Source organism: Flavobacterium sp. LC2016-01, assembly GCF_009711135.1.
Classification (GTDB): domain Bacteria; phylum Bacteroidota; class Bacteroidia; order Flavobacteriales; family Flavobacteriaceae; genus Flavobacterium.
Genome location: NZ_WMIC01000009.1, coordinates 1 through 57,671 on the forward strand (window position 1 = coordinate 1; position 57,671 = coordinate 57,671).

Annotated in this window: 56 protein-coding genes and 3 tRNA genes (1 of these 59 running past the window's edge); 33 read left to right on the forward strand and 26 right to left on the reverse strand. The window is 32.8% G+C overall.

From position 1 onward, the window contains the following. Nucleotides 1-137 precede the first annotated feature (137 nt). The 4 genes from GKZ88_RS17480 (at nt 138) to lpxA (ending at nt 1,853) form a co-directional block, all read left to right on the forward strand. A tRNA-Phe gene (locus GKZ88_RS17480) sits at nt 138-210 on the forward strand. A gap of 6 nt (nt 211-216) precedes the next feature. Further along, nucleotides 217-302, forward strand: a tRNA-Leu gene (locus GKZ88_RS17485). A 152-nt stretch (nt 303-454) separates the two neighbouring features. Next, nucleotides 455-1,018, forward strand: coding sequence for a cyclic nucleotide-binding domain-containing protein (locus tag GKZ88_RS17490; RefSeq protein WP_155103631.1), 564 nt, complete (start codon nt 455-457; stop codon nt 1,016-1,018). A 64-nt stretch (nt 1,019-1,082) separates the two neighbouring features. Next, complete coding sequence (gene lpxA / locus GKZ88_RS17495) at nt 1,083-1,853, forward strand: acyl-ACP--UDP-N-acetylglucosamine O-acyltransferase (RefSeq protein WP_155103632.1); 771 nt, start codon at nt 1,083-1,085, stop codon at nt 1,851-1,853. Nucleotides 1,854-1,939: 86 nt separating this feature from the next. On the opposite strand, the gene GKZ88_RS17500 is transcribed toward lpxA, so the two are convergent. Genes GKZ88_RS17500 through GKZ88_RS17520 form a run of 5 tightly spaced genes read right to left on the reverse strand, consistent with a single transcriptional unit; the run spans nt 1,940 to nt 12,335 of the window. Then, a complete protein-coding gene (locus GKZ88_RS17500; protein WP_155103633.1) occupies nt 1,940-4,363 on the reverse strand; it encodes an ABC transporter permease in 2,424 nt (807 codons plus the stop codon). 1 nt (nt 4,364) lies between these two features. Next, complete coding sequence (locus tag GKZ88_RS17505; RefSeq protein ID WP_155103634.1) at nt 4,365-6,782, reverse strand: ABC transporter permease; 2,418 nt, start codon at nt 6,780-6,782, stop codon at nt 4,365-4,367. Between the two features lies 1 nt (nt 6,783). After that, entirely contained in the window at nt 6,784-9,195 is a 2,412-nt protein-coding gene (locus tag GKZ88_RS17510) for an ABC transporter permease (RefSeq protein WP_155103635.1), read from the reverse strand. Nucleotide 9,196: 1 nt separating this feature from the next. Next, on the reverse strand, nt 9,197-11,620 hold the full coding sequence (locus GKZ88_RS17515) for an ABC transporter permease (RefSeq protein ID WP_155103636.1): 2,424 nt from the start codon (nt 11,618-11,620) through the stop codon (nt 9,197-9,199). 4 nt (nt 11,621-11,624) lie between these two features. Further along, complete coding sequence (locus tag GKZ88_RS17520; RefSeq protein ID WP_155103637.1) at nt 11,625-12,335, reverse strand: ABC transporter ATP-binding protein; 711 nt, start codon at nt 12,333-12,335, stop codon at nt 11,625-11,627. Between the two features lie 271 nt (nt 12,336-12,606). On the opposite strand from GKZ88_RS17520, the gene GKZ88_RS17525 reads away from it, so the two are divergent. The 7 genes from GKZ88_RS17525 (at nt 12,607) to GKZ88_RS17555 (ending at nt 19,571) form a co-directional block, all read left to right on the forward strand. Continuing rightward, entirely contained in the window at nt 12,607-13,953 is a 1,347-nt protein-coding gene (locus tag GKZ88_RS17525) for a sigma-54 dependent transcriptional regulator (RefSeq protein WP_155103638.1), read from the forward strand. A 1-nt stretch (nt 13,954) separates the two neighbouring features. Next, on the forward strand, nt 13,955-15,283 hold the full coding sequence (locus GKZ88_RS17530; RefSeq protein WP_155103639.1) for an ATP-binding protein: 1,329 nt from the start codon (nt 13,955-13,957) through the stop codon (nt 15,281-15,283). Nucleotides 15,284-15,335: 52 nt separating this feature from the next. Next, nucleotides 15,336-15,839 (forward strand): endonuclease V, encoded by a 504-nt coding sequence (locus tag GKZ88_RS17535; protein WP_155103640.1) that lies wholly within the window; start codon nt 15,336-15,338, stop codon nt 15,837-15,839. A 7-nt stretch (nt 15,840-15,846) separates the two neighbouring features. After that, nucleotides 15,847-17,217: a hypothetical protein gene (locus GKZ88_RS17540; RefSeq protein WP_155103641.1), complete on the forward strand. Its 1,371-nt coding sequence runs from the start codon at nt 15,847-15,849 to the stop codon at nt 17,215-17,217. A gap of 37 nt (nt 17,218-17,254) precedes the next feature. Next, a complete protein-coding gene (locus tag GKZ88_RS17545; RefSeq protein ID WP_155103642.1) occupies nt 17,255-18,022 on the forward strand; it encodes an AraC family transcriptional regulator in 768 nt (255 codons plus the stop codon). Between the two features lie 50 nt (nt 18,023-18,072). After that, entirely contained in the window at nt 18,073-19,215 is a 1,143-nt protein-coding gene (locus tag GKZ88_RS17550; protein WP_230392545.1) for an NAD(P)/FAD-dependent oxidoreductase, read from the forward strand. Between the two features lie 107 nt (nt 19,216-19,322). Further along, complete coding sequence (locus GKZ88_RS17555) at nt 19,323-19,571, forward strand: hypothetical protein (RefSeq protein WP_155103644.1); 249 nt, start codon at nt 19,323-19,325, stop codon at nt 19,569-19,571. 95 nt (nt 19,572-19,666) lie between these two features. Here the strand turns inward: GKZ88_RS17555 and GKZ88_RS17560 are convergent, their stop codons facing one another. Next, complete coding sequence (locus tag GKZ88_RS17560; protein WP_155103645.1) at nt 19,667-20,062, reverse strand: VOC family protein; 396 nt, start codon at nt 20,060-20,062, stop codon at nt 19,667-19,669. A gap of 125 nt (nt 20,063-20,187) precedes the next feature. Between GKZ88_RS17560 and GKZ88_RS17565 the strand changes: the two genes are divergently transcribed. After that, nucleotides 20,188-21,666: an NAD(P)/FAD-dependent oxidoreductase gene (locus tag GKZ88_RS17565; protein ID WP_155103646.1), complete on the forward strand. Its 1,479-nt coding sequence runs from the start codon at nt 20,188-20,190 to the stop codon at nt 21,664-21,666. 215 nt (nt 21,667-21,881) lie between these two features. Continuing rightward, nucleotides 21,882-22,940: a serine hydrolase domain-containing protein gene (locus tag GKZ88_RS17570; RefSeq protein WP_155103647.1), complete on the forward strand. Its 1,059-nt coding sequence runs from the start codon at nt 21,882-21,884 to the stop codon at nt 22,938-22,940. A gap of 72 nt (nt 22,941-23,012) precedes the next feature. On the opposite strand, the gene GKZ88_RS17575 is transcribed toward GKZ88_RS17570, so the two are convergent. Next, complete coding sequence (locus GKZ88_RS17575) at nt 23,013-23,588, reverse strand: HD domain-containing protein (RefSeq protein WP_155103648.1); 576 nt, start codon at nt 23,586-23,588, stop codon at nt 23,013-23,015. Nucleotides 23,589-23,753: 165 nt separating this feature from the next. Here GKZ88_RS17575 and GKZ88_RS17580 point away from each other — a divergent pair, with 165 nt between their 5' ends. The 3 genes from GKZ88_RS17580 to GKZ88_RS17590 all read left to right on the forward strand — a co-directional run bounded on the left by GKZ88_RS17580 (nt 23,754) and on the right by GKZ88_RS17590 (nt 26,367). Further along, entirely contained in the window at nt 23,754-24,740 is a 987-nt protein-coding gene (locus GKZ88_RS17580; protein ID WP_155103649.1) for a hypothetical protein, read from the forward strand. A 278-nt stretch (nt 24,741-25,018) separates the two neighbouring features. Beyond that, entirely contained in the window at nt 25,019-25,549 is a 531-nt protein-coding gene (locus GKZ88_RS17585; RefSeq protein ID WP_155103650.1) for a hypothetical protein, read from the forward strand. Then, the gene (locus GKZ88_RS17590) at nt 25,549-26,367 is read left to right on the forward strand and encodes a hypothetical protein (RefSeq protein ID WP_155103651.1); all 819 of its coding nucleotides are present in this window, start codon (nt 25,549-25,551) and stop codon (nt 26,365-26,367) included. Before GKZ88_RS17585 ends, GKZ88_RS17590 begins: the two co-directional genes overlap by 1 nt. Before the next feature lie 132 nt (nt 26,368-26,499). Here the strand turns inward: GKZ88_RS17590 and GKZ88_RS17595 are convergent. The 3 genes from GKZ88_RS17595 to GKZ88_RS17605 form a co-directional block, all read right to left on the reverse strand. Then, nucleotides 26,500-26,574 (reverse strand) — tRNA-Val (locus tag GKZ88_RS17595). A gap of 159 nt (nt 26,575-26,733) precedes the next feature. After that, nucleotides 26,734-27,552: a hypothetical protein gene (locus tag GKZ88_RS17600; protein WP_155103652.1), complete on the reverse strand. Its 819-nt coding sequence runs from the start codon at nt 27,550-27,552 to the stop codon at nt 26,734-26,736. 107 nt (nt 27,553-27,659) lie between these two features. Then, nucleotides 27,660-28,895 carry a folylpolyglutamate synthase/dihydrofolate synthase family protein gene (locus GKZ88_RS17605; protein ID WP_155103653.1) on the reverse strand — a complete coding sequence of 412 codons (1,236 nt, stop codon included), beginning with the start codon at nt 28,893-28,895 and terminating at the stop codon, nt 27,660-27,662. A gap of 131 nt (nt 28,896-29,026) precedes the next feature. On the opposite strand from GKZ88_RS17605, the gene GKZ88_RS17610 reads away from it, so the two are divergent. After that, nucleotides 29,027-29,722: a MotA/TolQ/ExbB proton channel family protein gene (locus GKZ88_RS17610; RefSeq protein ID WP_155103654.1), complete on the forward strand. Its 696-nt coding sequence runs from the start codon at nt 29,027-29,029 to the stop codon at nt 29,720-29,722. Nucleotides 29,723-29,725: 3 nt separating this feature from the next. Continuing rightward, nucleotides 29,726-30,121: a biopolymer transporter ExbD gene (locus tag GKZ88_RS17615; protein WP_115889911.1), complete on the forward strand. Its 396-nt coding sequence runs from the start codon at nt 29,726-29,728 to the stop codon at nt 30,119-30,121. A 401-nt stretch (nt 30,122-30,522) separates the two neighbouring features. On the opposite strand, the gene GKZ88_RS17620 is transcribed toward GKZ88_RS17615, so the two are convergent. From GKZ88_RS17620 to GKZ88_RS17630, 3 genes are all read right to left on the reverse strand, one after another. Further along, nucleotides 30,523-31,428, reverse strand: coding sequence for an energy transducer TonB (locus GKZ88_RS17620; RefSeq protein WP_155103655.1), 906 nt, complete (start codon nt 31,426-31,428; stop codon nt 30,523-30,525). Nucleotides 31,429-31,691: 263 nt separating this feature from the next. Then, nucleotides 31,692-32,918: a Glu/Leu/Phe/Val dehydrogenase dimerization domain-containing protein gene (locus GKZ88_RS17625; RefSeq protein WP_035650584.1), complete on the reverse strand. Its 1,227-nt coding sequence runs from the start codon at nt 32,916-32,918 to the stop codon at nt 31,692-31,694. Nucleotides 32,919-33,070: 152 nt separating this feature from the next. After that, nucleotides 33,071-33,646 (reverse strand): chalcone isomerase family protein, encoded by a 576-nt coding sequence (locus tag GKZ88_RS17630; protein ID WP_155103656.1) that lies wholly within the window; start codon nt 33,644-33,646, stop codon nt 33,071-33,073. A gap of 485 nt (nt 33,647-34,131) precedes the next feature. Here GKZ88_RS17630 and GKZ88_RS17635 point away from each other — a divergent pair, with 485 nt between their 5' ends. The 13 genes from GKZ88_RS17635 to GKZ88_RS17695 all read left to right on the forward strand — a co-directional run bounded on the left by GKZ88_RS17635 (nt 34,132) and on the right by GKZ88_RS17695 (nt 43,769). Continuing rightward, nucleotides 34,132-35,274 carry an acyl-CoA dehydrogenase gene (locus tag GKZ88_RS17635; protein ID WP_155103657.1) on the forward strand — a complete coding sequence of 381 codons (1,143 nt, stop codon included), beginning with the start codon at nt 34,132-34,134 and terminating at the stop codon, nt 35,272-35,274. 111 nt (nt 35,275-35,385) lie between these two features. Then, entirely contained in the window at nt 35,386-36,063 is a 678-nt protein-coding gene (locus tag GKZ88_RS17640) for a Crp/Fnr family transcriptional regulator (protein WP_155103658.1), read from the forward strand. Nucleotides 36,064-36,154: 91 nt separating this feature from the next. After that, on the forward strand, nt 36,155-36,751 hold the full coding sequence (locus tag GKZ88_RS17645) for a peroxiredoxin-like family protein (RefSeq protein WP_155103659.1): 597 nt from the start codon (nt 36,155-36,157) through the stop codon (nt 36,749-36,751). An 8-nt stretch (nt 36,752-36,759) separates the two neighbouring features. Beyond that, nucleotides 36,760-37,218: a YHS domain-containing (seleno)protein gene (locus GKZ88_RS17650; protein ID WP_155103660.1), complete on the forward strand. Its 459-nt coding sequence runs from the start codon at nt 36,760-36,762 to the stop codon at nt 37,216-37,218. A gap of 9 nt (nt 37,219-37,227) precedes the next feature. Further along, entirely contained in the window at nt 37,228-37,608 is a 381-nt protein-coding gene (locus tag GKZ88_RS17655; RefSeq protein WP_155103661.1) for a DoxX family membrane protein, read from the forward strand. 5 nt (nt 37,609-37,613) lie between these two features. Next, on the forward strand, nt 37,614-38,102 hold the full coding sequence (locus GKZ88_RS17660) for a DinB family protein (protein ID WP_155103662.1): 489 nt from the start codon (nt 37,614-37,616) through the stop codon (nt 38,100-38,102). Continuing rightward, nucleotides 38,090-38,800, forward strand: a complete 711-nt coding sequence (locus tag GKZ88_RS17665; protein ID WP_155103663.1) for an NRDE family protein — start codon at nt 38,090-38,092, stop codon at nt 38,798-38,800. The genes GKZ88_RS17660 and GKZ88_RS17665 overlap by 13 nt, the downstream gene beginning before the upstream one ends. A gap of 11 nt (nt 38,801-38,811) precedes the next feature. Continuing rightward, complete coding sequence (locus tag GKZ88_RS17670; RefSeq protein ID WP_155103664.1) at nt 38,812-39,846, forward strand: D-alanine--D-alanine ligase; 1,035 nt, start codon at nt 38,812-38,814, stop codon at nt 39,844-39,846. A 14-nt stretch (nt 39,847-39,860) separates the two neighbouring features. Then, nucleotides 39,861-40,505, forward strand: coding sequence for a hypothetical protein (locus GKZ88_RS17675; protein ID WP_230392546.1), 645 nt, complete (start codon nt 39,861-39,863; stop codon nt 40,503-40,505). 27 nt (nt 40,506-40,532) lie between these two features. Continuing rightward, nucleotides 40,533-41,474: a M20/M25/M40 family metallo-hydrolase gene (locus GKZ88_RS17680; protein ID WP_155103666.1), complete on the forward strand. Its 942-nt coding sequence runs from the start codon at nt 40,533-40,535 to the stop codon at nt 41,472-41,474. Nucleotides 41,475-41,512: 38 nt separating this feature from the next. Further along, nucleotides 41,513-42,190: an SDR family NAD(P)-dependent oxidoreductase gene (locus GKZ88_RS17685; RefSeq protein WP_155103667.1), complete on the forward strand. Its 678-nt coding sequence runs from the start codon at nt 41,513-41,515 to the stop codon at nt 42,188-42,190. A gap of 97 nt (nt 42,191-42,287) precedes the next feature. Continuing rightward, nucleotides 42,288-42,884, forward strand: a complete 597-nt coding sequence (locus tag GKZ88_RS17690; RefSeq protein ID WP_155103668.1) for a SprT-like domain-containing protein — start codon at nt 42,288-42,290, stop codon at nt 42,882-42,884. A gap of 162 nt (nt 42,885-43,046) precedes the next feature. Next, nucleotides 43,047-43,769 carry a hypothetical protein gene (locus GKZ88_RS17695; RefSeq protein ID WP_155103669.1) on the forward strand — a complete coding sequence of 241 codons (723 nt, stop codon included), beginning with the start codon at nt 43,047-43,049 and terminating at the stop codon, nt 43,767-43,769. Between the two features lie 83 nt (nt 43,770-43,852). Here GKZ88_RS17695 and GKZ88_RS17700 read toward each other — a convergent pair whose 3' ends face one another. The 6 genes from GKZ88_RS17700 to gcvP form a co-directional block, all read right to left on the reverse strand. Continuing rightward, nucleotides 43,853-44,614 (reverse strand): ATP-binding cassette domain-containing protein, encoded by a 762-nt coding sequence (locus tag GKZ88_RS17700; RefSeq protein WP_155103670.1) that lies wholly within the window; start codon nt 44,612-44,614, stop codon nt 43,853-43,855. Continuing rightward, entirely contained in the window at nt 44,611-45,360 is a 750-nt protein-coding gene (locus GKZ88_RS17705; protein ID WP_133525568.1) for an ABC transporter permease, read from the reverse strand. Before GKZ88_RS17705 ends, GKZ88_RS17700 begins: the two co-directional genes overlap by 4 nt. An 80-nt stretch (nt 45,361-45,440) precedes the next feature. Continuing rightward, nucleotides 45,441-46,289: a glycosyltransferase family A protein gene (locus GKZ88_RS17710; RefSeq protein WP_155103671.1), complete on the reverse strand. Its 849-nt coding sequence runs from the start codon at nt 46,287-46,289 to the stop codon at nt 45,441-45,443. A gap of 100 nt (nt 46,290-46,389) precedes the next feature. Next, nucleotides 46,390-46,917 carry a methyltransferase gene (locus GKZ88_RS17715; protein WP_155103672.1) on the reverse strand — a complete coding sequence of 176 codons (528 nt, stop codon included), beginning with the start codon at nt 46,915-46,917 and terminating at the stop codon, nt 46,390-46,392. Between the two features lie 160 nt (nt 46,918-47,077). Then, entirely contained in the window at nt 47,078-48,136 is a 1,059-nt protein-coding gene (locus GKZ88_RS17720; protein WP_155103673.1) for a ketoacyl-ACP synthase III, read from the reverse strand. Nucleotides 48,137-48,461: 325 nt separating this feature from the next. Continuing rightward, complete coding sequence (gene gcvP, locus GKZ88_RS17725) at nt 48,462-51,311, reverse strand: aminomethyl-transferring glycine dehydrogenase (RefSeq protein WP_155103674.1); 2,850 nt, start codon at nt 51,309-51,311, stop codon at nt 48,462-48,464. A gap of 211 nt (nt 51,312-51,522) precedes the next feature. On the opposite strand from gcvP, the gene GKZ88_RS17730 reads away from it, so the two are divergent. After that, the gene (locus tag GKZ88_RS17730; RefSeq protein WP_155103675.1) at nt 51,523-52,329 is read left to right on the forward strand and encodes a hypothetical protein; all 807 of its coding nucleotides are present in this window, start codon (nt 51,523-51,525) and stop codon (nt 52,327-52,329) included. A gap of 358 nt (nt 52,330-52,687) precedes the next feature. On the opposite strand, the gene GKZ88_RS17735 is transcribed toward GKZ88_RS17730, so the two are convergent. The 7 genes from GKZ88_RS17735 to GKZ88_RS17765 form a co-directional block, all read right to left on the reverse strand. Beyond that, entirely contained in the window at nt 52,688-53,143 is a 456-nt protein-coding gene (locus GKZ88_RS17735; RefSeq protein ID WP_155103676.1) for an SRPBCC family protein, read from the reverse strand. Continuing rightward, entirely contained in the window at nt 53,140-54,093 is a 954-nt protein-coding gene (locus GKZ88_RS17740; RefSeq protein ID WP_155103677.1) for a hypothetical protein, read from the reverse strand. Before GKZ88_RS17740 ends, GKZ88_RS17735 begins: the two co-directional genes overlap by 4 nt. 70 nt (nt 54,094-54,163) lie before the next feature. Next, nucleotides 54,164-54,946 (reverse strand): fatty acid desaturase, encoded by a 783-nt coding sequence (locus GKZ88_RS17745; RefSeq protein ID WP_155103678.1) that lies wholly within the window; start codon nt 54,944-54,946, stop codon nt 54,164-54,166. A gap of 78 nt (nt 54,947-55,024) precedes the next feature. Next, nucleotides 55,025-55,411 (reverse strand): hypothetical protein, encoded by a 387-nt coding sequence (locus tag GKZ88_RS17750; RefSeq protein WP_066033505.1) that lies wholly within the window; start codon nt 55,409-55,411, stop codon nt 55,025-55,027. A 19-nt stretch (nt 55,412-55,430) separates the two neighbouring features. After that, nucleotides 55,431-55,778, reverse strand: a complete 348-nt coding sequence (locus GKZ88_RS17755; RefSeq protein WP_155103679.1) for a hypothetical protein — start codon at nt 55,776-55,778, stop codon at nt 55,431-55,433. 2 nt (nt 55,779-55,780) lie between these two features. Beyond that, complete coding sequence (locus GKZ88_RS17760; RefSeq protein WP_155103680.1) at nt 55,781-56,224, reverse strand: hypothetical protein; 444 nt, start codon at nt 56,222-56,224, stop codon at nt 55,781-55,783. Nucleotides 56,225-56,693: 469 nt separating this feature from the next. Continuing rightward, a complete protein-coding gene (locus tag GKZ88_RS17765; RefSeq protein WP_155103681.1) occupies nt 56,694-57,197 on the reverse strand; it encodes a MarR family transcriptional regulator in 504 nt (167 codons plus the stop codon). Nucleotides 57,198-57,334: 137 nt separating this feature from the next. On the opposite strand from GKZ88_RS17765, the gene GKZ88_RS17770 reads away from it, so the two are divergent. Then, nucleotides 57,335-57,671, forward strand: partial view of a sodium:proton antiporter gene (locus GKZ88_RS17770; RefSeq protein WP_155103682.1) — the 5' end (the start) only. It continues 926 nt past the right edge of the window; only the first 337 of its 1,263 coding nucleotides appear in the window; its start codon is at nt 57,335-57,337; its stop codon lies off the right edge, out of view.

The window sequence follows — 57,671 nt, forward strand, 5'->3', positions numbered from 1 at the left end:
AGTAGTTAAGCCCGCCTGCGCAGATGGTACTGCAGTTATGTGGGAGAGTATGTCGTCGCCTTTCTTTTGAAAACCCTATTCTTTATTGAATAGGGTTTTTTATTCTCACTTTGTTCATTTGTATAAAATGAATAAATGGTACCTTAGCTCAGATGGTAGAGCAATGGACTGAAAATCCATGTGTCCCTGGTTCGATCCCTGGAGGTACCACATAATGCTCGGATGGTGAAATTGGTAGACACGCTGGACTTAAAATCCAGTGAACAGCAATGTTCGTGCGGGTTCAAGTCCCGCTCTGAGTACTAAAACTTCAATTGGCTTCGCTAATTGAAGTTTTTTTTTGCATTAAGGTTTCCTTTAGATTTTTCATATACTTTAATTTAAATGGGTTTATCTAGCGTTTATGTTATCATCTTGAAAATAATGATAAATTTGTTTCCTTAGAAATCAAATTATGAACGAGCTGATTAGGGTTATTAAAAGTTTTCAAAAGTTAGATTCTGAGACTGAAGATGCCATTCGGAGATTTTTTGTTGAAGAAAAATTTGCGAAGAACGAATTTATTATTGAAGAACATAAAATTTGCGATAAAATTTATTTTATCAATTCTGGTGCTGTTCGAAGATTTTGCTTTGAGAATGATGAAGAAGTTACTAAGTGGATTTATACCGATAATCAATTTATAACTTCAATGAGCAGCTTTTTTGAACAAAAACCTTCCTTTGAAATTTTTCAGACTTGTGAGGATACAGTTGTTTATTCGTTATCATATTCTGATGAACTGCTTTTACTGGAATATCCATTATTTTTAAAATTTCATCTAAAACAACTTCGACATTATCTTTCTAAAATAAATGAATTTCATCATTTATTTCGTGTAATGACGGCTGAGAAAAAATATCTATTTCTATTAGAATCGTTTCCTCAAATTATTCAAAAAGCTAAGCTGAAACATATTGCTTCACTAATTGGCGTAAGCCAGGAAACTTTAAGCCGAATTCGCGCTTCAATTATTTGATATTAGGTCAAAAATTAAATTTATCTTTTTTTCAATATTTGCCGTGTTATTAAATGAAGTAATATTGAAAAATACTGTAATAGAAAAAGGTGCAATTATAGGAAAGAATGTCCATTTTGGAAATTTTTCTACAATTGAAAATGATGTAATCATAGGAGATAATTCATGGTTGGGTAATAACGTTACAATTTTAAGCGGTTCGAGAATTGGTAATAACTGTCAAATTCATTCTGGAGCTGTAATTGGCGGTATTCCTCAGGATTTAAAGTTTGACAATGAATATACTTTGCTTGAAATTGGCGATAACAATATTATTCGTGAAAATGTTACTATAAATCGGGGTACTATATCAAAGGGAAGAACCAGTATAGGAAATTCAAATTTGATTATGGCAAACGCTCATATTGGCCATGATTGTATTATTGGCAGCAATTGCATAATTGGATTTAGTGTTGGTATGGCCGGAGAAGTCATCACGGGTGACTGGGTTAATATCAGCGGATTGACTGCTGTCCATCAATTTTCTTCTATTGGCAGTCATTCTATGGTGAGTGGCTTGAGCAGAATTGTTAAAGATATTCCACCTTATATCACTGTCGCGCACGAACCTTTGAGGTATGTTGGGTTAAATAGTATTGGACTCCGTAGAAGGGGTTTTTCTTCCGCAAAAATTGAGGAGATTAAAGCAATTTACAGAATCATTTTTCAGGAAAAAAGAAATACTCATTCAGCTTTGGAATTTATTGAGCAAAATTTTGAGCCTACTTTTGAGCGTAATGAAATTTTGCATTTTATTAGAATGTCAAAACGTGGAATTGTCAAAGGGGTTGAATAAATAATTTAAACAAGACTTCAATAGATTATATTAAAGTCTTGTTTTTTGAATTATAATTTATAATTAAAGTAAAAGGAAAACTATTTCTATTCGTACTTCAAATATTTTAAAATATCCGTTTTTGTTGCTGTATATGCTCTTGACAGTACAATTATTAAGGTCAGTAGTAATAAGGTGACAAAACCTATAATAAAGGGAAATAACGTTATGTCTATTCTAAAAGCAAAATTTTCAAGCCATTTGGTTAGTAAATAATAAACAGGAAATAATGCAATTAAAAATCCGATGATGCAATATAGAATGTATTGTTTTGATAATTCTTTTATTAAAACGCTAGTTTCTGCACCAAGGGTTTTCCTGATTGCGATCTCTTTCATTCGTCTTTGTATTGAATAAGAAGCCAAAGAAAATAATCCGAAAAGGGCAATTAGAATCACAATGACATTTAGCAATGAAAAAAGATTTTTTTGTTTTATGTATGCCTCGTATGTTCTCGCATATTGCTTATCAACAAAATCGTATTTAAAAGGATATTCTTTGTCAACATTTGCTGTCCAGAATTTCTTGATGTTTGCAATTGTATTTTCAATGTTTTGCGATTTTAGTTTTACATAAACGACATTCATATTTTCAGCCATACGCAAGGTTTCTATATGATAAAAAGTCATTGGAGGAACTTTGACTTCAGGGCTTAATAAATTGAAATCTTTTACAACTCCAATAATTTTTAAGTTTTGATTTCTAATTAAAATTTCTTCTCCAATCGGGTTTTTCATGTTCATCAACTTTGCAGCGGTTTCATTTATCATGATTGAATTTATAGTATCAGAAGCAAGTTTTCTATCAAGTCCTCTGCCTTGTGCCATCTTGATTTTTAACATTTCAAGCATGCCAAAATCTATCCCAATATGTTTTGCTTTAAAAAGCACATCGTGATATAAAAGTGGCGCTAACGAATTGTCTGCACCATCAAAAGATACAAGTCCGGTCGAAACGTTTTCAACTCCGTTAATTTTGCCCAACTCTTGTTTTATTGTACCGTATTTATTGAAAATATTTTTATCAATGTTTTCTCCTTCGTAATCTGAAGGCAGAAGATTTAAGTCTATTGCAATCAACTGATTTCCTTTAAAGCCTAGATCTTTATCGTTTAAGTATTTTACTTGCTGATAGACAATACTTGAACCAATAATAAAAAATGTTGCAATAGCAAATTGAAAAATCAGCATTCCGTTTCGCAGCCAAACGCCATTTTTACTTCTTCCGAAATTGCCTTTTAAAACTTTTAAAGTTTCAAAATTCGAAACATAAACTGCGGGAAATATCCCTGCTGCAAAAATAGTAATGACAAAAATTAGAATGAGCTGTAAATAAAATTGGCTTCCAATAATCATTAAATTCTTATTTAAAAAATTATTGTAATAAGGCAAAGTCGATTCTACAATTACTAAAGCCAACAAAATTGAAAACAAACTAATCAAAGTTGTTTCAAAAATAAATTGGAATACAATATTGCTTTTTGATGCGCCAATAATCTTCCGAATTCCGACTTCTTTAGCACGTTTTATTGCATTGGCTGTAGCCAAATTTATATAATTGACGATCGACAAAATGAGAATTAAAATTGACAGTCCTGCCATAATCAGCAAAAACTGATAATTGCCTCGGCCTTCAGGGTAGCCATCTGTGATGGACTGTAATCTTGCTTTTGAAAGAGGTTCCAAGAAAACTGTAAAATGTCCCACTTTTTTTGTCATTTCTTCGGGAGTAAAACCAGCTTGTTTTGCTTCTCTCACAATTACATCATCATAATATGCTTTTTCGAGCATTTTACGAGTTTGTTCTACTTTTGATGGGTCTTTTACTTTTAAAAGTATTTTTAAAGCAAACAAGCTTCGGCTTTGAGCTGGATCAGCAAGGTCTTTCATTCGATTTACTACAACATTTGGAGCAATCGAAGAATTACCAGGAATTTGATACACTGCGCGAACTACAAATAAATTATCAAGACAATTAATTTGCTTGCCAATTGGGTTTTCATTCCCAAAAACGCGCTTTGCAAGATCTTCAGAAATGGCAATACTTGTTCCGTCTTTTATTGCACCGCCAACATTTCCCTGAATAATTTTAAATGGAAATAGCGAAAAGAAATCACTTTCAACATTGATTATTTTATCAACGAATTCTTTCTTTCCCTTATAAATTATTTTACTCTTTTGATACCAGCTATCCGCAAAAACAATGTTTTCGATATTGGCATCTTTTTCTAAATGCGCTTTTAATAAAACGGTATTATTAGTGCCAACAGGCGTATCAGTCAGCTGAACTAAAACCTGATAAACATGGTCTTTTTCAGGATTCCATGCATTGTAGCTTTGTTCGTCGTTCCAATAAAGTAATGCAAAGATTAATCCTGCGATTCCTATTGATAATCCGAGAATATTTAGCGCAGTAAAAAGTTTACTGTTCTTTATTTGATAAAGGAAAATATTAATCCAGTTTTTAAGCATCTTATTCGTATTTTAAATATCGTAAAACATCAACTTTTGTTACTTGGTATGCTTTTGTTAAAACTATAATAAGTGTCAGGATTAATAAAGACACAAAGGCAATTGCGAATGGCAAAATTGTTATATCAATTCGGAAAACGAAATTGGTAAGCCATTTTTGCAATAATAAATAAGCAGGAATAATTCCGATTAGGAAACCAATTACGCAGTAAACGACATATTGCTTAGTGAGTTCTTTTAATAATGCATTTGTTTCTGCACCGAGCGTTTTTCTGATTGCAATTTCTTTTAATCTTCTTTGAATGGAATAAGATGCCAATGCAAACAAGCCAAACAAAGCAATAAGAATTACTACAATATTCAGCAACGAAAACAAATTCTTTTGCTTTACATAAGATTCATATGTTCGGGCGTATTCCTTATCTACAAAATCATATTTAAAGGGATATTCCGTATCCACTTTCGACCATAATTTTTCAATATCATCAATTGTCTTTCCAGAATCATCAAGTTTTAATTTTATAAAAACTTTATTTATGTTATGAGCCATTCCAAAGGTTTTTAAATGATAGAATGAAATGGGTGGCACTTTCAATTCTGGACTTAATAAATTAAAATCCTTAACAATACCAATGATTTTTAATTTTTGATTTCGTATTACTAATTCTGCTCCAATCGGATTTTTTATATTCATCAACTTTAAAGCACTTTCGTTTATAATCACTGAATTGATAGTATCTGAAGCTAGTTTTCTGTCAAAATTTCTTCCTTTTGCAATTTTGATATTCAACATTTCAAACATGCCATAATCTAATGCGATTGTTCTTTCTTTAAAAAGCTCATTTTTATAAAGCACAGGACTAATAAAATTGTCAGAACCATCAAAAGAAATAAGACCTGTCGAAATTTCTTCAACGCCTTTAATTTTACTTAATTGATCTTTTATAACACTGTATTTGCTGTAGATATTTTTTTCTGTATTTTCTCCTTCATATTCTGAAGAGGGAAAGTTTAATGCTACAGAAATTACCTGATTTCCTTTAAAACCAAGATCTTTGTTTTGTAAATATTGAATTTGTTCATAAACAATATAAGATCCGATTATAAAAAAAGCTGCAATTGCAAATTGAAAAATGAGCATCACGTTGCGTAGCCAGATTCCGTTTTTACTTCTTCCAAAATTTCCTTTCAAAACTTTCAAAGTTTCAAAATTGGCTACATAAATCGCAGGAAATAGTCCAGCAGTAAATACGGTAATTATAAAAATTAAAAGCAATTGCCAATAAAATTGATTTCCAAGAAGTATAAGATCTTTATTTAAGAAATTATTGTAATAAGGCAAAGTCATTTCTACGATTACTAATGCCAGTAAAATTGAAAAAGAAGTTGTTAAAATAGTTTCAAAAATAAATTGACAGATAATATTTCTCTTAGAAGCTCCAGTAATTTTGCGTACCCCAACTTCCTTCGCTCGTTTTACTGCATTTGCGGTAGCGAGATTGATGTAATTAATAATTGATAAAATGAGAATCAAAATTGATAAACCCATCATAATTATTAAAAATTGATAATTGCCTCTGCCTTCAGGATAACCATCTGTTATAGAATGTAATCTGGCTTGCGAAAGGGGTTCTATTACGACATTAAAATACCCTACTTTCTTTCCCATGTCCTCAAACGTAAAGCCTTCTTCTTTTGCTAAACGTTTAATAAAATCATAGTTATAGATCCGTTCCAGTTTTTTCCTTGTATTTTCAACTTTTGATGGATCTTTAACTTTGAGCAATAATTTAAAAACAAACGGATTTATTATCGTGGAATTTACAAGTTTATCCATTTTATTAATTATAACATTTGGAGTGATGGATGAGTTTCCCGGAACTCGATAAACTGCGCGAACAGAAAATAGCTGGTCGAAACATTTAATTTGTTTTCCAATTGGGTTTTCGTTGCCGAACACTCTTTTTGCAATATTATCTGAAATTGCAATGCTAGAATCGTCTTTAATCGACGAAATCGCGTCTCCCTTTATGATTTCAAAAGGAAAAAAGGAAAAAAAGTTATGTTGTACATTAATGATTTTATCTACAAATTCCTTCTTCCCTTTGTAAATAATTTTATTTTTTTGATACCAATCATCCCCATACATTATGGTTTCAATATTTGGATCTGCATCTAGGGCTGGTTTTAAAAATAAGGCACAATTTGACCAAGACGTCATATCTTTCAATTGCACTAAAACCTGATAGACATTATCTTTTTGAGGGTTCCAGGAATCATAACTTTTTTCGTCATTCCAGTATAGAAGCGCAAAAATTAAACCTGAAATCCCAATTGATAATCCTAAAACGTTAAGTGCAGTAAATAATTTGTTATTCTTGAGTTGGTAGATAAATATATTGATCCAGTTTTTTAGCATCTTATTCGTATTTTAAATATCGTAAAACTTCGACTTTTGTTACTTGGTATGCTTTTGCCAAAACAATTGTCAGTGTTAGAAATAACAAAGACGCAAAGGCAATTATAAATGGTAAAACCGGAATGTCAATTCGGAACGCAAAATTTTCAAGCCACTTCTGCAGTAAAAGATAGGCCGGAATAATTCCGATTAAAAAACCAATCACACAAAAAATAACATATTGTTTAGATAATTCTTTAAGTAATATATTGGTTTCTGCACCAAGTGTTTTTCGTATCGCGATTTCTCTTAATCTTCTTTCCATTGAAAAAGAAGCAAGAGCAAACAATCCGAAGACAGCAATAAGGATTACGATGATATTCAGTAAGGCGAATAAGTTTCTTTGGTTTTCATATTTTTTAAAGTTTCGGGCGTAATTTTTATCCACAAAATTATATTCGAAAGGATATTCAGAATCTACTTTTTGCGTCCAAAATTTATTAATACCAGCAATAGTTTCGGAGATGTTGTCCGGTTTGACTTTTATGAAGATATGTCTGATGTCATCCTGAACGCCATTAATTTTTGTTACATAAAAGAAAACCATAGGTGAAATTTCGCTTTCAAGTCCGAAATAGTTGAAATTTTTAACCACGCCAACAACCTTCACTTTTTCCTCTCTCCATAAAATAATTTTATTTAAAACGTCTTTTTCTCCAATTAATTTGGCAGCTCGTTCATTTAAAAGCACGGATGAAATGGTGTCTGAAGAAATTGCAGGATTTAATTTTCGTCCTTTCAATACTTTAATGTCCAAAATATCCAGCATATCTAAATCCATTGCCATTTCCTGAATTATAAACGGTTTGTTGTTTTGGTAACTCGCACTTGACCATGAATTTTCCTGAGATCCCATTGCAAATAGTGCAGTCGAAACTGCTTCGACACCTTTTATTTTTGAAGCTTCTTGTTTGATGACTTTATATCTCTCAAATTGGCTTTTTCCTTTTTTAGGTTTATAGGTGATGTCTAAAACTTGTGTTCCTTTAAAACCTAAATCTTTTTCGGCCATAAAATTTACCTGTTTGTAAACGATGAAGGACCCAATGATAAAAAAAGCAGCGATAGCAAATTGTAAAACCAGCATTCCGTTACGAAGCCAAATTCCTTTTTTACTTCGGGAAAAATTTCCTTTCAACACTTTTAATACTTCAAAATTCGAAACATAAATTGCCGGCAAAACTCCTGAAACCAGTATGACGATCAAAGTAATTAGTAATAATTGAATGTAAAACTGTGCGCCCACAAGAACCAAGTCTTTATTTAGAAAAGAATTATAATATGGTAATAAAATTTCAACTAAAACCAAAGCCAGCAAGGCTGAAAAAATCGTGATTAATGCTGTTTCAAAAACAAATTGCATTATAATTTCTCCTTTTGTAGCGCCAGTAATTTTTCTTACTCCAATTTCTTTAGCTCTTTTTATAGCGTTTGCAGTTGCCAGATTGATATAATTTACAATCGAAAGCAGTAAAATCAATAGAGACAAGCCCATTAAAATCTGCAGATATTGCAAATTTCCGTTTGGCTCAGAAAAAGGCTGACTTCCGTTATATAATTTGGCTTTCGGCAATGGCAGTAAACTTGTTTTTACAGGATCGCCATACTTTTTCAAAAATTCATCAATTGTTAGACCTTCCTGTTTTGCTTGCGCTTTAGTGCAATTTTCAAAGAAAAGTTGATCCATGTTTTTTATGATGGCACCCGTCGCATTTGGATTTTTAATTTTCAAAACCAAGCCGTAATGATAACTCCATTCGTCTTTTGTTTTTTTTAGGTCGTCATCGATAACTGTTGTAACAGCTTCGGGCATTACAGATGATTTTTCAGAAAGCTGATATACACCGCGAACAGTAAAAACCTGACCATCGTATCGGACTAATTTACCCATCGGGTTTTCTGTGCCGAAAAGTCGTTCGGCAGTTTCTTCAGATAATGCAATACTGCTTCGATCTTGAATTGCCGTTTTGCCGTTTCCATGAATAAATTTGTACGGAAAGAAAGAAAAGAAATTACTTTGTGCCGTAAAAATCTTATTCAGCACTTCTTTCTTGCCATTATATGAAATCACATCTTTGGCATATTCGGTATAAAAATAACAGTAGCTTTCTAAGTCGGAAGAAACTGCTTTTAGCATCGGTCCGGTTGTAGCCGCATTTGTTGTCCAGATATTATTTCCGCCAATGTCATTTAGAACCGAATAAATCTTATCTTTTTCCGGATTCCATTGGTCATACGAATGTTCGTCATTCCAAAAAAGAATCGCAAAAATCAACGTCGCCATTCCGATTGACAATCCTAAAATATTTAGAATCGAAAACAGTTTGTTGTTTTTGATGTGATAAAAAAATGTGTTGATCCAATTTCGTAGCATCTTATTCGTATTTTAAATAGCGTAAAACATCAACTTTTGTAGCTTGATAAGCGCGCGAAAGAACCACTGCAAGCGTTAGCAATAATAAAGCTGTGAAGCCAATCAGAAAAGGAGAAATAGAAATAGAAACTCTATAAGCAAAATTCTCTAACCATTTATTTAATAAATAATAAGCTGGAAACGAAGCAATCAAAAATCCGATTATACTGAAAAGAACATATTGCTTGCAAAGATCCTTCAATAAAATAGTGGTTTCGGCTCCAAGTGTTTTTCGAATAGCGATTTCTTTCATACGTCTTTCTATCGAGAATGAAGCCAGAGCAAATAAACCAATAAGAGCAATTATGATAACAATCACATTTAGTAGTGAAAAAAGATTTTTTTGTCGCACATAACCGCTATACGATCTTTTGTATTCTTTATCTACAAAATCATATAAAAAAGGATATTCTGAGTCTACTTTCTTTGACCATAAATTTTCTATATCAGCAATAGTTTGCTGCATTGTTTTAGGATCTGCAGTTACATAAATATTGTTCAATAGACTATTAAACCATGCTACACTCTTAAAATGAAAAAAAGTCATTGGAGGAATAGCTTCACCTGGATTTCCTAAATTGAAATCTTTTACCACTCCTACAATAATAGCTTCTTTACCATCCCAGTTTATTTTTTTTCCTATAGGATCTTTTTCGTTTAATAGTTTTAAAGCGGTTTCATTAATCAGCATTGAACTGATTGTATCTTGAGAATATTGCGGATTAAAATAGCGCCCTTTGACTATTTTTATTTTCATCATTTCAAGGAGTCCAAAATCTACCGGAATATTGTTTCCGTCAATATTAATATCTTTATAATGATAAGAAATTACAGATTTTGCGCCACTTCCCATAACAAAGCCACCGCCAGCAACTTGCTTAACTCCTTTTATGTGTAGCAATTGATTTTTGATGTTGTTGTATTTGGCAAATTGAATTTTACCATCAATTTTTTCACCATAGATATTTCGATAAGAGATATTCAGAACCTGATTTCCGTTAAAACCTAAATCCTTAGAATTCATAAAATCAATTTGCTGATAAACAATATAAGACCCAATAATAAAGAACGCAGCAACAGCAAATTGAAATATCAGCATCCCATTGCGAAGCCAAACGCCATTTTTACTTCGAATAAAATTTCCTCTTAATACCTTTAAAACTTCAAAATTTGAAACGTAAATTGCCGGAAATATTCCTGCTGTAATTACAGTCCCAATAAAAATAACAACTAACTGCAAATAAAATTGTCCACTTTGCAGTACGAGATTTTTTTCTAAAAAAGCATTATAATAAGGAATTGAAAGCTCAACAATAACAAGAGAGATTAAAATAGAAAACAATAAAATAAGAGCCGTTTCAAAAATAAATTGCTGTATTATATTCGCTTTCGAAGCGCCAATAACTTTTCGAACACCAATTTCCTTCGCTCTTTTTACCGCGTTTGCTGTAGCAGAATTAACATAATTGACAATAGATAATATCAAGATTAAGATCGATAAACCAACAAAAATTAATAATAGCTGATAATTTCCGTTATTTTCTATAAGACCGCCAGTTTTGGTATGCAAACGAATAGAAGACAAAGCTTCTAAATGAGGTTTTACTTCTCCAAATTTTTTAATAAACTCTTCTGGATTCATACCCTGAGATTTAGCCCGAGGCACTGTCATGTTATCATAATAAATTTTTGACAGACTCTTTTCGACTAATGTTGCATCAGTTGGATTTTTTAGTTTTAATAAAAGTATGAATTGAAAATTTCCCCAATTCTGAATACTATTTTTCACTCGTAAATCCATAAAATTGACGACGCAAGAAGGATTAAAAATCGATTTTTTATCCAGTTTATAAACACCTCTAACAACCAAAGTCTGATTCTGCAAAACTATTTTTTTTCCAAATGCGCTTTCGTTTCCAAAGATTTGCATTGCCAAATCTTCAGATAGACAAATGCTATTGCCATCTGGTAAACCGGTTTTTGCGTTTCCTTCGATAAACTGATAAGGGAAATAATCAAAAAAGTTTTTTTGTGCTACAACAACTTTTTCAGACTGTATTTTTTTACCATTATAACGAATGATTTCATTATCATAATTTCCTTTTACATAACAATACGATTCCACTTCTGGTCTAATGTTTTTAATTGTAGAGCCAATTGGTGCAGAACTTGAAGCCCAATATGTAGTAGGATCCATTTGATTGGCAACTAAAAAAACATTATCCTTATTAGGATTCCATTGGTCATAACTTTGTTCATCATTCCAGTAAAGAATGGCAAAAACCAACCCGGCAATTCCTATACTCAAACCCAGAACATTCAAAGCTGTAAAAAGCTTGTTGTTCTTTACCTGAAAAATAAAAATACTAATCCAATTTTTCAGCATGATTCTAATTGTTAGAAGTTACCAAAACATCCACATTTCTATGATTTAATTTTTCAGAAAGAATAACACCGTCTTTCATTAAAATTGTTTTCTGCGAAAAGGAAGCATCATAATCGGAGTGTGTAACCATCAAGATTGTTGAACCGCTGGCATGAAGATCTGTCAATAATTCCATAACCTCATTTCCGTTTTTACTGTCCAAGTTTCCTGTTGGCTCATCGGCCAAAATAATTTTCGGATTATTGATTAAAGCTCTCGCAACGGCTACACGTTGTTGCTGTCCGCCCGAAAGCTGTTGTGGAAAATGTTTCAATCGATGTGAAATTCCTAATATTTTTGCAATCTCATTTACCCTCGCTTTTCTTTCACCAGCAGGAACATTATTGTAAATCAAAGGCAATTCGATATTGTCATAAACCGATAATTCATCAATTAAATTAAAGTTTTGAAAAATGAATCCGATATTTTCTTTTCGCGCTTTTGATTTCAATTTCTCTTTTAAGCCAACCATTTCCTGATCTAATAATTGATAACTTCCGTCTGAAGCACTGTCCAAAAGTCCCACAATATTTAACAAAGTAGATTTTCCGCTTCCAGACGGTCCCATGATCGAAATAAAATCGCCTTGATTGATTGTTAATGAAATTTCGCTTAATGCTTTGGTTTCTAATTCCTCAGTTCTAAATACTTTTGAAAGCTTTTTGATTGTGATCATAATTGATGTTTTTAGTTTTGATTGATTTTCTTTTTAAAATTTTTCCCTTTGGAAGTAAAAGAAACACATCGGAAAATTAAGATAATTAACAATGCGATTTTTTGTTATTTTTACTTTCGAAAGAGCTTAATAATTAATGATTTATCAGTACAAAAGTGATTTTCATGCCAAAGATTTAAACTTTGTAATTGCTTTATTTTTAATGCTTTATTTTCCGAAAAAATAAGATACTGTCCATAATTGGACACCTTTCGTCCAAAACTGAACAAACATGAAAAAAACAAACGCTTCGATTTTAATCATCGACGATCAAGAAGACATTCTTTTTGCGTCGAAAGTGTACCTGAAAAAATATTTTGAGACGATTTACACTTTAAATAATCCCAAAAACATTGTCGAATTATTATCGAAAAACACCATTGATGTCGTTTTGCTTGACATGAATTACAGAATTGGTTTTGAAGATGGAAGGGAAGGTTTGTATTTATTGAAAGAAATAAAAACGCTTTCACCAAAAACGGTTGTGATTTTAATGACCGCTTTTGGTAAAGTTGAAACTGCTGTTGAAGGTTTAAAATCGGGTGCTTTTGATTATATCCTGAAACCTTGGGAGAATACTAAATTGCTGGAATCGGTAAAACAAGCGGTCGAGAAAGCAAGGAAAGAACAGCGAAAAGTTAAAGACGTTGAAATTAAAAACGATTTTTTTGTTGGAAACTCTGAGATTATAAAAAAAGCCTATTCGCTCGCTGACAAAGTAGCAAAAACCGATGCTAATGTTTTGATTCTCGGTGAAAACGGTACAGGAAAATTTGTTTTGGCGCATCATATTTATATGCAGTCTGAAAGAAAAAATCAGCCTTTTGTTAATGTTGATTTAGGATCTTTAAATTCCAATATTTTCGAAAGCGAATTATTTGGTTATGCCAAAGGTGCTTTTACAGATGCAAAAATCGATACGCCGGGACGTTTTGAAATGGCGCAAAACGGAACTATTTTTCTTGATGAAATTGGGAATGTACCGCTTCATTTACAGTCAAAATTGCTTCAGGTTATTCAAACCAAAACGGTAACAAGATTGGGCGAAACAAAACCAAGACCTTTAAATGTTCGAATAATTACAGCAACCAATTTGAATTTAAAACTCGAAGTTGCCGATAAAAATTTTCGTGAAGATTTGTATTACCGAATCAATACGATGGAAATTGTGCTCCCTCCATTACGAGAACGAAACGAAGATAAAATTCCGCTTGCCGAATATCTTTTAGAAAAAATGACCGAAAAATATGGAAGAAGTCCAATTTCTTTTGATAAAAAAGTATTGGAACAAATCGAGAAACACGCTTGGAATGGAAACATTCGCGAAATGGAAAACAAGATTGAGCGCGCCGTTATTCTTTGTGAAAATAACAAAATCACAGTTTCAGATTTGGATTTGGAGCAAATCACAGAATATGAAAATCCAGATGATATTCAGCTTTCTTCGGTAGAAAAAGCCACAGTCGAAAAAGCTTTGTTGAAACACAACAACAATATCAGTAAAACCGCCGAAGAGCTTGGTTTGTCCAGAGGTTCTTTGTACCGACGTTTGGAAAAATATAATATCAGCACCAACTAATATGCTAAAGTCCTTAAAAACCTATCAGCTGCTTTTTGTGCGATTAATTTTGATTTTGGCCGGAATAGAATTTTCTATTTATCTGCATAAAATCAAATTTGTTTTTGCGCCTATTTTTGGCTTTTTGATCGTTTTTTTCATGATTGTCGAATTGTATTTCTATGTCAAAAATATCATTCTGCTTTACGATAAAACCATTTCTTCGATCATTCAAAACGATTTTACTTCTGATTTTTCCAAACATAAATCAGAGAAAAATGATTTGTTTCAGTTGTATGATATTTTAAAAAATAAACGAAACGAACAGATTTCGAAAGATATTATTTATACTTCGATTTTAAATAATATCGAAACCGGAATTGTCATTTTGCAAAAGCAGGAAAATGACTGGAATATTTTTTTAATGAACGATTATTTTTCGAGTCATTTTAATGTGCCGAAATTTTCGAAGTGGAAATACCTGAAAAATCAATTGCCTGCATTATGTGAAATTATTGATAAAGATGATTTTCAGGAAATAAAAACGGCAATCGATATCAGCATAAACGAACAAAATTCGCAGACATTTGTTTTGCAGGCATCCCGAACGGAGATTTTTGAACGCGATTATTATATTGTTTTGCTTGATTCGATTCAGAATGTTGTGGAGAAAAAAGAAAAAGATGCTTGGATCAATTTGATGAAAGTGATTTCGCATGAACTTTTAAATTCAATAACGCCAATTCGTTCTATTTGCCAAAACTTGCAGGATTTGGTAGAACAGGATTCTTTGTCAACCGAAGATTTGGAAGACATCAAAAACAGTGTCGAAACGATGCTCAGACGAAGCGATCATTTACAGAAATTCGTTGAAGGTTATCGAAAACTGGCCATGCTTCCTTCTCCAAAAAAACAAAAAACAGAACTGCAGGATTTAGTCCAGAATTGCCTTCAAATTATGGAACCTTTATTTAAAAGGGAAAATATCGAAATCGTAAATACCATTTCTTTTAATTATTTGATAAATGCCGATTCACAGCAAATCGAACAGGTTTTGATTAATCTGTTGACGAATGCCATAAATGCGTTGAAAAATACTGCTCAAAAACAGATTTCTATTTCGGCGGAAGCCAAAGAAAATAGAACGTTTATTAAAATTACCGACAACGGAAACGGAATTGAAAAAGAGATTGAAAGCAAAATTTTCCTTCCGTTTTTCACCACCAGAAATGAAGGCGCAGGAATTGGTCTGACTTTGTCTAAAAATATTATCGAAGCGCACGGCGGTTACATCAATTACAGAAATGAAAATGGAAAAACGGCTTTTGAGATTTGTTTGATTGAAGATTGATTCAGTTCTGCTGAAATAAATTTATATTAGCAAAAACTATCTATTTTAATTTATGATTTTAGCCTTCGATACCTATTATTACGATAATAAAGCCAAAACAGTCTGCATTGAATTTACAGAATGGAATCAGGAAAAAGATTTTAAAGTTCACACCGAAATTATTGATAATGTAGAAGAATATGTTCCTGGAGCGTTTTATAAAAGAGAATTGCCTTGTATTCTCAGTCTATTAAATAATATTGATTTAAAGTTAGTTGATGTAATTATTGTCGATGGTTTTGTATATTTAGATGACGATAAAAAATACGGTTTAGGCGGGCATTTATATGAAAAACTGAACAAAGAAATTCCGATTATTGGTGTTGCCAAAACGAATTTTGCAAGTATTGAAAAAGACAAAAAGGCACTTTTAAGAGGCGATAGCATAAAGCCTTTATACATAACTTCTATCGGAATTGATTTGGATGAAGCGTATCAAAAAGTGGAAAGCATGGCCGGTGAATTTCGAATGCCGACTTTGTTGAAAGAAATGGACAGATTAACAAAAGAACTTTGAAATATTTATGGATAAAACGCTTTGGTCAGAAATTGAAAAATTCGATTTAGATAATCCGGGTGAAGAATATGGATTTTCGACCAGATTGGCATTTGAAAACAGCTGGACAATCTATTTTACAAAAATTGCCATTCTCGAATACAAAAAATTCATGTATCTGGCCGCAACTTCTAATGAAATGGTTTCCCCTTCAGAAATTGTTGATATTGTTTGGCATCAGCATTTAATCTTTACTAAGTCGTACTCAGATCTTTGCGCCATTTTATCCAAAAAAATAGAGCATATTCCTTCAACCCATAACAAAGCCGAATTTGAAAAATTTAAAAGAGCAAAAGAGGCGACTAAAAAATTATACGAGTTAAATTTTGGAGAACAGCCAAAAGAAATTTGGGATTACGATAATCCGCTCAGTTCACTAAAATTAGATATCTCCAATTTGGATTTGTCGATGTTGAAAATAATTTTTTTGGGATGCTTGATACTTCTAATATTTCCGATTTCGTTATTACTTAAACCTATTTTAGTCCAAATTGGAAATCCAGATTTTGTTTGGTATTATATTTTCTTATTTGCTGTTGCAACCATTTTATTGATGCAATATGTGAAGAAATATGCCGAGAAATTAATTCAGAATTTAAAAACCACGTTACTCATTAAAAATCTCACTCCTTTTGAATTGGTTTTTTTTCGAAAGAATCGACTCGATTTTGTAATTCACGGGGTTGTAAATAATTTAGTTGAAAACAAAAAAGTAGAAGTTTTGGGCAAGTATTTAAAACTGACCAATGAAACTTTAACCGATAATCAGTATGAAAATTGTGTTATTGAAATTATGAAAGAATATGATTTGATGCCATATTGGCAATTAAATCAAGCAATAAAAAGCAAACCAATATTTGACCAGCTGAAAAAATCGGTTGAAAAAATCAGAGAAGAGATTATTAATTCGAAACAATTTTTATGGATTATAAAAGTCGCATTGTTTGTTTTTGGATTTCTCCTGAGTATTGGTTTCAGCAGAATAATAACCGGAATTTCGAGAGGGAAATCGGTAGGAAACATTATTGGAGTGATGATTTTGTTACTATTGATTTCGATTTATTGTTTCAAAAAAATAACAAATTATTTGTTTGAAAAAGCAGTTCATTTCAGTTTTAAAAACGAAAAAGATACTAATAGACCAGAACAAGATTGGCAATGGAATTATTTTCTGTACGGTGGACTTTCGTATTCTTTTATTCCGTTAACAACACATTTAAATCGAAATTTCAGTTCTTCGGGCACTGGTTCCTCATGCGGAACTTCGTGTGGGAGTTCTTGCAGCAGTTCCTGCGGAAGCTCTTGTGGCAGTTCGTGTGGTGGCTGTGGCGGAGATTAAACTGTTTTTATCTTTTCCACTAAAATAATTATAAATAATGAAATTGACGATTCAATCCCTTTTGCCGGAAGATTCTATTTCGCATTTTGTTCACAGCTTTTGGATGGTGGAGAACAAAACGGGAAATGATATTCCAGGAACAGTACTTCCAAACGGAATGATGGATATGACGCTCATGAAAATAAATGATGAGAATTGGGAAATGTCAATTCGCGGATTGGATACGGTTGCAAGTCAAGTTAATATTGTCAAAGATGTACGGATATTTTCTGTTGGATTTAAACTTTTGGCTGTCGAATATTTATTTGGAGATTCTATAAAAGATGTTTTGAACGGAGGAAAAACAATTCCGAATAATTTTTGGCAATTTGAAGAAATGGATACTCAAAGTTTAGAAAATTTTCAGAAGAAAGTAACGCATAAAATCAACGCATTTTCAACCAAACCCATTGATGACAGAAAGAAGAAATTATTTGAACTCATTTATGCATCGCAAGGTGCCATAACGGTAAAAGAACTTTCGGAAAAAGTGTTCTGGAGCAGCCGACAGATCAACCGGTATTTTAATCAGCAATTCGGAATTTCACTTAAAGAGTATTGCAAGATTCTGCGTTTTGGATCTTCTTTTAAAGATTTAAGCGAAGGGCGGCTTTTCCCTGAATTGAACTTTACAGATCAAAATCATTTCATAAAAGAAATAAAAAAATACTCAGGCGTGACGCCAAAAGAACTCAGCAAAAATAGGGATGAACGTTTCATGGATATTACAGCGATTAAAAAACTGCCACCTCAAAAAAACGACTGATTTTTACTATTTCTGCCAAAACCTTCTTTGCAATTTTGTATCGATATTAAATGATACAAAAGATGTTACTACAAAATAAAAAAATAGCTGTTATTGGCGCTGGCCCGGTTGGTTTGACAATGGCAATTTTGCTGCAACAAAAAGGAATTGACGTAACCGTTTATGAAAGAGATAAAAATGCACAAACCAGAATTTGGGGTGGAACGCTTGATTTGCACAAAGGTTCCGGACAAGATGCGATGAAAAAAGCGGGATTATTAGAACGCTATTTTGAATTGGCAATTCCAATGGGAAGAACTGTTGCAGATCAAAACGGCAAAACGTTATTTAAATATAATACAACTCCAGAAGAAGCTAAAGACAATCCTGAAATAAACCGAAACGATTTAAGAAAATTATTGTTGAATAGTTTAAAAAACGATACTGTTGTCTGGAACAGCAAAGTAAACGAACTCGAAGCTAAAGACGGAAAATGGATTTTGCATTTCGAAAATAACAAAACCGAGACAGCAGATTTTGTGATTGGAGCAAATGGCGGTATGTCAGCAATTAGAAAATATATTACGGATGCTGAAGTTGAAGAAACCGGAACTTATATGATTCAAGGCGAAGTTTCTCAGGCCGAAATTAAGTGCAAAGATTTTTTCGATTTATGTGATGACACTATTTTAATGACATCGCATAACGGAAATTTATTAGTGGCAAACCCAAAGAATGCAGCATCTTTAAGTTATAATGTCATTTTTAAAACACCTTCAAAATGGATTTCAGGAAATGAGTTGGATTTTGGAAATACAGAAAGCATCAGTTCATTTTTAGTAAATAGATTTTCTGATTGGGATGAAACTTATAAAGAGTTATTTCGTGCGACATCCTTTTTTGTGGGACTGCCAACGCGAAAAATTTCATTAGAAAAAGAATGGAAAAATAATCGGCCTTTGCCCATAACACTTATTGGCGATGCAGCACACTTAATGCCTCCATTTGCCGGACAAGGTGCAAATATTGGTTTGGTCGACGCCATGATTTTGGCAGAAAATCTTCTGAATGAAAAATTTGAAAGCATTGAAACCGCAATTGCAGATTACGAACAAAAGATGTTTGTTTATGCCAAAGAAGCACAAGAAGAAACCAGAAATAATGAACTAGCAATGCGAGCACCTGAGTTTTCTTTTATGAGATTTGCTAATTAAAGGTTTTAGATAGTCAAAAATTTCTGACCTATTGTATGCAGTTTTAGTTTAAACGTTATTTGTTTTATCAAATAAAAAAGTAATTTTAGTGTATTAAACGATAAATCATGGCTGCCAAAAAACCACAAGAAATGAGCAATGAAGAGTTGCTTAAAAATGAATCAATCTTAAAAACAATAATTTACCTTTTGCTGTTTTTTTCAATAGTACTGCTAGCATTAGGAATATGGATTACTATTGTGAAGAAACAGTTTAGTGCTTTGACCGTTATTCCACTTTCATTGGGAATAATTATAATGGTTAATGCGAATACTTTAAAGACTTTGCAGAAAGAGAAAAAAAGCAGAGAATTGTAAAAATCGAATTGTATTTTTTGAAGAAATTCAATAAAAAACTCCTTAAGAAATTAAGGAGTTTTTTATTGTTTACTGCGATCAGACTATATTGTAAACTACATTCCTGGCCAGTATAAAAAATTGAATTTATGACCATCGGGATCTGTAAAACCAAAAGTGTAGCCTTGCTGGAAATTTTCGGGTTCAGAGAAGATTGCTGCTCCAGCTTTTTTTACAATTTCATACCATTCGTCAACATTTTCTCTGCTTTCTGCCGACAATGAAAAAATGATTTCATTCTCTGTTTTGGTATCAGCAGATTTACCTCGTAGGGCATTATCAAATCTTTTTGGAATAAAAAAATTGATTACAAAGTTATTTTCGCCATAAGTAAAACTTGCCAATTCTTCAGTTTCCTTGCCATTTTGCTTAAATCCTAAATCGGAATAAAATTTAATTGTTTTTTGCAAATCATGTGAAACCAAGTTTGCCCATATCATTTTCGTTTTCATAAACTTTAGTTTTAGTTAATAGTTAACGAACTAAGTTAGCAAATAAATGTGTTACATACTTTTAACGAAATTGTAAAGTTTTGTTCTGGCCATCTTTTATCTTAATTTTGTTCCATTGCTGGAAGATGCAAAAAAAGCTGAAAAATAAAGAAGAAATTAAAGTGAAAAAGGAAGAAACAAGCTGGACGATTTGTGAGGAATGTCAAGGACGCGGAAAAAAAAGTCAGCGCATCAGCAAAAAAGTGAAGCTTCGTTATCAAATGGAATTAGACCAATTTGAAAATAATAAAGGCGAAGGAAAACCTCCAGTTCCTCCTAAAGCGCATTTAAAGTTGTGTTTAAATTGTGGCGGATCTGGATTAGTCCACGCTTCAAACTCTCCTTCACCAAATAAAGAAAACTATCCGCATGTTGCCATTATTGGCGGTGGAATTGGCGGCGTTGCTTTAGCAGTGGCTTGTCTGCACCGCCAAATTCCGTTTACTATTTATGAACGTGACACTAATTTCGATGCCCGATCACAAGGTTACGGACTCACTTTGCAGCAGGCGAGTAAAGCCATGACCGGGTTAGGTATTTTGGCTTTAGAAGACGGAGTAGTTTCATCAAGACATTTGGTTCATACTACAGATGGAAAAGTGATTGGTGAATGGGGAAATAGAAAGTGGATTCAGTCAGAAGAGAAAAAATCTCAAAAACGCTCTAATATACATATCGCAAGACAATCTTTGCGTTTAGAACTTTTGCAGCAGCTCGGTGGGAGTGATGCCATGAAATGGGGACATCAGTTGATAGATTTTAAACAATTTGAAAGTGATGGAGTTGAGTTAACTTTTAATGTTGATGGAGAAATAAAGAAATCAAAAGCAGATTTAGTAGTTGGTGCCGATGGAATTCGCAGTTCCGTGCGTCGATTGCTTTTAGGAGATGATGTAGCTCCTTTGCGTTATTTGGATTGTATTGTGATATTGGGTATTTGTCCGTTGAGCGCACTAGAAAATGTTGAAAGTCACTTATTAGATTCGGCTACCGTGTTTCAAACCGCAAATGGCAACGAGCGAATTTATATTATGCCTTACAAAGCAGATTCAGTAATGTGGCAGCTGAGTTTTCCAATGTCAGAAAATGAAGCAAAAGAGTTAAGTGCTAAAGGTCAAAAAGCACTAAAGGAAGAAGCGATTCGACGAACACAGTGGCACAATCCGATTCCGCAGATTTTGACCGCTACAGAGGAAGCCCAAGTTTCAGGATATCCTGTTTACGATAGAGAATTACTTGATGCTGAAATATTGAAAAAAGGAAATGCCGTTACTTTAATTGGCGATGCGGCGCACCCAATGAGTCCTTTTAAGGGTCAAGGCGCTAATCAGGCACTGCTTGATGCACTTTCTTTGGCTCGAGGCATTACGAGAGGATGCAAATCGTTAAAGCATTGGAAAAAAGTTGGAATCAGAGAAAGTGTTTTAAACGAATTTGAAGCTGAAATGCTAAAGCGCAGCGCCGTTAAAGTAAAAGATTCTGCTGATGCTGCACAATTCCTCCATTCTGAAATTGTACTTCATGAAGGTGATGAACCTAGAGGACGCTCTTTGAAGAAAAAATGATTTTTACCTATTTATAAAAATATCGAAGTTTCTATTTGATACTTTCCTTGTAAGTCGATGAAAAACAATATCGTGTAATTATTCATACTTGCGCTAAAAAAAGTCGTACCATTTTTTAAAAACAAATGCGTACGACTTTTTTTATTCGGTCGTGCAGCTTCTGCTTCTTTCTCAAATTTGTATCGAAATAAATTTCTAACCTAAAACGCGATACAATGAAAACTTCAGTAAAATTTTTAGCAGTTCTATTTTTAATAAGTAGCTTTTCTTTTGGACAAGATATTTCTAAAAGAATTGATTCCATAATAAAAGACAATTATCAAAAAAATCCAAACGTTGGTATAAGCGTGGGTTTTATTAAAGATAATGAAGAATATTTTACAGCTTATGGTAATTTGAATGCTGAAAGCCAAATTCAGATTAATAAAAATTCACTGTTCGAAATTGCATCAATTACCAAGATTTTAACTTCGAATTTAATTGCTCAGGCCGTTATGGAGAATAAAATAAAAGCAGATGATTATATAGACAATTATCTTCCGAAGGAATATCTTCTGCAAAAAAATCTTAAAAACAAAATAAGAATTTCAGATTTGGCTTCGCATCAATCGGGTTTGCCTGATATCGATTTTGGGAAATTAATAGAATTAAATCCGCAACAGCCTGTAAGCAATGTGACTGAAAAAACATTGGCAGACATAATCAATAATTGCAGTGAACTGAAAGATTACGGTAAATATCGTTATTCTACAATTGGTTATACTTTACTCGGTCAAATCTTAGAAAAAGTCTATAACAAAAATTACGACCAAATCATTAGAGAGAAAATAATTGCACCGTTAAAAATGAAAAATACATTAACGAAAGATTTTAATGTAAAGAACATTACTACTGGCCACAATCCTGATGGCGGTATTCAGGAATTTTTTAAATGGAATGTTACTGCGCCGGCGGGATTAATAAAATCGGATGCAGCTGATATGGTTACGTATTTAAAAGCTGTTTTAAATAGTAAAACTTCAGTAGGCAAATCGGCAATCATTACCGAGAAAATATTTTACAAAGATGAAAAAAGAGAAATGGGTTTAGGAACAAATATCGTCACAGATGATAAAAACACCATTTATATGAAATCAGGTGATTCGATGGGACAATCTTCGATTATCTGTTACAACAGAACTAAAAATTGGGGTATCATTATACTTCTGGATCAAAGAAATTCAAAAATGAGACAAAACTTGCTGAATGCAATTTATGATACTGTTTTGAAATAATTTATTTAAAAAACAGCCTCCAAAAAAAGTTATTTTTGGAGGCTGTTTTTGTATTGGTAATCGTAAAACAAATTAGTTAGAAATACTAAGAAATCGATAATACTCTTTGATTTTATTTTTTAATCTTTCTGCCAAATAGATATTGCCATCTTTCAGTTCATTATGAATAATTTGAGCTTCTTCAATATATTTCAGTTTTTTTTCGTCATTCCAATAATACGGAGGTTCATACAGATTGCATATTCTATCGGCCATTTTAACAGCCCAGACTTCAATTGGCTGCTGTTTAATTCTGCTTAAACTGTCCAACATTTTTTCAGACGAATCTTCAATTTGATCATTTTTGGTTAATGCTAAAACTCCCAATGCTACCTGAGTTCCAAATAAATCGTTTACTTTTTCATAATTAAATGCGGTGTCTTCTATTGTATCATGAAGCATTGCACATTTTACGGCCAAGTCGGCATTCATGTTTTCTGTTAATCGAACGGCATTCAAAACTTCAAAAACAACGCTCCCGATATGGTTGATATATTCTACTCTTTCATCTTTATTAACGCCGCCATATTTTTGTCCGTCATGTAGTTTTGAAACCAATTGCCAAACATGCTGAATTTCGTCTATTGACCAGTCTTTTTGTTGTTCCATATGAATTTTAGATTTGATGTAATTTATTGCTTTTTTTGAATATTTGCAACAATTCAACATTTGGGCTGTATTTTTCTATTGTTGAAATGATTGTATATTAGCTTAAAAAATCCTGAATTACTATAAAACAGGCATATAAATACTAACCTATTTCTTAAAAGTAATATGAACGACTATCTTGAAAAAAATCACAATATTTCTAACTGGTTCTATAGCAGTTATTATGGATCTAAACTAGAAAATCTGAAAGGGAATATTCGATTTATGAAGCAGACTGCTTATGATTTTGATACTGAAATTAATGCGTTTAAGCTGGTAGATGGAACAGCTTGTTTTTCATTAGAGTTCAACAGACAAAAAGAAATTATTAGAGAATTAGATGGAAAAGAAAGATTTGAAACCAAATACAAGAATTTTAAAGATCAAAAAGTAAGTTCAAAAGAATATTTACCAGATAATTCCATTGAATTATATGAATATGATGAAGTGACAGATCTAGTTAATAAGTATATAAACATTAATAAAAACGGAATAAGAAAAGAAAAAGAATTAAAAATCGAGAAGTTAAAAGACGGCTCGATGATTCATCACAGCGAGCATTTTAGTTACTATTATGATGCCTACGATAAGATAACGCTTCAAAAAGCAAACTATAGTGATTTAGAGATTGTTTACGATTATTCTACGTTTGGACGAAGAGGATATTATACAAAAACAAGCCATCAGAATGATAAAATAAATTCAAGCGAAAGATTCAGTCAGGAAAACTATATTCTTCAAAGCATCATGAATCGTGATGGTGTATTTTCTAGTAAAAGAATGTTCTTTTATGACGAAACAAATCAATTAATACAACAATTAACCTTTTGGGACGACGATTCATTTGAGAATCATTATTATTTTTATAATGAAAAAGGACTCTTAATCGAAGATAAAATTTCTTATCCAGGTGGAAAAATTGGAACGTGTGATTTTTTTGAATATGACATCCATGACAATGTAATAAACAGTAGAGATCGTTCCTACCAATACAAATATGATGAACATGGAAACTGGATAGAAAAAATTGAAATTGCAAGTGCAAGAAATGAAATCCTCTATAAAACAACGAGAGAGTTTGAATATTTCCCCAAAGGATTACATGTAGTCTAGCTGTCGATATTTCTTCGAACTCTTGCTTGATTATGTTTTCTATCGAACTCCTATTTGTCTAAATTATTTTGCTTGTTGTTGGTCATTAAAATAATGGTAAAATCAAGATTACTAACCAACAAAGTCTGAGATATTATATTGCAAAACATCTTGCTTTCAGTTATTGTTAAATGTTTCTGCTGTCATATCTCTTTTTTGAAATAAGGAAAAATGAAGAAGTAAATCAATTTTTTCAATGGACCTAATTATATTTATATTAGCCAAATAAATAGTACTTAATGCAGCAAACGTTAAAAATTACAAGTCTAAATAATGAAGATATAAAATTCCTGAAAGGACAACTCAAAAAAGGATATTTAGTCTGGTTTATTTTCTCATTATTTTCGATTGTATTTCCGTTTTCTGCTATTTATGGCATCATCAATAATAAAGAATTAGACGACAAAGTATTTTACATTTTACTTGTCTTTGTTTTTTTCGGTCTCTGGATTTATCTTACCGTTATGGGAATAAGAGATACTGTCAAAGAACAGCAGAATTTGTTATTGCAGACAAAGATTGAAGGCAATATAAAAGTTTTAGAAAAAGAAATAGTTACGATTGAAGGACACGATTCGGATACTGTTACTTATCGAATAAAAATGTACTCAGAAGTAGAAGAAAAACATAAAAGTATTTGGATCGATCAAAAAGACTATGACAAAATCCAGGTTGGTGATTCGATTTGGATTGAATTTTTTTTGGATTGCAATTACATTAAGACCTTACTTTTTGATGGACAAAAAATTAAATCTAAAATTTTTATCTAATGAAACTAATAAGAACATTTTTATTGATCTTTATTTTTAGTTGGACTTCTTTTCTTTACTCGCAAAATAAAACACGTGCAATAGAAAGAAAAGAGAGCGGAGTTACCATCGTTCTATATCTTAAAACAGAAAAAGATAATAGTAAAACGGCAAAATATACTTTGAAAAATAAGGAAGGAAAAGTGCTTCTTAAAGATATAAGAGGAATGGAAAACTTAGGCAGAGGGTACCAGGCTATTGATTCCAAAAATAAATTGGTCTATTTTTCTTTGGAAAAAGGAAGTGTCCTATTAAAATTAAGTGTTCAAGAAGTTAAAGATGCTAGTTTTGTTTGCGGGACAGTACCTTACTATAAAATTTCTATAAAAGATACCCTAAATCATTATCAGATTATTTTGAAAACAGATAATTCTTGGATGAATCAAAAAGATACAGTGAGTATGATTGGTCAGATATCAAAAAATGATGCAGATGATTGTTATTGTATAAATAGAGAAAAAGAATATTCATACAGCAATTATCCCTACACGAATCGATTTGTAAACATTAAAAATGAAGATCCAAACGCAGTTATTTTCAAAAAAAATAACCTGTACGGAATTTTTCCAAAAACAGAAGCAATTTACAGCGAAATAAGAATTGTAAATCTGATGACTAAAGTCAAGAAAGACAAACTTTATGGTTATTACGAAATAAATAAAGTTCCGAAATACAAAAAGTTAGCTGATTTTGTGGGTGTGTATGCGAGATTTGAACTGCCAAATGGTAAAAAAGGTTATGTGACCGGCTCTGGATATGAGTATATGGATGAGAGTTAATTATTTAATTTCTTAAAATCTTCTTCAATTAAAATCATATTAGATTGTTTTGCTAAAACTTCACTTTATCTAGACTAGTGTTAAAGCAAAAAAACTCCAAAATCATAAGACTTTGGAGTTTTTGGAATTCTGTGGGCGATGAGGGGTTCGAACCCCCGACCCCCTCGGTGTAAACGAGGTGCTCTGAACCAGCTGAGCTAATCGCCCTATTTTACTAGGTTGCTATCGTTTGTGATTGCGAGTGCAAATATACGCTTGTTTTTGAGTTCTGCAAAGAAAACACACTAAAAATTTAAAGTTTTTTTAATGTGTTTTCTATCTTGCTGATGTAGAATTTGTTATAAACGAACTTTTTTTGGTTATTTTTTATTTTGATAGCGATGGAATGTTCCTGTAGATGTAATCGCTGTGTTTTCCGGTGAAAGATTTTTCTAATTCATCAAAAAAAGCATCGGCATCTTTCTCATTTGGCCAAGTCGATTTGATCAGTTCGTCTATTTTATCATTTGATTTTTCCATATCGGCTAAAGAATCATAATAAAAAGCTTCGAGAAAATCAGTACTATTTGAGCCCCATGAATGTCTTAGCGGATAATAAGCTTTTATGTAAGGATCTTTAAAAGTGATTTTGTCATTGAATTCTTTTGCTTTTTTAGAATCCCCTTTCATGCTCAGCTGTGATTTCCGCAAATAAACAATCATTGGTTTTTTCGTTTCGTCTTTGTACTCTTTCCTGCCGATAGAAGTTACACTTTGATAAATTTCGTCAGAATGTACTGGACCATAAAAAGCATCATATTTTTCAAAAAAAGCTTTTCTGGCCTTTTCATCTGGCCATCCTTTTTTAACTAAATCATCGCTGAGTGCGTTTGCTTTTTCAATGTCTTCCCAAGTTCTATAAACGGTCACCAAAACAATTTCAGTATTATCATCAGTGTAATAATGGGTCATAAGTTCTGATCCAATAATGAGGTCGTTTTTGCTGGTCACTTTATCAAAGTATTCCTGTTCTGCAGCTTTCCAGTCTTTGGCTTTCAATTTCGAATCCAAATTTCGGTGTAAAGTGGTTACCGTAATGAACACAGGTTTTTCTTTTTCTTGTTCTTTTTCCTGCGCGCTGACTTTTGCGCCAATAAGAATCATCAACGTGATGATCCCTATAGCAAGGGTTTTTCTCTTTTTCATGTTTTAAATTTGTATTGGTTATTAAAAAAACTAAACAAATTTAAAACATTAAAAATCAAGTAGTTATAAAACAACTATGAATTTTGAAGGGTGTTTTTCCCCAAATTTTAGCTTTCTTTATTTAATGGGAGTTCAGCGACAACAAACGTGCTTCCGCCAGCATAAATGAAATCATTTTTTGTAGCGTTTTTCTTTGCATCCAAAAATGCTTTTTCAACCGAATCGTATTTTTCTCCAATTAAATTATATTTTTTGGCTGTATCTTGCAGAATTTCAGTGCTTAACCCCCTCGAAGAATCGGGTCTGCAAAAATAATAACGTGCTTTTTGAGGAAAGAGCGGTAAAATAGAATCTAGGTCTTTATCGTTTACAACACCTAAAACAATGTGTAGATTTTCGTAAGTTTCTTTTTGAAGCTGCTTCATAACAACGGCAAGACCATGTTTGTTATGAGCAGTGTCACAAATGATTTTTGGATTTTCGCCAAGCTGCTGCCATCTGCCTTGAAGACCTGTGTTTTTTACAACCTGCAATAATCCTGATTTCAGACTTTCTTCCGAAACTTTAAAATCGGTGGTTTCATTTAAAATCTGAATTGTCTGCTGTACCGTTTTTTTATTGTGAAACTGATAATCTCCAATTAAATCCGAAGGAAAAACTTCAGAAATTAAATCCGAAGCAAAGTAAATCGGCGCTTTGTTTTGTTCGGCTTTCGCCAAAAATACAGGCTGGGTTTCATTTGTATATTCGCCAATAACAACCGGAACATTTGGTTTGATAATTCCAGCTTTTTCGCCGGCAATCAAAGCAGGCGTGTTTCCAAGAAACTGCGTATGATCTAAATCTATATTTGTAATTACCGAAACCAAAGGCGTAATAATATTAGTAGCGTCTAATCTTCCGCCTAAACCAACTTCGATAACAGCAATATCAACTTTTTCTGCTGCAAAATAATCAAAAGCCAAACCAACAGACATTTCGAAGAAACTCATATCATTGGCTTCAAAAAAACTTTTGTGCTTGTCTATAAATTCGATTACAAATTCTTCTGAAATCTCTTGGCCGTTTATTCTGATTCTTTCTCTAAAATCTTTTAAATGCGGCGAAGTGTACAATCCAACTTTATACCCAGCTTCCTGCAAGATTGAAGACAGCATGTGCGAAGTAGAACCTTTGCCGTTTGTTCCCGCAACGTGAATGCACTTTAAATGGTCTTGCGGATTATCAAGATGTCCAGCCAGCAATTTAATATTGGTCAAGTCTTCTTTATAGGCCGAAGCGCCCTGCAGCTGATACATTGGAAGCTGATTAAACATCCAGTTTGTGGTCTCTTGATAGTTCATTTATTTGGATAAAATAGTTGTTGATTGAAATAAATTTCGATTTTTGTAGTTTAATATAACAGCGAAAATTATCTTTAGTGCAAATTTCAAATATTTTTTTTAGAATTAATCATAAAAACCAGAATTAAAATATGTTTAGCTTCATTCAATTACAAACAGATACAATCGCAAACGCAGCATCTAACGTAGTTATCGAAAAAATTGCTCCAAATAACGAAATCTCAGTTTTAGACTTTATTTTAAAAGGAGGAGTTTTCCTTATTCCAATTGCTATATTATTGTTTTATACTATTTATGTCATTTTTGAGCGTTATATGTACATTAGTAAAGCGTCGCAAATTGACAGCCGATTAATGCAGGACGTAGGGGATAAATTGAATGCAGGAAATATAGAATTGGCACGAACAATTGTAGAAAGAAGCAATACAGCTGCTGCAAATATTTTGAAAGAAGGTGTTCTAGTAATCGGAAGACCAATTGCAGAAATCGAATCAAACATGGACCGCGCTGCTGATATTGAAATTGGCGAAATGGAAAAGCATTTAGGTCATCTTGGTCTTATTGCCGGTATTGCGCCAACGCTTGGTTTTATTGGAACAATTTCTGGAGTAATCAAAATTTTCTACAGTATTTCGGTTACAGAAAATATCAGTATCGGAAATATTTCTGGAGGTTTGTATGAAAAAATGATCAGTTCAGGTTCTGGGTTAATTGTGGGTATTATTGCATATTCTGCTTACCACTTATTAAACGGGAAAATTGATAATTTTGCTTTAAAAATTCAGAAACAAATATTAGAATTTGTCAATATAATTCAAAGAGCATAAGGTATGTCCATTAAAAGAAAAAGAAGATTTCACGCTGAGGTTGCGACCTCGTCATTAAGTGATATTATGTTTTTCCTGCTGTTGTTTTTCTTAATTATTTCAACGCTGGCAAATCCTAATGTGATTAAAATGACGTTGCCGAAAGCCAAAGCAAATGAAAAGACCAATAAACAATTAATCAGTTTATCGGTTACCGAAGATAAAAAATTCTACATTGACAAAGAACCCGTTGATTTTGAAAATCTGGAAACGAGTTTAATGTCTAAAATAGGCACAAATAAAGAACAGACAGTTGTAGTTCGAATTCCGTTTAACCTGCAGGTTCAAGATTTAGTTGATGTTTTGCAGATAGGAGTGAAGAACAATTTGAAGTTTGTAATTGCTACAAGCCCGAAATAAAAAATAAATATTAGGGCGTGACCACAATAAAAAAATGGGCTAATCAGCATAACGTTGATAGGCCCATTTTTTTATTGCGGTCGGGCTATCCGGGCTACTTCGGTAGCTTCCTTCTATCCCTCACGCGGAAACAAGACGATTTTAGTATTCGAGAAATAAAGTAATTTCAACACAATCTTGTCATTCCGAGGAACGAGGAATCTCCACAAGTAACTCGACAAAGATTGGCGATTTTGTTTGCGGAGCTTCTCGCGGGGATTCCTCGTTCCTCGGAATAACATACTAGATGAAATAAACATAAAAAAAGGCTTTCTGAAATTTCAGAAAGCCTTTTTTATATAATTCGTGTAAATCCGTGACTCGAGCCCGAAGGGCGAACAGACGAAGTAAATTCGTGTTTTTTAATTCAAACTAAAATTATAAATAATTTTACCAACTTGCTTAACAGGAGCATCACTGTCTGATTCCCATTTCGTATTCATTGCCGCAATTCTCGCTTGATCTAATAAACAGCTTGCTGTATTTGTAGTCCCTTTTATTCCAGCAGTTGCACTGATTGTTTTTCCGTTTTGATCTACCGTTACTTCAACCACCACTTTTCCTTCTTCATTGCAATTGTATTTTGGTGCCGGTTTCGATAACGCTTTTCTGTTTCCTAAAGAATATCCAGATCCACCGCCAGAACCGCCACCGCTTCCGGCTCCGTAACCGCTTCCAGTTCCAATTCCATTTCCGGTACCGTTACCGCCTCCGGTTCCTCCGCCAGAACCTCCAGATCCGTAATAACCATTAGAACTTAAACTTCCGTTTGATTTTCCTTTGTTTCCAGCTGTTTTATCATCGCCGTCTCCGCCTTTGTTTGAACCTTTCATTATGCTAGACAAAGCATCGTTTGTAGAGTTAGAAACTTTTGGTTTTTCAGGAACAGGTTTTGTTTCTGGTTTTACTATTGGCGGGGTTTTCTTTGGTTTTTCTTTTGTTGGAATAACTACGTCATTATCGGCAGTTGTGTTTTCTTGCGAGATGATAGCTTCTTCAGGAACTGCTTTTGGAGCAGCAGTTTGTTTTACGTTATTTTTTACATCTAGAACTTCACTTTTGTAATTGGCACCAGAACCTAAATCGCTGTCACCAAAATTTACCGTTACGCCTCCGCCACCGCCACCGCCGTCAGCAAGCGCTACGTTATTTTCCGGATTGTATGGCGGCCAAAAACGTATAAAAAAAAGCAATACTAAAATTGCGGCATATATTGCTGTTGTATAAAGTAGAGATTTCTTTTTATCTGAAGAATCGGTAGAACTCATTTTGATTCTGAATTTTGTAATTGTATTAAATAAAAACGTTTAAAAGTAGTAAAAATTGTTTAGAATCGTAGAGAGAATTTAACCGCTAGGCACGCAAAGATTTACGCAAGGTGCGCAAAGCTATTTGTTTTTAAATCTCGCAAAGTCGCAAAGAAACTTAAAAAATAAAACTTTGCGCACCTTGCGTAAATCTTTGCGTGCCTTGCGGTTAAAAAAAAAACGAGCTAAAGAATTTAGCTCGTTTATAAATGAAGTATAAAAAATTATACTAATTGTTTCAGTGCAATTTCAAAAGCTGTTGCGCTGATATTTGTTTTTGATGAACTTAAAGCATGAGCCTTAACAATCGCATTTTTTATAATTTCTGAAGTATCATTAAAAATAGCCTCATCTGTCATTTGAACTTTTTTCTCCATGAAATAAGCAAAAACTCTAGCCATTCCGCAGTTTGAAATGAAATCAGGAATCAAACTTACTTTATGATCCACTTCTTCCATAATCGATCCGAAGAAAATTTCTTTGTCGGCAAAAGGAACATTTGCACCGCATGAAATAACTTCTAAACCATTTGCAATTAAATTGTCAATCTGTGCTTGAGTTACTAATCTTGAAGCGGCACATGGAGTGAAAATTTCAGCTCCAATCGTCCAGATTTTAGAATTGATTTCTTCAAACGGAATCATATTTTCGGCAACTAATTTATTTCCGTCTTTATTTAAAAACAAAGTTCTGATTTCTTCAAACGAAAAACCTTCTTCTTTAATCAATCCTCCGTCACGGTCAATAATTCCGATAACTTTTGCGCCCATTTCGGCTAAATAAAAAGCAGCAGCAGATCCAACATTTCCAAAACCTTGAACGATTGCTTTTTTGCCTTTAATTTCACCGCCGTAAGTAGCGTAGAAATGACGAACTGCTTCAGCAACGCCATAACCTGTAATCATATCAGCAACTGTATATTTTCTAGTTACATCTGGTGAGAATTTTGGGTTTTCAATTACTTTGATAACACCTTGACGCAATTGCCCAATTCTGTTGATTTTATCAGCTTCTGTTGGTTTGAAATGTCCGTTGAAAACACCTTCCTGCGGATGCCACACACCACATTCTTCTGTCATTGGGATTACTTCATGAATCTCATCAACATTTAAATCTCCTCCAGTTCCATAATAGCTTTTTAATAAAGGTGAAACTGCTTTATACCAACGCTGTAAAACGCCTTTTTTGCGAGGATCATTTGGGTCAAAATTAATTCCAGATTTAGCGCCTCCAATTGCAGGTCCAGAAACTGAAAATTTAACTTCCATGGTTTTGGCCAAAGACAAAACTTCGTTCATGTCTAAGCCTTTTCTCATTCTAGTTCCGCCTCCCGCAGCTCCTCCGCGCAAAGAATTAATAACGGTCCATCCTTCAGCTTCAGTTTCAGAATCTTTCCAGTTAAAAACAATTTCAGGTTCCTTATTTTCAAATTGCTGTAATAAATCTTTCATTTTGTTGAGATATGTTTATTTTGCGTAAAAGTATAAAATAGAATAATGCGAATAATGTATTTTATTGCAAATTTAATGAAAGAAAAAAAAGAAAGCCGAAAACTATATGGTTTTCGGCTTTCGGATTTCGAATCTTTTTAAGAAATTCTGAACTATATTCCTAATAAGTGTTTTTTCAAAGTTTCATCAACTGGTTTGTCTGAAAGCCAGATTCCGAATAATGCTTGTTTAAAATCAAATCCTGTGATTTTTCCTTTTGGAACATCATTTTTAATTACACTAACAGTTTGATCAAGCGGATTGTAAAACAAAACAAATACATCTTTTTCTGTGATGGCATCACTTAAAAGTGTTTTGAACTGCTCAATTCTCGGGCGCAAAGCCTCCAGATTGCTTCCTGCAGATTTTTCAAAACCGGTATTCATTGCTTTTGTCAATTTGTTTGAAGAAACCATAGAAGAAGTGATTTCAATTCGCACAGCCATTTCAGTATCACTGTCAATAATGAATTTTGGATCTTGGCTTAATTGTGATAAATAAAGTGCCTGGACATAAACTTCCAACCACATTTTTGATCTTCCGCCAGCACCATTTAGCTGCATTGTTTTATTTTGGACTTCAATTTTTCTTGGAACTGTAACGCCGTTTACTTCTAGTTGAGCTTGTGCCGAAACAGTCGAAAATTGCACGCTGAAAATAAGTGCAAATAATAGTAAAATCTTTTTCATACTTCTATCGATAATTTTTGTTTTTTGGCAAAAATACTTTTAATTTCTAAATTCTGCTCTCTAAAAATACATGTTTTTTATTAAAGTAATGCAATTTTTTTATTTGTATTTATTTCATTATCAATTTAGTAAGACTTGCTTTACGTACATTTACGCGTTCCAAAACCGGTTGCGCACTTTTTTTTCTAAAATTTACTAAAACTTTATAATTAATGCCTTTTTGATGTGCAATTATATTCTTAAATTTTAAAGAAATCCTTGAAGTATTGCTGTTAGTTTTTTCAAAATGCCGAATTATTACGAAAACGTTATCGTAATCTTTGCTGATCTATTAATTTTATATGCATGCATTGTTAATTTGACTTTTAACATTTATCTTTGAAAGCCTTTTTTAAGCACAAAAACATTTTTAAAAACAAAAAAATATTTCCACCAACGAAAGTTTTTCGATTGTGGTTCAAAAAAACAATAAACTAAACAAGACTATGGATTTTAATCTTACCGAAGAACACTTAATGATTCAGCAGGCTGCTAGAGATTTTGCTCAAAATGAATTACTGCCTGGTGTTATTGAGCGTGACGAAAAACAAATTTTTCCGACAGAACAAGTAAAAAAAATGGGACAATTAGGTTTCATGGGAATGATGGTTGATCCGAAATACGGAGGAAGCGGACTTGATGCTATTTCATATGTAATTGCTATGGAAGAGATTTCTAAAGTTGATGCATCAGCTTCTGTGGTTATGTCTGTAAATAATTCATTAGTTTGCTGGGGTTTACAGGAATTTGGAACTGAAGAACAAAAACAAAAATATTTGCCAGGTTTAGCTTCAGGTGAAATTCACGGAGCTTTTTGCTTGAGCGAGCCAGAAGCAGGAAGTGATGCAACTTCTCAAAAAACTACTGCCATTGATATGGGTGACCATTACTTGGTAAACGGAACAAAAAACTGGATTACTAACGGAAATACGGCTTCAGTATATTTAGTAATCGCTCAAACGCATCCAGAGAAAAAACATAAAGGAATCAATGCTTTGATTATGACCAAAGATATGCCTGGTTTTTCGATTGGTCCAAAAGAACAAAAAATGGGAATCCGTGGTTCTGATACACACTCTTTAATGTTTAGTGATGTAAAAGTTCCAAAAGAAAATAGAATTGGTGAAGATGGTTTCGGGTTCAAATTTGCAATGAAAACTTTGGCTGGAGGGAGAATCGGAATTGCTTCTCAGGCTTTAGGAATTGCTTCTGGAGCTTATGAATTGGCTCTTAAATATTCTAAAGAACGTAAAGCTTTCGGAACTGAAATCTGCAATCATCAGGCAATTGCTTTTAAATTGGCAGATATGGCTGTAAATATCGAAGCAGCGCGTCATTTATGTATGAAAGCGGCTTGGGATAAAGACCAGCATAAAAACTACGACGTGAGCGGTGCAATGGCAAAATTATTCGCTTCGCAAGTGGCAATGGACACTGCTGTTGAAGCGGTTCAGATTCACGGCGGAAATGGATATGTGAAAGAATATCATGTAGAGCGTTTTATGCGTGATGCAAAAATTACTCAGATTTACGAAGGTACATCAGAGATTCAAAAAATCGTAATTTCGAGATCAGTTATCGCCGGATAAATTTAGATTTTCAATTCAATAGAAATAAAACCCTTTCAGCTTATGCAGCTTCGAAAGGGTTTTTTGTTTAGATGTTAAAATTGTTACATTTACATCAAGAAAATTTATTCTATGTACGAAGATTTAAAATATTGGTACTTGCGGGATCATAAATTATTTAGAACGCTGAGTTATTCACAAATCAAACAATTGTGTATTATTACCGGTTTTAAAAAAGCATCAAAAGGAGAAATTATTTATTTTTCTTCTTCAGATGTGCCTCGTATCTTTTTGCTTAAAAAAGGGAATATAAAAATTGTTGCCATTGATGATGATGGCAATGAAACCATAAAAGACATTATTCAAAAAGGAGATTTATTTGGCGAATTGACTTTGGAAACAGACAATAAAGTCGAAGAATATGCAAAAGTTCTTTCTGATGATGTTGTAATCTGCAGTTTCTTAATGTCTGATTTTGAAGATTTATTGTTGCGAAATCCAACATTGGCAATTTCATACACCAAGTTTGTGGGTTTGAAAATGAAACGTGTTAAAAACAGTTATGCCAATTTAATCTCTAAAGACGCCAAAACCAGATTGTACCAATTCTTAAAAGATTGGGCAGAACAAGAAGGAATTAGAAACGGAAATACGGTAGCAATTGAAAATTATTTAACCCAAAATGATATTGCCCAAATTATCTGCACTTCAAGACAGACTGCTACACAATTACTTAATGAAATGGAAACGAACCAGCTGTTAAGTTATAATAGAAAAGAAATTATCATTCAAGATATCACCAAATTATAATTATTTTATGCGAAGTGTAAATTAGCCGACATTTTGCTTTTTCATAGTATCATAATTTTACATCATCAAAAAGATGTAAAACCACTACACTATGAAAAAAATATTTTTAATTTTTGTGGCAGCATTAACCTCGGCTGCTCATGCTCAAAGCGAGATTCCTAAATCTGCGCTCGACATTGCTCCTTTATTAATAGGAGAAAAAATCCCGGAGTTTACTTTAAAAACTGCTGAAAATGCAGATGTAAACCTTTCAGAATTACTTAAAAAGAAAAAAACAGTTCTTGTTTTTTATCGCGGTGGCTGGTGCCCGTATTGCAATTTACATTTGCAGTCATTGGCTGAGGCTGAAAAACAAATTATCGATCTTGGTTATCAAATTATTGCCATAAGCCCGGATTCTCCTGAAAACTTAAAAATAACAGAAGAAAAAGACAAAGTAAAATACACTTTACTCTCTGATTCAAAAGGAGAATTGATAAAAGCGGCAGGAATTGCCTATCAGGCTCCAGAAAACTACAAAACAGTAATTAACGTACATTCTAATGGAATCAATACCAGTTTACTGCCTGTTCCTTCTGTTTTTGTTGTTAATACTGAGGCTGATATACTTTTTGAATATATCTCGCCAGATTTTAAACAGCGTATCTCCGCGGAATTATTAGTGTCAGTATTAAAAAACCTTAAATAAAAACAAAGATGAAAAAGTTAGTAGTATTGTTATTGATTTTAGTTTCAGGCAGTTCATTTGCTCAAAATGATGCCAAAAGAGTTAGCCAGTATAATTTAGAAAATAAAATAGCGATTCAGGGTTATGATCCAGTTGGTTATTTTAATCAGGGAAAAGCAATTAAAGGGAAAAAAGAAATTTCAACTTCGTATCAGGGAGTGATTTATAATTTTTCATCAACTGAAAATAAAAATGTCTTTTTGAAAAACCCATCAAAATATGAGCCTCAATATGGCGGATGGTGTGCGTATGCAATGGGAAGCGCTGGCAAAAAAGTTGAAATTAATCCGGAGACTTTTAAAATTAGCGATGGTAAACTTTATCTGTTCTACAATGCTTATTTTAATAATACGCTAAAAAGCTGGAATCCGGATGAAGCTAATTTAAAAGTTAAGGCAGATAACAACTGGAAAAAAATATACAAATAACCCGAAGCCATGAAAAAGGAAATTATAATATGGATTCTAAGAATAACGGCTTCGGTTATTTTATTGCAAACCTTGTTTTTTAAATTCAGTGGAGCAGAAGAAAGTATTTATATTTTCTCCACTTTAGGAGTGGAACCTTATGGAAGAATTGGTTCTGCAATTGCCGAATTAATCGTTGCAATTTTGATTTTAATTCCCAAAACAACCTGGCTTGGAGCTTTTGGCGCTACCGGAATTATGATTGGAGCTATTTTGTCACATTTATTTGTTTTAGGAATTGAAGTTCAAAATGACGGCGGATTACTTTTTGCCTTGGCTGTTATTACGTTGTTATGCAGTTTAGGTTTGCTTTATTTCTATAAAAACAAATTGTTTAATCTTGTAAATTAGAAGTTATGTTACTAAAATCAATACACCGCAGTTTAGATGAGTTAACGGATTTATTGAATCAATTATCTAATAGAGATTATTCAGAATCCTGCCAGGCTTTAAGCAATGCCACTATTGGCGAACATACAAGGCATATTCTTGAAATGTTTCAATGTCTTCAAAACGGATATGATTCAGGAATTGTAAATTATGATAATCGCGAGAGAAACAACAGAATTCAAACTGAAACCGAATTTGCAAAACAATGCATCACTGAAATTAAAGCAGATTTGCAAAGCGAGAATAAAATAATGTTTCTGGAGCAGTTTATTGATGGACTTAACATGAGAATTCAAAGTAATTATTACAGAGAATTGCTTTATAATCTAGAACATTGTGTGCATCATCAGGCTTTAATAAAAGTGGCTGTACTGCAATTTGAAAATATTTTAATAGATGACAATTTTGGCGTAGCGCGTTCAACTATCGAATATAGAAAACAATGTGTACAGTAAGTTTTATAAATAATAAAGGAGTTGCTATTATTACTTCAAACCGGGACGAAAAAGTAATTCGTCCCGGTGCTGTTGTGCCTAGAAATTACTGTCACAACGGTAAAAATATAATGTATCCAAAAGATTCAAAAGCAGGAGGAACCTGGTTTGCAATGGATGAAAACGGAACTGTTTTGGTTTTATTAAATGGCGGGATTACAAAACACATTCCCATACTTCCGTATCGAAAAAGCCGCGGATTAATTGTTCTGGATATTATTGAAAAAGATTCACCAAAGGATTTTTGGAAACAAATTGATCTCCATAATATCGAACCATTTACGCTGGTTTTGTATCAGGAAAAAGATTTGTACGAATTGATTTGGGATGGAAGCAGTAAAAGAAAAACAAAACTTGATGAAACTCAAAGTCATATTTGGTCATCGGTCACTTTATATCCAGAAGAAATTAGAAAACAACGATCCAATTGGTTTTTTGAATTTGTAAAAGATAAAAATGAAATCTCAGCCTTAGATATGCTGGATTTTCATAAAAACACACACAGCGATGACACACAAAATGGTTTAATCATTAATAGAGAAAATTCAATGAAAACCTTAAGTGTAACGCAAGTGGTAATAGAACAAAATAAAGGTGCAATGAATTATTATGATTTAATAAAAACAGAAGATTTTTCAACCTCTTTTATTCGAATCTAAAATATAAATCTATGAAACTATTTCTTCACAAAGTAACCAATTGGGAATATTGGCCATTTCAGGTTTTGTACTTTCCTATTTATTTTCTTTGGGCATATTACGCAATCAAAGCAAGGTCGATTTTTTTCTTTAACGCCTCAAATCCCAAAATTAAAAATGGCGGTTTTATCATGGAAAGTAAAAAACAGATTTATGATTTACTGCCTAAAAAACATTATCCCAAAACTATTTTAGTTCGGGAAAAATCTGATTTAAAAGATATTGTCAATCTACTGGTCGAAAAACAAATCTATTTTCCATTAATTGCAAAACCAGATATTGGCCTGCGCGGTTCCGGAGTAAAAAAAATTAAAACCGTTTCTGAGCTGACAGATTATGCGTCTAAAGCAAATTTTGATTTTTTACTGCAAGATCTTATTCCGTTTGAAAAAGAAGTAGGTGTTTTTTATGTACGCAGTCCGCTTGAAAAAAATGGAAAAATTACAGGAATTGTTTCTAAAGAGTTTTTGATTGTAACCGGAGATGGAAAATCAACGATTGAAAATTTAATCAAGCAAACGCCAAGATTTGAACTGCAGTTTGAGGTTTTGAAACAAGAATATGGAGAAGAACTGCAGCGAATTTTACCTAAAGACGAAACCTTAAATTTAGTTCCGTTTGGTAATCATGCCCGAGGCGCAAAATTTCTTGACGGCAGTGATTGGATTACTTCAGAATTAACAAAGACAATTAATGAAATTGCAATTCAAATTCCAGGATTCTATTTCGGACGTTTCGATATCATGTACAATACTTTTCAAGAATTAGAGCGAGGAGAAAATTTTCAAATTGTAGAACTTAACGGAGCGGCGAGCGAACCTACGCATATATACGATCCCAAACATTCCGTATGGTTTGCCTGGAAAGAACTGGCAAGACATATTACTTATATGTATGAAATAAGTGCTGAAAACCATAAATTGGGAGTTCCTTATTTAGATTATAAAGTGGGAATCCGTGAATACAAATTGCATTTAGTTCAAAATAATAAAATTATAAATTTTTAAAAATGAAGAGTTTAATGAATATCTTAGTTGGATTTCTCGTAAGTTTTTTGGGATCAATTCCCTTAGGATATTTAAACCTTGTTGGATTAGAAATTTATACCAAATCAGGACTTCATGATTTAGTTTTCTTTTTATTCGGAGTTATTCTAGTAGAAACCTTTGTTATTTATTTCACGCTTCTTTTTGCAAAACAACTCATTAACAATAAAAAGTTAATGAAGATCATTGATTTTTTTGCGGTAGGATTTATGTTTGTTTTGTCTTTTGCTTTTTATTTCAATTTTAATCAAGAAATAAAATCAGATGAAATTTTGTCCAAATATTTAATCTATTCACCGTTTATGATTGGAATTGTTTTAAACTGTTTTAATTTTTTACAGCTTCCTTTTTGGGCCAGCTGGAATTTATATCTGCTTAACGGAAAGTACATTGCCATTGAAAGAAAATTAAAATATTATTATATTGCAGGAACTTTGATTGGTGTTTTTTTTGGAATGTTTAGCTTGATTGTAATTTTGCAGACTTTTTTTCAAAAAACAAATCAGTTTTCAAAGTACATAATGCCAGTTTTTATTCCAGTTTTTTTTATAATTCTGGGAAGTATCCAAGTATTAAAAGTGTATAAAAAATATTTTAAATCAGCAGCTTTAGAAATTTAAAAGCTAAAGTGCATCAAATTTTTATTTATGAAAAAACTATACTTTCTCCTTCCGTTTATTTTATTTGGATGTAAATCAAATACTTCTACGGTTGGTGAGATAAATTATAAAGTTTCGCAGACCGAAGTTTCAGACTTTTTAAAATATCTTTCTTCAGATGAATTACAAGGGCGAGAAACCGGAACTAAAGGAATCGAAAAAGCGGCTGTTTTTTTAGAAGACTTTTTTAAGGAGAATAAAATCAAACCTTATTTTGCAACTTATCGCGATACGCTGACGAATTTTAAATCGCCCGCTTATAATATTGTTGGCGTTTTAGAAGGAACAGATCCAGTTTTAAAAAAGGAATTTGTGGTTTTGAGTGCGCATTATGATCATATTGGTTTGGAGACTAAACAGCAGGCTGATCAAATTAATAATGGAGCTAATGACGATGCTTCGGGCGTAACTGCCGTGGCGCAGATGGCTAAATATTTTGCCAAAACAAAATCGAACAAACGAAGTATTCTTTTTGTGTTTTTTGCAGGAGAAGAAAAAGGTTTATTGGGCTCTGAAAGTTTGGTAGAAAAATTAAAAAAGAGAAATTTTAATTTGTACGCACAATTGAATATCGAAATGATCGGCGTGCCAATGAAACGCGATTATTTAGCTTATATAACGGGTTTTGACAAATCGAATATGGCGCAGAAAATCAATGAATATACTGGGAAAAATACAATTGGATTTTTGCCGAAAGAAGCAGAGTATAAATTGTTTTACAGATCTGATAATTATTCCTTTTTCGAGGCTTTCGGAAAACCTTGCCAGTCGATAAGTACTTTCGATTTTGAGAATTTTGATTTTTATCATCATGTTTCAGACGAATTTAAAGTGATGGATATTTCGCATATGACTTCATTTATTCAGGAATTTTTGCCTGCTGTCACGAAGATTGCTTCTACACCAACAGAAGAAATAACAATGAATTAATAACACCGCTTTTTATTGGATTTGATTATTTTTGCAGAATGAAAAATATTATTGTTACCGGAACGAGCAGAGGAATTGGTTATGAATTAGCATTGCAGTTTGCCAATGCAGGAAATCAGGTTTTAGCGATTTCAAGAAAAACTCCGCAAGCACTTTTAGAACATAAAAATGTTACGTGCTTATCAATTGATTTGGCTGATGAAACAGCTTTAGCAGACGTAGAAAATTTTCTTTCGTCAACATGGAAAAAAGTTGATGCAGTTGTTCATAATGCTGGTGCTTTAATTTGGAAACCTTTTGCAGAAACCACCCAAGCTGATTTCGAAAAAATTTATAAAGTGAATGTTTTTGCAGTTGCAAATCTTACTAGAATTTGTCTTCCATATTTACAGAAAGGCAGTCATGTTGTAACAATCAGTTCGATCGGTGGCGTTCGCGGAAGCTTGAAATTTGCAGGTTTGGCCGCTTACAGTTCAAGTAAAGGTGCGGTAATTACTTTAACAGAATTATTGGCTGAAGAATATAAAGAAAAAGGCATTTCATTTAATGTTCTGGCTTTAGGTTCTGTTCAGACCGAAATGCTGAACGAAGCTTTCCCAGGTTATCAAGCGCCAATTTCGGCAGAAGGAATGGCAACTTACATTTATGATTTTACGCTAAACGGAAACAAATATTTTAACGGAAAAGTATTGGAAGTTTCTTCAACGAATCCGTAGTTAAATATAAATTGTCAGGCTGAGCGGAGTCGAAGCCTTTTTTGTTCTTTTAACTAATCGAAAAAATATAACTCAAAATTCAAAATTCATAATTAAATTGAGCGATACATTAGCAAAATATATTCCGGAGCACGCTGTAAAGCCTGTTTTTGATTTGATTGTAGCCAATCAGGTTCATCTGAAAATTGTAAATGAACGTCAGACGCGTCATGGAGATTATCGCAGAGGACCAAGCGGTAAACATGAAATCACGGTTAATGCGAGCTTAAATAAGTACCGTTTTTTGATTACGCTGATTCATGAAATCTCGCATTTAGTTGCATTCGAAAAATTCGGAAGAAATATAAAACCACATGGAAATGAATGGAAATATACTTTTCAGCGTTTAATGGTTCCTTTTATTCGGCCAGAAATATTTCCAGGTCAGATTTTACCTTTGCTTGCGAGACATTTTAAAAATCCGTCGGCGAGCAGTGATACTGATACGACTTTGTCACTGGCATTGAAACAATATGATGCAAACAGTGATAAAAATTATGTTTTTGAAATTCCATACGGAAGTGTTTTCAAAATAAAAAATGGCAAAGTATTTAAAAAAATTGCCGTTAGAACCAAACGTTTCGAATGCCTCGAAATAAGTACAGGAAAAACCTATCTTTTTAATCCAAATGCAGAAGTTGAGCTGATGGATTAAAGGTTTAAATATTTCAAAATAGAAAAATCCAAATTCCAATTTTATATGAGATTGAAATTTGGATTTTTTTTGTTGGGATTTGTCATAAGAAATTTAATATTAATTTTAAATACAGCTTACTCTACGTTTGTAGAATTGTATTATCTTTACAAAAAGATCTTTATGAAAAATACAGTAATTTTATTTGCGTTATTATTTTCATTGGTTTCCTGCGACAAGGATCCTGTATTAATTAAATCTGGAATTGAAACTAAAGTGAGCGGAAATGTCACTGATAATCATGATACGCCAATTTCAAATTTAATTGTAAAAGTTGGAGAATATAAAGTGACAAACACTGGCTCCTATATCATGTCTTATGAAGATCATGAATTTATAAAATGGGTTGATTCGACTCATACGGATAATAATGGAAATTATAATTTTACCTTTAAAACTAGCGGTAAAGGAAATTTTTATAATTTAGTGATAGGTAAAGAAGTAAAGCCACATGAAACTCCAGTTATCTTTGGAGAATGTTATGTTCGTATTACAGAGGATGCAAATGATATGAGATTTATTGGGAAACAATTTGAGTTTAATACAAATGATTTAATTCGATTATATCCATGCCAAGTAACATTTAAGCTCAATAATATTGAAACTTTTCCTGTACAAATTATGCATGAATATACAAATGCATCCAATTTAACTTATTTGACTGCTAATGGAACTTCTGAGCAAACGATATACATACAGCGTTACAATAAAGAAAAAGTTATTTTGTCAAGGATGAAAAATGGAATTAGGCAGATAGCATCATATGAGTTTCCTGCAAGTAATGTAGAAGGAATAACCTATCAAACAATAGCAGTTTTAGAAACTGATTTTAAAGATATAAAATAATTAGGTATCAATAAAAAAATCCCAAATTCCAATCTTAGTAAAATTAGGAATTTGGGATTTTAAATATTGGAATTTTAGAGAACTTAACCTTTCAAATAAGCTTCTCTTACTTTCTTGAATAAATTTGAAGAATAAACAAATTTCACGATATCTTTATTGTCAGTTCTAAAGATTTCTTCTTTAGTTCCTTGCCACGCTTTTAATCCTTTTTTTAAGAAAACAATATTCTCGCCAATTTCCATCACCGAGTTCATATCATGCGTATTAATTACGGTTGTAATGTTGTATTCTTTTGTAATCTCCTGAATCAGGTTATCAATCAAAGTTGAGGTATTCGGATCTAAACCTGAGTTAGGTTCATCACAAAACAAATACTTCGGATTATTTACGATTGCACGTGCAATCGCCACACGTTTCTGCATTCCTCCTGAAATTTCAGATGGAAGTTTTTTATGTGCATCAACAAGATTTACTCTTTCTAAAACGAAATCAACGCGTTCTTTAATTTTGGCTTTGTTGTCGTTTGTAAACATTTTTAAAGGGAAAGCTACGTTTTCTTCAACTGTCATCGAATCAAACAAAGCACTTCCTTGAAATACCATTCCAATTTCCGTTCTCAATTCTCTTTTTTCATCCGGATTTAATTCAGAATAAACTCTTCCGTCAAACTCAATTGTTCCAGAATCAGGAGTATGAATTCCAAGTAAAGTTTTTAATAAAACTGTTTTTCCAGATCCACTTTGTCCAATAATCAGATTGGTTTTTCCAGTTTCAAAAACGGTCGAAACACCTTTTAGAACTTTGCTGTCCCCAAATGATTTTACTACATTTTTTACTTCTATCATGATCCTAATAACAATTGGGTTAATATGTAATTGAAAAGAATGATGGATACTGATGTCCAAACAAACGAAACCGTACTGGCCTTACCAACTTCTAACGCGCCGCCTTTCATATAATAACCATGAAAAGATGGGATAGTTGCCAATAACATAGCAAATATTAAGGTTTTAATAAATGCATAAGTAATGTGAAACGGAATGAAATCCATTTGTGCTCCAGCAATAAAGGCGTCACTCGTTGTAAATCCGCCGTAAACTCCAGCAAGCCATCCACCAAAAATCCCTAAAAACATACTGATTCCAATAACAAACGGATACAAAAGCAAAGCGATAATTTTAGGAAAAACTAAGTAATTAAGTGAATTTACTCCCATAACTTCCAATGCGTCGATTTGTTCAGTTACACGCATTGTTCCGATACTTGAAGTGATAAATGAACCCATTTTTCCGGCCATAATTACCGATATAAAAGTAGGAGCAAACTCCAGAATCACCGATTGTCGTGTAGCAAAACCAATTAAATATTTTGGAATTAAAGGATTTGTTAAGTTTAATGCAGTTTGAATGGCAACAACACCTCCAACGAAGAATGAGATGAAGCAAACGATACCAAGAGAGTCAATAATTAAATCATCAATTTCCTTGAAAATCAAATTTTTCATAACAGGCCATTTAGTCTGTTTATTGAAAATTTCCTTTAGCATTAAAAAATATCTTCCTATTTGAGATAGGTAACGAATTAGCATCATAGTTTTTGAAATATTGGCTAAATTAAGGATTAGTTTACAGTTTACAGTTTCAGTTTACAGTTTTTTAATTTTTTTTAAGATTAAAAAAGCTTTTGTTTCATTTTCTGCAAACGATAATTTCTAATAAATTTAGCTTGTTCATGGGTTACCAATAAAGGAGTTTTTGCTTTTTTAGCTTTCAGAAATCCTTTAATGTAGTCTAAAAAGAGAAATGGTTTTTTCTTCATCATCGCCAATTTTGCCGATGCAATTGAAGTAATCCAGAAACCATATCCTAAAGTATAAAAAGCTTCTCCTTGTTTATAACGGGCTGTTTTATTGTAATTTGCTCCGGTTGGTTTTAGGTGTTTTACATGTAAAGATTCATCGGTAACTATTTTCCAGTCGTAATATTTACAAAGCAATTCATCAACGGTATCCCATCCCATTGCGGGTTTTAAACCGCCAATTTGCTGATAAGTTTCTTTTCTATAGGCTTTTAATGCACCGCGGATGTGATCTTTATCGGTCAGGTTTTCTAAAACCCATTCGCCATTTTTATCGATATAACAGAAACCGCCTACCATTCCGATTTTTGGATCAGATTCAAAATGTTTGATTATGGTTTCAAAATAATTCGGAGGAAAAATTAAATCACCGTCAATTTTTACAATAATATCGTAATCAGAATCCAAGGTTTCAAAACCTTTCTGGAAAGCCTGAATTACTTTGCTCCCCGGCATGTGAATCGCATCTGAAGTTTTGTTTACCACAGAAATGTATGGGTTTTCTTTGGCAAAATTTAAAACAACTTCTTCTGTTTTATCAGTCGAATTATCATTTACAACAACAATTTTTGAAGGCAAAACCGTTTGCGAAACCAAAGATTGTAAAGTTAAACCAATTAAATCTTGCTCATTGTGCGCGGGAATAACGATGTAATACTTCATAAATTTTCAATTTAAAATTCCAATTCTTTTAAATTCCAAATTCCAATCTTACCTGTGTGGTTAAAATTGGAATTTGGATTTTTTTTATTGGAATTTGCTGTTAGGCTTTTACTTTCTCAGCTACAACAATATAATATCTCGGAGTGAAATATCTTAATAAAGGTCTGAATCCAAACTTTTTTACGGGATGTGTAAATTGCAGACGATCTGTAATTTTCCAGCCTGTTTTTTCTAAAAGCCAATCTAGCTGCCAGTCTTCAAATTCGTGATAATGTCTGTCCCACATATCAGTTTTAGAACGATATGCCGGAGAAAACCATAAACGCAGCGGAATTGAAATTAACAATTTATCGCATTTTACGTTTTCTAGAATGGTGTATGGGTTCAGCAAATGTTCGAAAATTTCAAATGCTGTAAAAACAGTATAATCTTCTGTTTGTAAAGCAGTTTGATCGTTGTCTAAATCTTCACCTTTTGTGTTTTTTACCGTATAACCATTTTCTTCCATTATCTTAGAAAACGGATTTGGCACACCAAAATCAAAAATGACTTCTGATGTTTTAACGTGTTTTTGTAAAAACTCTAAAGTAAGTTTGAATCTTTTATTTGGAAACGTTTTTTCGTACATAGTCGTTGCGAGGAACGAAATTATCTCTCGTTCTTGATTTAATTATTTAGGTCGCAAATATACTAAAAAAGTCCGCACTATAAGATGCGGACTTTTTTAGTTTTGAGTCTCAGTCACAGTTTACAGTCAGCTAAACTGAATACTGTGACTGCAAACTAATTTAATGTCTATAAACAAAAGCATTGATATTCATTCCTGCCCCAACTGAAGCAAAAATGATAACATCACCTTTGTTGATTTCTTGATTCTCAATTTTTCCTTGTAGAATTAAATCGTATAAAGTCGGAACGGTTGCAACACTGCTGTTTCCTAAATCATGAATGCTCATTGGCATAATATCTTTAGGCGCAGTTTTGTCGTATAATTTGTAGAAACGTTCGATAATCGCTTCGTCCATTTTTTCATTTGCCTGATGAATCAGAATTTTTTTCACTTCATCGATGCCGATACCGCTTTTATCTAAACAGCTTTTCATTGCGCACGGAACATTGCTTAAAGCAAATTCGTAAATTTTACGTCCGTACATTTTAATGTATTTAATATCTGGATCTAAATCTGGATTGTATGATTTTCCGAAATAAAGGTAATTTGCCTCATCATTTGCATAAGTGGCACTTTCATAAGATAAAAGACCAGCTTCGTCAGTTGATGCTTCTAAGATTGAAACTCCCGCTCCATCAGAATAAATCATTGAATCACGATCGTGATCATCGACAACTCTTGATAAAGTTTCGGCACCAATTACCATTACTCTTTTTGCCATTCCAGATTTGATGAATGCATTGGCCTGAAGTACACCTTCAATCCATCCCGGGCATCCAAAAAGAATATCATAAGCCACACATTTAGGGTTTTTGATTCCTAATTTGTTTTTAACACGAGTGGCCAAACTTGGTAAAATATCCGTTTGATGTGTTCCGGTTTTTACATCTCCAAAATTATGAGCGAAAATAATATAATCTAAAGTTTCGGCATCAATTCCGGCATTTGCAATTGCTTTTTCAGCTGCAAAAAAAGCTAAATCAGATGCTGTATATTCTGGTTCGGCATAACGTCGGTTTTGAATTCCGGTAATACCTTTGAATTTTTTTATAACAACTTCATTCGGGTAACCAAAAGGAGTTCCATCTTCATTTAAAAAAATATGCTTGTCAAAGTCTGTGTTTTTTACTTCTAAATTGGGAATGTAACTCCCAATGCCAATAATTTTTATTTTCATTTCTTCCTTTAATTATCCGATAAATTTATTGCTAAAGTATAAATAAAATCATGATAACTATCATAAAAAGTACTATGCATGCATATAATTATGAAATAACAATTTTTTGGGTGATATAATGGTTATTTTCTAATGATTTTTTAATTTTTCCGAGATTTCAAACGTTTGAAATGAAATATTGGAGAAAGTTTTTTTAGTTTCAGGTTTCAAGTTTCAAGTTCCTGCATAACGTGAAACCTGAAACCTGAAACCTGAAACAAAAAACAAAACCCGACAGGTTTTTAAAACTGTCGGGTTTGGATATTTATATGTAAACTAAAAAATCTTAGTTCTCCATGTAAGCTTCAATAGGAGCACAGCTACAAACTAAGTTTCTGTCACCGTATGCGTCATCTACACGACGAACAGATGGCCAGAATTTATTTTCAGCGATGTATTCTAATGGATAAGCCGCTTTTTCTCTAGTGTAAGGGAAAACCCAATTGTCAGTAGTTAACATGGCCAATGTGTGCGGTGCATTTTTCAATACATTGTTTTTATCATCGGCTGTTGCTGCTTCAATCTCTTTTCTGATTGAGATAAGAGCATCACAGAAACGATCTAACTCAGCTAAATCTTCAGATTCAGTTGGCTCGATCATTAAAGTTCCAGCAACTGGGAAAGAAACCGTAGGAGCGTGGAAACCGTAATCCATTAAACGTTTTGCGATATCACCAACTTCAATTCCGTTTTCTTTAAATGAACGGCAATCTAAAATCATTTCGTGAGCTGCTCTTCCGCATTCTCCAGTATAAAGAATTGGGTAGTGTCCTTCGAAACGCGCTTTCATATAGTTTGCATTCAAGATTGCGTGTTCAGTAGCACTTTTTAATCCTTCAGCACCCATCATTGTGATGTAACCGTAAGAAATTAGACAAACTAAAGCTGATCCGTAAGGTGCAGATGAAATTGCCGTAATAGCTTGTTCACCGCCTACTTTTAAGATTGGGTTTGTAGGTAAAAATGGAACTAGTTTCTCGTTCACACAGATTGGTCCAACTCCAGGTCCACCGCCACCGTGAGGAATAGCGAATGTTTTGTGTAAGTTTAAGTGACAAACGTCAGCGCCAATTGTAGCAGGATTTGTTAATCCAACTTGTGCGTTCATGTTTGCACCATCCATATATACTAATCCGCCGTTTTCGTGGATTAATTTTGTGATTTCAATAATTGAAGATTCGAAAACTCCGTGAGTAGATGGATACGTTACCATTAAACAAGATAAATCATCTTTATGTTCAATCGCTTTTTCTCTTAAATCTTCTACATCAATATTTCCTTCCGGAGTCGTTTTAGTAACAATGATTTTCATTCCGGCCATCGCTGCAGAAGCAGGATTGGTTCCGTGAGCTGATGAAGGAATCAAACATACATTACGGTGACTATCGCCTCTTGACAAATGGTAAGCACGAATCGCCATTAAACCAGCATATTCTCCCTGAGCTCCAGAGTTTGGCTGTAATGTTGTTCCAGCAAAACCAGTAATTACATTTAATTGCTGCTCTAATTTTTTAAGCATTGTGATATAACCCTCAGCTTGCTCCACTGGTGCAAACGGGTGAATGCTGTTCCAGTTTGGCATTGATAAAGGCAACATTTCTGAAGCTGCGTTTAATTTCATTGTACAAGAACCTAATGAAATCATGGAGTGATTCAATGATAAATCTTTACGCTCTAATTTTTTGATGTAACGCATGATCTGACTTTCTGAATGATGATTGTTGAAAACATCATGCGTTAAGAAAGGCGACGTTCTTTCTAATGAAGCCGGTAATTGACTTGCTTCAGTTAATTCAGAAACAGTGAAAGTTTCTTTTCCTAAAGCTTCAGCAAAAATGGCAATAATTTGGTTGATGTCGTTAATCGAAGTTGTTTCGTTAAACGAAATAGAAATCGTATCGGCATCAGGATAGAAGAAGTTTACTTCGTTTTTCTCCGCTAGAGTTTTTACTTTTTGAGCATCTGCTTTTACTAAAATAGTATCAAAGTAAGCGGTGTTAGTTTGGAAAACTCCTAATTTATTTAAAGCTTCAGCAGCAGTAACTGCCGATGCATGAACTTTGTTTGCAATATATTTTAATCCTTCAGGTCCGTGGTAAACGGCATACATTCCAGCCATAACTGCAAGTAAAACCTGAGCTGTACAAATATTTGAAGTTGCTTTTTCACGTTTAATGTGCTGCTCACGAGTTCCTAAAGCCATACGTAGAGCGCGGTTTCCATTTACATCAATAGAAACTCCAATAATACGACCCGGCATAGATCGTTTGTATTCGTCTTTAGTTGCAAAAAATGCAGCGTGAGGGCCACCATAACCCATTGGTACACCAAAACGTTGTGTAGTTCCAACAACAACTGCAGCTCCCATTTCTCCTGGAGAAGTTAAAGCAGCAAGTGATAAAATATCAGCAGCAAAGGCAACTTTGATTTCATTTTCTTTTGCTTTAGTAACAAAAGCACTGTAATCGTTTACTTGACCATATTTTCCTGGGTATTGTAAAATAGCTCCAAAAAATTCATTTGAAAAATCAAAGTTTTCGTGGTTTCCAACAACTAATTCAATTCCGATTGGAGTTGAACGTGTCTGCAGGATAGATAAAGTCTGAGGTAAAATTTCTTCAGAAACGAAGAATTTATTGGTGTTGTTTTTCTTTTGATCTCTCGTACGAACGTCAAATAATAACGCCATAGCTTCAGCAGCAGCTGTACCTTCATCTAATAAAGAGGCATTGGCAATTTCCATTCCTGTTAATTCAATAACAGTAGTCTGGAAATTTAAAATCGCTTCAAGACGACCTTGAGCAATTTCTGCTTGATAAGGCGTGTAAGCCGTATACCATCCTGGGTTTTCGAAGATATTTCTCTGAATTGGAGCCGGAACAATAGTTGGGTGATAACCCAAACCAATATACGATTTGAACACTTTATTTTTCTTTCCTAATTCCTGAATATGATTTGCAAATTCATATTCTGTCATTGCAGGATCTAAATTCAAAGGTGCTTTTAAACGAATATCGTCCGGAAGGGTTTCGTAAACAAGTTGTTCAATAGATTCAACCCCGATAGTTTGTAACATGTGTTGAAGATCTGTTTCTCTTGGACCAATGTGTCTTAAAGCAAAAGCGTCTGTTTTCATTTGTAGCAGTCTATTTTTTAAAGATCAAAAGTAATTTGCCGAGTGTTTTTCTACGATTTCACAGGGTTTATTACATTTTATAGTAAATGTGTTGTTTTTTTGTCGCGCAAAATTAAGTATTATTAATAATTTAATGGGTATTTTTAACTTCAATTTTTATCAAATTTATAACTAAAGAGTTGATTTGTTACCAATTGATTAGATTTGAGCTATGAAACTCCTAAAACAAATTTTAGATTTTTATTTAAACAGCAGTATTCACGTGGCTTTATCGTGTTATGCTTTGGTCCGAATTACTTTTTATGTCTTTCATATTCAATATGATGAACCGATGGCGTTATTTGTTTTTTTCGGAACAATTGTTGGCTATAATTTTGTTAAATACGATGCTTTGGTTCGTGTTAAAAGAAAACCGGTTGGCATTCAATTAAAAATTATCGCTGTTTTAAGTTTTATTTCGCTGATTTTGGTTGGTTATTATTTCTTTCAATTGAAACGCATTACCCAAATTGTGTCAGTTGGAATTTTTGCGATAACCGCACTTTATACGTTGCCATTTTTTCCAAACAGAAAAAATGCCCGAAACTGGGCAGGCGTAAAAATTTATATGGTCGCCATTTGCTGGGTAGGAGCAAGTTTGGTTTTACCGTACATCAATGCCGAAATTCCGTTTACAGCCAACTTTTTTATAAAATGCATTCAGCGTTTTGTGCTGGTTTTTGTGCTGATTTTAGTTTTTGAAATTCTGGATTTGGCCAATGACGATCCGCATTTAAAAACCGTTCCGCAAACCATTGGCGTCAAGAAAACAAAAATTCTAGGGTTTTCACTTTTAGTTCCCTTTTGGATTTTAGGAATCCTGACTTTTACGTTTCACGATCTCATCATCAATCTGATCATGGTGGTGACTTTGATGTTGTTTATTTTCTTTGCCAACACCAATCGCTCGAAATATTATACTTCCTTTTGGGTCGAAAGCGTACCGATTTTTTGGTGGCTGATGATTGTGTTTTTATAAGAAGATAAAGTTTCTGAATAGTTTGGGCGTGTTTCGCCGTGGCGAACCGGGCTATCCGCTACAAGTCCTCGCACTTCCTTCGTCAGGCTGTGGGCTATCCGCTTCTATCCCTCACGCAAACCGTAAAATAAGAAAATTCATTTTCGAAAGAGAATTTCTGATTTATTAAATTTTTAATTGCCTCCAGCTTTAGCTGGAGGTAAAAAGAAGTCTTCGATCTAGGCTTTAGCCAAATGACAAAGTTAGGCTAAAGCCAAAAAATCTTCCACATATTTCTCCTCCAGCTAAAGCTGGAGGCAATAAAATAATATCTTAAATCTGCCAAATCAGCTAAATCTGCGTGAAAAAATAATTAATTTTAACTCAGTTTTTCTGAAACCTCTTTCAAAACTTTATTCCTTTCCAAAAGAAAATGAGTAAGATGTTTTTCCAAAAATAAAATATCAAAAAGTTCTCCGAACATTCCAAACGGCGTTTCGTATTGCAATATATCCTTCATAATTGTTACTCCATTTTCTTCTTCAAAAATATGCTCATGTCTGAAAGATTTGAATTTGCCTTTTTCCATTTCGTCTACAAAATAATCGTAGAGATTCATTTCGGGAATTCGGGTTTTATGTGTGAGATAAAAACCGAAATGTTTACCGCGCCAAGTCACCGTTTCATTTAAATTGATCAAACCTGATGTCACTCCGGCAATTGCCTTTTCGTTTGTTGGACTTGCAGATTGCTGATGAATATCGATATTTCTTGAAGCATCAAAAACGATTTGTTTTGATGCTTTTATTTTGGTTGTGAGGTTTATAGTTGTCATAATTCGTTTTCACTTCTTTCTTTAATAACTTTTAAAATATTATTCTGTATGTCTTTCATAATCCACTCTCCCCAAACTCCGGCATAGGAATTAAAAGTAGTTTTCATTGAAAAATTACTGTAAAGAATTAGTTTGTATTGATGTTCATTTATTTTTTCTAATTCGTATGTACCGTTCAGCATATCAAAATATTCACCGCCAATCAAAATGTGTTCATCTAAAGTGGTTGAAGGAATTTCATAAGTATTGGCTTTTATTTTAAATCGCATCAATTTTAAATCTTGGTATTCGGTTACTGTTTCATGAAAAATGAGTCCTTTTTCAAAAATGGCTTTTCGATAACCTCCAACTTCTTGTTTGTTCAGTTCGGCTTTGATTGGTTTAGGAAACCCGAGCCATTTTGTTAAAGTTGAAGAATCTTCTGTTGCTTTTATTTCTCTGACAGAAGTTACATTTTGCCATATTTTAGCTTTGTTGCTATTTATTATAATTGAAGTGTAAGTTTTAAAAACTTCAGGGTTTCTTGGAATACTGTTTTCTATTGGTCCAATGATAAAAGGAAGCAAAATAAGAATTGACAGATTTAAATTTTCCTGCTTTTTAGATTTCTTTATTTTAAAATATCCCGCAATTAATCCTCCAATAGAACTAAAAATCAAGAATAAAGGTGAAATCATGATCCAGCATGCCCAGCCTTCGAGACCAATTAAGATAGTTAAAAAAATGACCGATATAATGGGCACCCATGGCGCAAAAAACCGATAGTTCATCGATTTTACTTTTTCGATGCTTGAGTAATAAATGGTAAGCGCTCCGATCACAGAGGGAACTAACAAGAAAAAAGTCCAAGTCATTACAGATAAAAAATCATCAAAAATAGAAGCACCAAATATGATTCGGAGTAATAAGGCAAACAAAATAGGGATTATAATTATTTTTAAATATTTCATTGGTTAGTTTTTCTTTAGTTAAATTTTAAAAAGCATTTAAGGGAATTAGCAGCAAACTATATTTTACAATTTAAAAAGTATTTTTTTTCTCAATATCAGGAAGTGCTTCATCAATTCTTCTTGCCAGTTCCGGCAGTTTGATAGTCGGAACTGCTGGAAATAAATGATGTTCTAAATGATAAAACATGCTAAATGTGATTTTGTTTTTCCACGTTCCACGTTGTGTTCTCGCAAATTCTGGAGATTCTTCTGTATCATGATGCACCGTCCAAACCGCGAAAAAAGCCATTAGAAATTCGGCGAAAACCATAATTATTACATGATAAATCAAAAAATGGATTTGAAAATAAAAAATAAGGAATGTTACGACAGCAATAGAAACTAATTCTAAAATTACATTCTTCACATAATTTCTATTTCCTTTCTGCAATGTTACTTTATGAATCAAAAACATATGAATTGGGCCATAAAGTATAGCGCCGTACCAAGTCATGCGAGCTGATTTTCCTTCATAATCTTCTTCAGACAAACAATATTTATGGTGACGAATATGATTGAATTTGACGGCATGAATTGAAACCATCAATAAAATACTGTTCGTATACAAAGTAAACCACGTTAAAAGTTTATTTGTCCCTAATGAATTATGAAAACCATTATGAACTTGTCTCAAACCAGCTAAAAAGAAAAAAGCTGAAAAAGGCAGAGCAAATAAATAATATCCAAAATAGGCCAGCGTCATAGAAATTAAAAACCACGGAATGGTCAAGTTGTTTTCAATCAGCATTTCTTTAAAGCTGAGCGTTTTTAAATCTTTCCACTGCACTTTTTTGAGTATTTCCTGATGTGTCATTTTTTATGATTTAGGATTTTTTTAAAACCCGACAGTCCCGAAGCCTCGGGATAAAACCTGTCGGGTTTGTTTATGATGTTAAGCTTTAAAAACTAATCTTTCTTCTCTTTGAGCTTCTTTAGCTTTTCTTTTTCCTCTAAAAAAGAAATATAAATTGAAGAATAACATGATACCAAGATAGATAGAAAATCCTCCAATTTTATAACTTAATCTTTCAATTAATTCCTGATAACTGTCCTGATTTAATTGCAATTCTAAAATCATTAAGGCAAAACCAATATTTAAAAGATAGAATCCGGTTTCAAAAAGTTTGTTGGTTGCCTCAGCGATTTCTTCGCGTCCTTTAAAGATGTCAAGCATAAAGATTTTCCCATTTTTAAAAAGCGTTTTAGAAACATAATAAGTTAAAAATAAAGCAACTGGCAGATAAATTCCGTAACCGATTAAGATTTTTGTAGTTTCCATGATATTAGGGTTTTAGTTGTTATTTGATTAATTTTTGAATGTATTTTGTTATAATTAAAATGTTGAAATAATGCAGAACTGAAATAATAAAAATTATGACAGCTGTTTTTATACAAATTGTTTCAATCAACTGAGTGGAAGAAATAATTTTTTGCCAGGAAATCAATGTCATGGCGCAATAACCAATATTTAAAAGATAATAAGCCAAAAGCAAAACCTGATTTATTTTTTGACAAACGTCAGCGTGATTTGGGATTAAATCTGCAACATAAATATTTCCGTTGTTATAGCAGATTTTTCCAACTTTTAGAATGATGAAAGTTGTAATGCTGAGGTAAATTAAATACCCAATAATGTTGAAGTTCATAATCAAAGCAGTTTATAATGACCAATTAAATTATAAATGAACAACGCTGAATTTACTGTTGCAAACAATACAAAAAGTGTATTCATAAAATAGCTCCCAATTTTGAAAATTATTTTCTGCGGAATTTGATACATTGGATAATATGCAATTTGAGTAGCAACTTTTCCAACCCAATACAAAGCAATTAGCCCCGTTAATGCAACTGCCAAAGCTGATTGTTCCTTTAGTTCAGTTGTAAATACGATCGCAATTAATCCAAAACAAAAGTTTAGTCCTTGAATATATCTTCCGTAAGTTTTAGCAATTTCCTGATTTAGGGGTTTGAGTTGTTTTACATCATTGTACCAGTCAAAAACGTTGTGACGGATATATGGGTAAATAAGTGCTGTAAATATTTGGCCAATTCCGCTTAGAATTATTAACCAATTTGGTATAGTTAAGTTCATAGTTTTTGTTTTTTTTAAATTTTTTTTGATGATTTTGAGAATAAAAACCTGGAACAATTTTCAGTGTACAAAGCCTAAATTCTCGCACTTAATCAATATTCGATAAAAGTAAATTGCAGTGATATTCGGGATTATAGTTACGAAAACGACTTGTAAAAAATCATTCCACATAATGTAATTAAAAAACGAAAAAAGAATAATGGCATTTAAAACTGTAACTGCCCAATAGGTTTTTATCTGTTTTTTAATTTTATAATTATTTGGTTTTGGAAAGATTTCAATAGTTAAAAAAATTGCCGAAATTGATTGTATTAGGAGTAAAAAAGCTTGTCCCGCAAAACGTAAATAACATGTTAAATAGAATAGAAAGCAGATTATTATAGCTAATTTATTGATGCTTTTTGTTGGTATCATAGTTATTGATTGTTTTAAACTTTCAGAAAAAATTGAAAGTTTTGATTAAATTTTTTTATTTCATGATTTTGATAATCAATTTTCCTAACCAGTTTTCATTGAATTCAGTCATTTTATCTAACATATTATCTGCTTTTAAAACGAAATCATATAGCTTAGTGGTCTGATCCACAAAATGTTTTTCTTCTTCCGAATCTTTGGCTTCGATGGTCGAAACTTCTTTTAAGATTTTAAGTGCCGGTTTGATTTCTCTTTTACTTCTTTCTCTTGAAATTTTAGCGGCCAATTCATCTAAATCTTTTTCAGCAGTAAAAAATTCTCTTCTTTCCCCAGCTTTAAATTCTTTATATACAATTCCCCAATCCATTAATGCCCTAATGTTCATGCTGGCATTTCCGCGGGAAATCTGTAATTCTTCCATTATATCTTCCATAGAAACAGCTTCGTTTGAGACCATTAATAAAGCGTGGATTTGTGCCATCGTTTTATTAATTCCCCATTGAGAACCTAATGCTCCCCAGGTTTGTACAAACTTATTTTTTGCTTCTTTGAATTCCATGGATCAAATGTAAGTAAAAGTTTTTAAACTTTCAAAAATAATTGAAACTTATTTTGTGGATTATAAAGTTATGTTAATTCAAGCTCCGAAATTTCCGATTAAATAATGATACAGCTATTTTTGTAAAAATCACTTTTATGGAATTATACTACACCTTTTCAGTACTTATTGTATTGGCTTCTTTCTTCGCCTATTTAAATTTAAGATTTTTAAAACTTCCGGGAACTATTGGAATTATGATTATTGCAATGTTGGTTTCAGTAGGAATTCGTCTTTTAGGAGATTCTTATTTTCCTGCTACTACCAAACATTTTTTTGATTTGATAAAAGAATTTGATTTCAACGAAATCTTAATGGGAGCTATGTTGAACTTTCTTTTGTTCGCAGGCGCACTGCACGTAAACATGTCAGATCTCAAAGAACAGAAAGTGCCGATTATGATTTATTCTACAGTAAGTGTAGTATTGTCAGCCT

Coding starts and splice junctions, on each gene's coding strand:
- GKZ88_RS17550 (WP_230392545.1), top strand. CDS start 18,073: ATGATACAAAAGATGTTACTACAAAATAAAAAAATAGCTGTTATTGGC.
- GKZ88_RS17520 (WP_155103637.1), bottom strand. CDS start 12,335: ATGATCACAATCAAAAAGCTTTCAAAAGTATTTAGAACTGAGGAATTA.
- GKZ88_RS17515 (WP_155103636.1), bottom strand. CDS start 11,620: ATGCTGAAAAATTGGATTAGTATTTTTATTTTTCAGGTAAAGAACAAC.
- GKZ88_RS17670 (WP_155103664.1), top strand. CDS start 38,812: ATGAAACTATTTCTTCACAAAGTAACCAATTGGGAATATTGGCCATTT.
- GKZ88_RS17500 (WP_155103633.1), bottom strand. CDS start 4,363: ATGCTTAAAAACTGGATTAATATTTTCCTTTATCAAATAAAGAACAGT.
- GKZ88_RS17630 (WP_155103656.1), bottom strand. CDS start 33,646: ATGAAAAAGATTTTACTATTATTTGCACTTATTTTCAGCGTGCAATTT.
- GKZ88_RS17705 (WP_133525568.1), bottom strand. CDS start 45,360: ATGATGCTAATTCGTTACCTATCTCAAATAGGAAGATATTTTTTAATG.
- GKZ88_RS17525 (WP_155103638.1), top strand. CDS start 12,607: ATGAAAAAAACAAACGCTTCGATTTTAATCATCGACGATCAAGAAGAC.
- GKZ88_RS17735 (WP_155103676.1), bottom strand. CDS start 53,143: ATGACAACTATAAACCTCACAACCAAAATAAAAGCATCAAAACAAATC.
- gcvP (WP_155103674.1), bottom strand. CDS start 51,311: ATGAAAACAGACGCTTTTGCTTTAAGACACATTGGTCCAAGAGAAACA.
- GKZ88_RS17490 (WP_155103631.1), top strand. CDS start 455: ATGAACGAGCTGATTAGGGTTATTAAAAGTTTTCAAAAGTTAGATTCT.
- GKZ88_RS17505 (WP_155103634.1), bottom strand. CDS start 6,782: ATGCTAAAAAACTGGATCAATATATTTATCTACCAACTCAAGAATAAC.
- GKZ88_RS17605 (WP_155103653.1), bottom strand. CDS start 28,895: ATGAACTATCAAGAGACCACAAACTGGATGTTTAATCAGCTTCCAATG.
- GKZ88_RS17535 (WP_155103640.1), top strand. CDS start 15,336: ATGATTTTAGCCTTCGATACCTATTATTACGATAATAAAGCCAAAACA.
- GKZ88_RS17575 (WP_155103648.1), bottom strand. CDS start 23,588: ATGGAACAACAAAAAGACTGGTCAATAGACGAAATTCAGCATGTTTGG.
- GKZ88_RS17685 (WP_155103667.1), top strand. CDS start 41,513: ATGAAAAATATTATTGTTACCGGAACGAGCAGAGGAATTGGTTATGAA.
- GKZ88_RS17645 (WP_155103659.1), top strand. CDS start 36,155: ATGAAAAAAATATTTTTAATTTTTGTGGCAGCATTAACCTCGGCTGCT.
- GKZ88_RS17655 (WP_155103661.1), top strand. CDS start 37,228: ATGAAAAAGGAAATTATAATATGGATTCTAAGAATAACGGCTTCGGTT.
- GKZ88_RS17750 (WP_066033505.1), bottom strand. CDS start 55,411: ATGGAAACTACAAAAATCTTAATCGGTTACGGAATTTATCTGCCAGTT.
- GKZ88_RS17570 (WP_155103647.1), top strand. CDS start 21,882: ATGAAAACTTCAGTAAAATTTTTAGCAGTTCTATTTTTAATAAGTAGC.
- GKZ88_RS17545 (WP_155103642.1), top strand. CDS start 17,255: ATGAAATTGACGATTCAATCCCTTTTGCCGGAAGATTCTATTTCGCAT.
- GKZ88_RS17680 (WP_155103666.1), top strand. CDS start 40,533: ATGAAAAAACTATACTTTCTCCTTCCGTTTATTTTATTTGGATGTAAA.
- GKZ88_RS17635 (WP_155103657.1), top strand. CDS start 34,132: ATGGATTTTAATCTTACCGAAGAACACTTAATGATTCAGCAGGCTGCT.
- GKZ88_RS17650 (WP_155103660.1), top strand. CDS start 36,760: ATGAAAAAGTTAGTAGTATTGTTATTGATTTTAGTTTCAGGCAGTTCA.
- GKZ88_RS17715 (WP_155103672.1), bottom strand. CDS start 46,917: ATGTACGAAAAAACGTTTCCAAATAAAAGATTCAAACTTACTTTAGAG.
- GKZ88_RS17675 (WP_230392546.1), top strand. CDS start 39,861: ATGAATATCTTAGTTGGATTTCTCGTAAGTTTTTTGGGATCAATTCCC.
- GKZ88_RS17695 (WP_155103669.1), top strand. CDS start 43,047: ATGAAAAATACAGTAATTTTATTTGCGTTATTATTTTCATTGGTTTCC.
- GKZ88_RS17585 (WP_155103650.1), top strand. CDS start 25,019: ATGCAGCAAACGTTAAAAATTACAAGTCTAAATAATGAAGATATAAAA.
- GKZ88_RS17745 (WP_155103678.1), bottom strand. CDS start 54,946: ATGACACATCAGGAAATACTCAAAAAAGTGCAGTGGAAAGATTTAAAA.
- GKZ88_RS17720 (WP_155103673.1), bottom strand. CDS start 48,136: ATGAAAATAAAAATTATTGGCATTGGGAGTTACATTCCCAATTTAGAA.
- GKZ88_RS17510 (WP_155103635.1), bottom strand. CDS start 9,195: ATGCTACGAAATTGGATCAACACATTTTTTTATCACATCAAAAACAAC.
- GKZ88_RS17760 (WP_155103680.1), bottom strand. CDS start 56,224: ATGAACTTAACTATACCAAATTGGTTAATAATTCTAAGCGGAATTGGC.
- GKZ88_RS17640 (WP_155103658.1), top strand. CDS start 35,386: ATGTACGAAGATTTAAAATATTGGTACTTGCGGGATCATAAATTATTT.
- GKZ88_RS17740 (WP_155103677.1), bottom strand. CDS start 54,093: ATGAAATATTTAAAAATAATTATAATCCCTATTTTGTTTGCCTTATTA.
- GKZ88_RS17580 (WP_155103649.1), top strand. CDS start 23,754: ATGAACGACTATCTTGAAAAAAATCACAATATTTCTAACTGGTTCTAT.
- GKZ88_RS17610 (WP_155103654.1), top strand. CDS start 29,027: ATGTTTAGCTTCATTCAATTACAAACAGATACAATCGCAAACGCAGCA.
- GKZ88_RS17765 (WP_155103681.1), bottom strand. CDS start 57,197: ATGGAATTCAAAGAAGCAAAAAATAAGTTTGTACAAACCTGGGGAGCA.
- GKZ88_RS17700 (WP_155103670.1), bottom strand. CDS start 44,614: ATGATAGAAGTAAAAAATGTAGTAAAATCATTTGGGGACAGCAAAGTT.
- GKZ88_RS17660 (WP_155103662.1), top strand. CDS start 37,614: ATGTTACTAAAATCAATACACCGCAGTTTAGATGAGTTAACGGATTTA.
- GKZ88_RS17590 (WP_155103651.1), top strand. CDS start 25,549: ATGAAACTAATAAGAACATTTTTATTGATCTTTATTTTTAGTTGGACT.
- GKZ88_RS17665 (WP_155103663.1), top strand. CDS start 38,090: ATGTGTACAGTAAGTTTTATAAATAATAAAGGAGTTGCTATTATTACT.
- GKZ88_RS17620 (WP_155103655.1), bottom strand. CDS start 31,428: ATGAGTTCTACCGATTCTTCAGATAAAAAGAAATCTCTACTTTATACA.
- GKZ88_RS17600 (WP_155103652.1), bottom strand. CDS start 27,552: ATGAAAAAGAGAAAAACCCTTGCTATAGGGATCATCACGTTGATGATT.
- GKZ88_RS17565 (WP_155103646.1), top strand. CDS start 20,188: ATGCAAAAAAAGCTGAAAAATAAAGAAGAAATTAAAGTGAAAAAGGAA.
- GKZ88_RS17555 (WP_155103644.1), top strand. CDS start 19,323: ATGGCTGCCAAAAAACCACAAGAAATGAGCAATGAAGAGTTGCTTAAA.
- GKZ88_RS17730 (WP_155103675.1), top strand. CDS start 51,523: ATGAAACTCCTAAAACAAATTTTAGATTTTTATTTAAACAGCAGTATT.
- GKZ88_RS17625 (WP_035650584.1), bottom strand. CDS start 32,918: ATGAAAGATTTATTACAGCAATTTGAAAATAAGGAACCTGAAATTGTT.
- GKZ88_RS17530 (WP_155103639.1), top strand. CDS start 13,955: ATGCTAAAGTCCTTAAAAACCTATCAGCTGCTTTTTGTGCGATTAATT.
- GKZ88_RS17560 (WP_155103645.1), bottom strand. CDS start 20,062: ATGAAAACGAAAATGATATGGGCAAACTTGGTTTCACATGATTTGCAA.
- GKZ88_RS17540 (WP_155103641.1), top strand. CDS start 15,847: ATGGATAAAACGCTTTGGTCAGAAATTGAAAAATTCGATTTAGATAAT.
- GKZ88_RS17615 (WP_115889911.1), top strand. CDS start 29,726: ATGTCCATTAAAAGAAAAAGAAGATTTCACGCTGAGGTTGCGACCTCG.
- GKZ88_RS17710 (WP_155103671.1), bottom strand. CDS start 46,289: ATGAAGTATTACATCGTTATTCCCGCGCACAATGAGCAAGATTTAATT.
- GKZ88_RS17755 (WP_155103679.1), bottom strand. CDS start 55,778: ATGAACTTCAACATTATTGGGTATTTAATTTACCTCAGCATTACAACT.